Consider the following 55869-nt stretch of genomic DNA (forward strand, 5'->3'; position numbering starts at 1 on the left):
ATACCCGTGGTAAAACGCGGCACATCCGCCGCTTCGATCTCCGACAAACGCTGCACGGGCGATGTCTTCGCCAGCGCCTGGAAGCGATGCGCCGAGGGCGACTCCGCCACGGATTCAACCAGCGTGTTCCACGCACCGCAAGCCGGGCACTGACCTTGCCATTTCGGCGCTTGGCCGCCGCATTCGGTGCATACGTACAGCGTTTTGACCTTCGCTAGTTTCGCCACACGCCTTCCTGAATATCATTTACAAACACCAATACGCCTGGGTTCAACGCGCTTATTCGGCTCGCATCGGCACGCGCTGCGCGACCGCGCACATCAACTCGTAGCCGACCGTGCCGCACGCGGCGGCAACGTCGTCGATAGACAGCTTCGCGCCCCACAATTCCACGCGCGTCCCGATGCTCGCGGTCGGAACCGGCGTCAGATCCACCGTGATCATGTCCATGGAGACGCGCCCGACAATCCGTGTCAACACGCCATCGACCACGATGGGCGTGCCTTCGGGCGCGCATCGAGGATAACCGTCCGCGTAACCGCACGCCACTACGCCAATGCGCATAGGCCCGGTGGCGGAGAACGACGAACCGTAGCCCACCGTCTGTCCCGCGGCCACGTTCTGCAAGCCGATCAGTTCGGAGGCGAGCGTCATGGCCGGCCGCAAGCCGATGTTCGCCACATCAGCGGTCTTGCCCGTGGGCGACGCGCCATACAACATGATCCCCGGGCGCACCCAGTCGAAATGCGACCGCGCGTGCCAGAGCGTCGCCGCCGAATTCGCCAGGCTTCGCGTTCCGGAAATGCCCTCGGCGCCACGCTCGAACGCTTCCATTTGATGATCGATGCCGCGCGGACCATCGGCATCGGAGAAATGGGTCATCAGCGTGATCTGCCCAATACCCTGCACCGCCCGCGCCCTTTCCCACGCTGCGCGAAAACGCTCCGGCGTATAGCCGAGACGGTTCATGCCCGTGTTCATTTTCAGTTGGATATTGACCGGTTTCGACAAACGCGCCATTTCCAGCATGCGCAACTGCTCTTCGCAATGAACGCCGGTCGTGAGGCTGTACCGGTCGATTACATCGACATCTGTCGGACGAAAAAAGCCTTCCAGCAGCAAAATGGGACCGGCCCAGCCCAGCTCACGCAACTTGACCGCTTCCTCGAGGTCGAGAAGACCGAAACCATCTGTTGCGCGCAATCCGGGGAACGCTCGCGCCAATCCGTGGCCATAAGCATTGGCCTTCACGACGGCCCATATCTTGGATTTCGGCGCGTGGGCCCGCGCGATGGCTAGGTTGCTGGCGAGTGCGGCGGTGTGGACGGTAGCGGATAAAGGGCGCGGCATGGAAGGTTCTGTTGGATGAAACGGATGATTCCGCGGAGCTGGCCGTCAAGGCAGACGGTGCGTGTCAGGGTCGGCGAGGCGGCAGCGGAAGTGCACGGGCTCGTGTTCTCACTCTTCTCTTCGTTGAACCGGCGGTAACCGGCTGCCGCGCTACGGCTGATCGGAAAAATCTGTGCGCGAGCCGTCCGGTATGCCGGCAAACCTGAGACCACGAACCCGGCACGAAATTCGAAAAGAACACATGTTTCGAATCAATACTTTATCGTCACCCTGCTGCCAGTCGACATTGCAGAACGAATGTCACATGAGCGCCAGGTGACTGTCATGGAGGTTACTGCTAGTCAGAATGCGCCTATTTTCGTGTTATAAAGCCGTGCACACAACCCATTTCAAACAGAAATTGCCTGAACGGGAGCCTGAGTGCGGATACGGGGCGGATCACCCGCAGTGCGGACTAGCATCGGATCAGATGAAAAAAGGTTTTTACACCATCATGGCCGCGCAGTTTTTCTCGTCGCTGGCCGACAACGCCCTTCTGATCGCTGCGATCGCCCTGCTGAAAGATCTTCATGCCCCGAACTGGATGACGCCGCTGCTCAAGCTGTTTTTTGTGCTGTCATACGTGGTTCTGGCTGCTTTCGTGGGTGCCTTCGCCGATTCGCGGCCGAAGGGCCACGTGATGTTCGTCACCAACTCCATCAAGGTAGTCGGCTGCCTCACCATGCTGGTCGGCGCGCACCCGCTGCTCGCGTACGGCATTGTCGGTTTTGGCGCGGCGGCATACTCGCCCGCCAAGTACGGCATTCTGACCGAACTGCTGCCTGCCGACCGCCTGGTCGCGGCCAACGGCTGGATTGAAGGCACCACGGTCGGGTCGATCATTCTAGGCACGGTCATGGGCGGCGCGCTGATCAGTCCGCACATTGCTTCGCATCTGCTAGCGCTTCATATTCCGAAAGTCGATACACCTGCCGAAGCAGCCATGCTCGTGATCGTGCTCATGTACATTGTCGCGGCGATCTTCAACCTGCGAATCCCCGATACCGGCGCGCGTTATCCGAAGCAGGAACACCGTCCGCTCAAACTCATCACCGACTTCGCCGATTGTTTCAACGCGCTATGGCGCGACAAGCTCGGGCAGATTTCGCTTGCCGTGACCACGCTCTTCTGGGGCGCGGGCGCGACCCTGCAATTCATCGTGCTGAAGTGGGCGGAAGTGTCGCTTGGCATGTCGCTGTCGGAAGCGGCGATCCTGCAGGCAATCATCGCGGTCGGCGTTGCAGTCGGCGCAATTCTGGCGGCCGCGCGCGTGCCGCTGAAGAAGTCGCTCTCGGTGCTGCCGGTGGGCATCATGATGGGCGTCGCGGTAATGCTGCTCGCGTTCTATTCGAAGCATCTTTTCCCTGTGCACTGGGGCATCTATTTTGGCCGCATGCACATTCCGGGATATCTGATCGTTGCGTACATCTTCCTGATGATCGTGGGCGGCCTGTCGGGCTTTTTCGTGGTGCCCATGAACGCGTTGCTGCAGCATCGTGGACACGTGTTGCTTTCAGCGGGACATTCCATCGCGGTGCAGAACTTCAACGAAAATCTTTCCGTGCTCGTGATGCTGTGTCTCTACGCGGTGCTCGTCTGGCTCGACGTGCCGATCCAGTTTGTCATCGTGCTGTTCGGAACCTTCGTCTGCCTGATGATGTATTTCGTCATGCGACGGCATCAGGCCAACCAGCGCGCCTTCGATTCGGTCGCGCTGATCGGCGAGTCAAGGCATCCATCCGGACACTAGGCGAGACTCGCGGAACGGCTTCGCCGCCAACGCGCGATAATCCGGTTATCTATTTCCCTCACGTCAGATTCCATGCTCGCCGCCGATCTCTTTTTGTTCGCACGCAGCGTGCGCGAACGCGCGCCGCTGGTCCATTGCCTGACGAATCTCGTCGTCACGAACTTCACGGCCAACGTTCTGCTCGCGCTCGGCGCCGCGCCGGCGATGGTCGTGGCGCGCGAGGAAGTCAGCGAATTCGCGCCGATGGCGAACGCGGTATCGGTGAATCTCGGCACGCTCGACCTGCCGCAAAGCCGGGCGATCCGCGCAGCCGTCGATGCCGCCAACACCGCGAACACACCGTGGATCCTCGATCCGGTCGCGGTCGGCCCATTGAGCTTTCGCACCGAATTCGCGCTGGATCTGCTCGATGCACGTCCTGCCGTGATCCGTGGCAATGCGTCGGAAATCATCAGCTTGTCGGGCGGTGTGTCGAGCGGACGCGGCGTGGACAGCACGGCGCTGGCCGAAACCGCACTCGATGCCGCGCAATTGCTCGCGTTGAAAACGGGCGCGGTGGTGGCCGTGACGGGCGCAACCGACTACGTGACCGATGGCCGCCGCACGGTGGCGTTATCGAATGGATCGGTCTTGATGACGCGCGTGACCGGCGTGGGCTGCGCGTTGTCGGCCACGGTGGCGGCGTTCGTCGGTATTGCGCAGGCCGAAGACTTCCGGGCCGCCACCGTTGCGGCGGTCGCCTATTCGAGCATCGCGGGCGAACTCGCCGCCCGCGATGCCGCGTTGCCCGGCAGTTTCGCGGTGGCTTATCTGGACAAACTCGCCTCGCTCGATGAAAACGCGTTTGCCGCGACGCTCGTGCATCGTGATATTCCGGCCGCCTGATGATGGACCTCGATCTCTCGCTTTATCTCGTGCTCGATCCCGTTCAGTGCGGCGGTCATGCGCGTTCGCTGGAAGTGGCGCAGGCCGCGCTCGAAGGTGGCGCGACGATCGTGCAACTGCGCGCGCCCGAATGGCACAAGCGCGCATGGCTCGCGCTTGCCTCCGATCTGCTGCCGATCACGCGCCGCCATGGCGTGCCGTTGATCATCAACGATCACGTGGATGTTGCGCTTGCTTGCGGTGCAGACGGCGTTCATATCGGCCAGAAGGATCTGCCGCCGGAGTTCGCGCGCAAGTTGCTCGGGCCGGAGGCGTTGATTGGCTTGTCGGTATCGAATGAGCGCGAAGTCGATGACGCGAATCTGCTCGGCTCCGTGATCGACTATGTGGGCGTGGGGCCGGTGTTCGATACCCCCACGAAGCCCGATGCATCAGCGGCGCTAGGCATTGACGGCACTGCGTCGCTATGCGCGCGGTCGTTGCATCCGGCAGTGACGATCGGTGGAATCCAGCTCGGCAACGCCGCCGATGTCAAACGCGCCGGACCCGGCGGAATTGCGGTGGTATCGGCGATCTGCAGGGCCGCCGATCCACGTCTTGCCGCGCGGCAATTGCGTGAAATCACGTGATGCAAACCCTCTGAAAACATGACCCATTCCATACCCAACGTTCTCACCATCGCCGGTTCCGATTCGGGCGGCGGCGCGGGCATACAGGCCGACCTCAAGGCGTTTTCGGCGCTCGGCGCGTACGGTTTGTCCGTGATCACCGCCCTCACCGCGCAAAACACGCGCGGCGTGACGGCCATCCACACGCCGGACGCGTCGTTCGTCACGGCGCAACTGGACGCTGTTTTCGACGACATCCGTATCGATGCCGTGAAGATCGGCATGCTAGCGAACGCCGATGTAGTGCGCGCGGTGGCGGCAGCGTTACGTCGATATGAACCGGCGCATGTCGTGCTCGATACGGTCATGATTTCCAAGAGCCATCACGCGTTGCTCGCACCGGAAGCCGTCGCCGCGTTACGCGACGAACTGTTGCCGCTGGCCACGCTGGTTACCCCGAATCTGCCGGAAGCCGCAGCGCTTTTGAACGACGCGTCCGCAGAAAACGAAGATACGATGGTGCGCCAGGGCGAAGCGCTGCGAGCGCTGGGTGCGCGAGCCGTGCTGATGAAAGGCGGCCACCTGAGCGCCGCCGACAGTCCCGACTGGCTTATTGAAGCCAGCGGTTCATTGCGGCTGGGCGGTCCGCGCGTGGCGGTGAAAAACACGCATGGGACGGGTTGCACGTTGTCGTCGGCCATCGCCGCATTGCTGCCGCAACGTGAGTCGCTCGCCACCGCCACCGCCGATGCCAAGCTTTATCTGACGGGCGCGATAGAACAGAGTGCGCGGCTTGACGTCGGGCGCGGTGTAGGACCGGTGCATCATTTCTTCAGGTGGTGGTGAGGCGTGCATAGTGCAATGCGCGCTCGGGCCACTCATCCGGCACGACAAAACCGCGTGAATGCTCGGACCAGACATCGCCGGTGCGGTTGTAGTTCGCGACCATTACCGGCGACGTCAGTTTGGCAAGCGTGCCGGCGTCGAGCTTCAGCGCTTCGGCGTCTTGCTTGAACAAACTTCGTTCGGACAGCCACGAGAGTCGCGGCACCACAGCGAAGGCGCCGTCGCCTTTCGACTCGCGCCACTCCGACACCGTCATCCACCAGCCGCGCAAGTGATCTTCCGCGAGTTCGGAAGGCAGCGCTGGCATGCTTTCTCGCCGATAAAACAGCCGGCCTTTGACGAACAACTCGGCGCGCCACGGACCTTCAAAACCGAGCGATGCGAATTCATCTCTCGCGCTCAATCCCAGTTGATGATTCAAGAGCCGGTCGTGCTTCAGATCGAATCGATCCTGCAGATCCGGACCGACATAATCCGATAGCGCCGCCCTGCCTTCGCCGATGTGCAGATAGAACTTCACCGCAAGCTCCCAATGCAATCGCTCACGTCGAGCGCTTTGCAAGAGAAAATCGACTTCGCCCAATGTCGTTCCGGACGAGCGCAACGGCACGTTCGCCGCGATCAGCCGCGCGCCGGGCACATGCTGAAGGAAGTATTCGAGCAAGGCTTCGGCATAAAGACCAAGACGTTTAAGCGATGGCTTGTGAACGTGCGCGTGCAGCGCGACAGGCTTGCGATCGAGCGCCGCGAGCCACTGCAACGTCCTCTCGCGCTCATCTTCCGCCACAGGGCGCGCGAGCGGCGCCCCCGCATGCAATGCGTTCAGCAAGCCGGGCGAAAACAGCAGCCACGCGAGATCCCGGACGGCTGGATCGTTGAATTGCGAAGCTGTGTCCGGGACGTTCACGCGCCGCCCGCTACCTTCTGCGACTCGCGATAAGTAGCTTGCGCCAGGCACAGATCGGCCCAGGCCTTGGCTTTGTCGGGGAGACTGCGCAGGAGATACGCCGGGTGATACGTCACGATCACCGGCACGCCCTGATAGTCGTGCACGCGGCCGCGCAGGGACGCAATGCTCGCTTCGGTCCTGAGCAGGCTTTGCGCCGCGAAACGTCCCAACGCGACGATCAGCTTCGGCTTGACGAGTTCGACCTGCCGCTTCAGGTACGGCTCGCAACGCGCGACTTCATCGACTTCAGGATTACGGTTGCCGGGCGGCCGGCACTTGATCACGTTCGCGATGAACACATTGTCCTCGCGCGACAACGCCACCGCATGCAACATGCTGTCGAGCAGCTTGCCCGCCTGGCCAACGAACGGCTCGCCCAGCTTGTCTTCGTTTTCGCCCGGCGCTTCACCGATCAGCATCCAGTCGGCGTCGCGGTCGCCCACGCCGAACACCGCGTTCGTGCGCCGCTCGCACAACTTGCAACGCTCGCATACGGAGACGCGGCTGGCGAGTGCATCCCAGTCGAGCGATGCGATGTCGTTGGCGGTGTCATCGGTGATTTCCGGTTCCGGCGGCTTGTGCGCGGGAAGATCGTCGAGCCACGGGATGTCATCGAAGACGGGAGGTTCCAGCGAGTCGGATTTGACGACCGGCGTTTCTTGCGGCGCAGGCCGGGTTTTGACCGGCGGCGCTTGCCGCGCGATGCCATGGCTTTGTTGCGCGGCCGTGAGCGCGGCGTCGAGTGCGCCCAGCGTCTCGCTGGCCTCGCCCGCATTGTGCCTCGGCGCACTCGAAGCGGCTTCCACGACAGAATCCACGACCCCCGCCGATTCAACCGGCTGCGCTCCCCGCCTTACCCAGATCGTTCCGAGTCCGAACTCGTCGAGCATCGACTTACGCAGCGCCATCGGCTGGCTCCTTTGAAAACGTGAGACGCATCACGAGCGCATCCTCGCGCGACCGGTGGCGCGCGGGGTAATAGTTCTTCCGCCGCCCGATGGTCGCAAATCCGAAGCGCTCATACAGCGCAATGGCGCGCGGATTCGATGGCCGCACTTCCAGCAGCACGCCATCGAGCTTCTGATGCCGCGAGATGCGAACCGCCTCGCGCAACAGCGTGAGCCCGGCGCCGGCATGTTGCGCTTGCGGCGCGACGCAAAGGTTCAGCAGATGCATTTCGTCCACGACGGGCATCAGCACGCAGTATCCCAGCAGCATGCCGGTGACATGCCGCAAGCACACGCCGAAATAGCCATTGCGCAGCGAGTCCTGAAAATTGCCGCGGCTCCACGGGAATTCGTACGCAATCTTCTCGATAGCGGCGACTTCATCGAGATCCGCCTCCGTCATGGGAGACAGATATCGATCGGCGAGCAATACGCCGCTCACCGTAAGGGCTCCGCGGCGGAATCGGCCTGGGCGGCAGCGTCTTTGGCCACGCGCGCGTCCAGGCGCTCGGCGGTGGTTTGGGCGACCTTGTTGCGCACGTACTCCGGCGCGGCCTGATCCGGGGCCACGGTGCGTCCAGCGCGAAACCCGCGAAGGCCGGCGAGCGCCACGGGCAAGGCGTGCGGAACCGCGTCGGAGTCGACATGGCAAGCGGCTGAATGCTGGATAGGCAACAGCTCGCCGAACGCTGCGGCCGCATTGCCCGCGAGCGTGAACGGGACGTCGGGCGCGGGGATCACGCCGGGTGCGTCCAGCGATGCCGCCTGGACCGTGATCCATTCGCCCGCAATGCCATCCCAGCGGAAATCGGCCCAATACGCCTCGTTCATGCGCGCATCGAGCGCGGCGAGCACGCGCGAAACGGATGCATCGTGCAGGCGCGCGAATTCGGCGCACGCGAGCAACGTGCTTACCGGGACGACCGGCAGTTTCAAGCCGAACGCAAGGCCTTGCGCCACGCCGGTCGCCGTGCGCAAGCCCGTGAACGATCCCGGCCCGGCGCCAAAGGCGACCGCGCCGCAATCGGCGAGCTTGAGACCGGCCTGATCGAACAGTTCGCGGATGGCGGGCAGCAAGCGCGTGCTGGATACCGGTCCCGTTGGCTCATGGATGAACCACACGCGGATTTCGCCAGAATCATGCTGCGGAGGGTTTCGATGATCCGTGGCGGCCGCCGGACCGGCGACCAGCAGCGCGGCCGAACAGAATTCGGTCGATGTATCGAGGGCGAGCAGAACAGTACGTGTCATGGCCGCTATTGTAATGCTTGATGTAATGGCTGGACGCGCACGGGGCTGGGTTGGCGAACTGTCGAACTGCCCTGGCTCACGGACAAATCTGGAAGAAACCTTCGAAATTCACGCGGCGCGCGCTTGCTATGATCGTCCATCCTGTTCACGTATTTACGGAGAAACGAATGAGCGATCTCGACGCGCAGTTTGCAAAAGCCCAGGCCGATGTCAAGGAATTGCCCGAACGTCCAGGCAATCTCACGCTGCTGCGACTCTACGCGCTCTTCAAGCAGGCCAGCGAAGGTGACGCCAGCGGCGATAAACCCGGCTTCGCCGATATTGTCGGCAAGTACAAATATGACGCATGGGCCGCACTCGCCGGCACGCCGCAAGACACTGCCAAGCAGCACTATGTGGAACTGGTCGATTCGCTGAAAACCGGCGCATCGACTTGACGGGACGCCGTAAAATAATCGAATCAATCTGTCTTAAAATCTGGCGCAGCGCAACAATTCCCGATATACTGTCGCCTGCGCTTCACTGTGACCGGGTGGATTGACGTTGAAAGTCGGTTCATCGCACGCAGCGCGGCGCCTCGTAGCGTTTTGCTCCAATCCAGTTTAGAAACTGTCCCCTCCCTGCTAGGCCTTCTTCGGCCGATCATGCATCAGGCTGACGACAACGCCGCCTCGGCCTGTCGAATCCGATACAGCTTCTAACGAAAAGCTCGCCTTTATTGTTGCGAGCTGCCCCCGTTTTTCGATTTGCTCGCTGCTTCTTTGCTCGCTGAATCTGACGACTTGGGTATGCCGATTGGCGCCACACGCCTTATTCCCCGTTTCAAGGATCGACATGACTTCGAGCAACACCCATAGCCCGCTGAACTCCATCGCTGCAGTGGCACTCGGTACAGACGTACCCCCAGCGCCGGCAGCATCTGTTTCGCCCGCTATCCCCGCCCCCATTTCTTCAGTCGCGCCCGTTGGCGCCGCGATCGCGGTCCAGACTGGCCCGAGCTTCGAATCGCTCGGCCTGTCGCCGGAGATCGTAGTTGCGCTGACCGCCTCTGGTTATCAGGTGCCCACGCCGGTTCAGCAGCGCGCGATCCCCGCAGCGCTCGCCGGCCGCGACCTGCTGGTTTCCAGCCCGACCGGTTCGGGCAAGACGGCAGCGTTCATGCTGCCGGCCATCGAACGTTTTTCGCAGCTTGAAAAAGCCAAGGCTGCGGCTCCGCGCGAACCGCATGACCCGAACGCACGTCCGGCGCGCCGCCAGCAGCCGGTCGCCCGTCCGACCATGCTGGTTCTGACGCCGACTCGCGAACTAGCCATGCAGGTGACCGCCGCCGCGACCACGTACGGCAAGCATCTGCGCCGGCTGCGCACGGTCAGCATTCTGGGCGGCGTGGCTTATGGCCAGCAATTGATGCTGCTTGCGAAGAACCCGGAAATCCTGGTTGCCACGCCGGGCCGTTTGCTGGATCACCTGGAACGCGGCCGTATTGACCTGTCGCAACTGCAAATGCTCGTGCTCGACGAAGCCGACCGCATGCTGGACATGGGTTTCATCGACGATATCGAGACCATTGTCGCCGCTACGCCCGCTTCGCGTCAGACGCTGCTGTTCTCGGCGACCATCGACGGCAAGATCAGCTCGCTGACCGGTCGCCTGTTGAAGAACCCGGAACGTATCGAGATCGTTCAAAAGCTCGAAGCGCAGAACAACATTGCGCAAACCGTGCATTACGTCGACGACCGCGATCACAAGGATCGTCTGCTCGACCATCTGTTGCGCGACGCAGGCCTCGACCAGGCTATCGTTTTCACGGCAACCAAGAACGACGCCGATCAACTTGCTATCCGTTTGTCGGACGCGGGTTTCGAATCGGCCGCCCTGCACGGCGATCTGCCGCAAGGCGCGCGTAACCGCACGATTCGTGCGCTGCGTGAACGCAAGGTGCGCGTGCTGGTTGCAACCGATGTCGCGGCTCGCGGTATCGACATTCCCGGCATCACGCACGTGTTCAACTACGATCTGCCGAAGTTCGCGGAAGACTATGTTCACCGTATCGGCCGTACGGGCCGCGCGGGCCGCACAGGCACGGCAATCAGCCTTGTGCACCACGCTGAACAAGGGGCGCTCAAGCGCATCGAGCGTTTCGTGCGTCTGCCGCTGGCAGTGAGCGTTATTGCAGGCTTCGAGCCGCGCCGTTCGGCGCCGGCTGGCGGTGGTCGTCCGGGCTTTGGCGGTCGTGGCCGTCCGGGCGGCGGAGCGGGCGCTGGCGCAGGCCGTCGTTTTGGCAATGGCGGCGGCAGCAGCGGTTCGGGCAAGCCGGGCGGCTGGGGCAACAAGCCGGCAAGCGCGGGTGCGCGTGACTCGCGTGACGGCGGTTCGCGTGATGGATACCGCAGCGGCGGTGGATCGCGTGACGGCGGTTCGGGCTTCGGCGGCGGTTCGCGCGACGGTTATGCAGCACGTCGCAACGATGGTCCGCGCGCTCCGCGTCGTGGCAGCTAAATATAGTTAAAGCGCAGCGCGTGACTTGCGCGCTTCGTTGAGTGAAGAAACCGATGCCTCCGCGCATCGGTTTTTTTTCGTCCACTATCGACGTTTCACGATGTGAAAATTGGTTGCGGGCGACGAAATCGTTGGTGCAAGGCACAAATCATGTCATATCAGGATGAAAAAGGACTTTTCTTGATGTGAAATTTATCCAGTAATTAATTGAATTTAAACAGTAATTTTTCTCCATAAACTTCAACTAATGGCTGGATCGTACGCTCCTGGTTCCATAGACTCTTATATAAGAGTTGAGCAAACAAAAAACAACGCGCTCAACCAGACGACCAACTGCTTATTCATTAGTCCGGCAATCAAAGGAGAAACGCCATGTCGCGCCAACAGCAAGCTCAGGAACTTCAGAAGCAATGGGATACCGATCCGCGCTGGAAAGGCATTACGCGCAGTTACTCGGCTGACGATGTCGTGCGTTTGCGCGGCTCGGTGCCGGTGGAACATACGCTCGCCAAGCGCGGCGCGGAAAAGCTGTGGGCATCGATTCATGAAGAGCCGTTCGTCAATGCACTCGGCGCGCTGACGGGTAATCAGGCCATGCAGCAGGTGAAAGCAGGTTTGAAGGCAATCTACTTGTCCGGCTGGCAAGTCGCGGGCGACGCCAACGTCGCGGGCGAGATGTATCCGGACCAGTCGCTGTATCCGGCGAATTCGGTGCCGCTGGTTGTCAAGCGCATCAACAACACGCTGACGCGCGCGGATCAGATCCAGTGGTCGGAAGGGAAGAATCCCGGCGACGATGGTTATCTCGACTTCTTCCAGCCGATCGTGGCCGACGCGGAAGCAGGTTTCGGCGGCGTGTTGAACGCGTTCGAACTGATGAAGGCGATGATCGAAGCAGGCGCTGCGGGCGTGCACTTCGAGGACCAACTGGCATCGGTGAAAAAATGCGGGCACATGGGCGGCAAGGTGCTGGTGCCGACGCGTGAAAACATTGCCAAGCTCACGGCCGCGCGGCTCGCCGCCGACGTGTCCGGCACGCGTACCATCCTGCTTGCCCGGACAGATGCCGAAGCGGCCGATCTGGTGACATCGGATGTGGACGAAAACGACAGGCCCTTCCTGACCGGCGAACGCACGGTCGAAGGTTTCTTTCGTACCAAACCGGGTCTGGAACAAGCGGTATCGCGCGGCCTTGCATACGCGCCGTACGCCGATATGATCTGGTGCGAAACCGGCAAGCCGGATCTCGCGTATGCGAAGAAATTCGCCGAGGCAATTCATCGTGAATTTCCGGGCAAGCTTCTCTCGTATAACTGCTCGCCCTCGTTCAACTGGAAGAAGAACCTGGACGATGCGACCATCGCCAAATTCCAGAAGGAACTGGGCGCGATGGGCTACAAGTTCCAGTTCATTACGCTCGCCGGCTTCCACGCGTTGAATTATTCGATGTTCAACCTCGCCCACGGCTACGCTCGCAACCAGATGAGCGCGTTCGTCGAGATGCAGGAAGCAGAGTTCGCTGCCGCCGAAAAGGGCTTCACTGCTGTGAAGCACCAGCGTGAAGTGGGCACGGGTTATTTCGATGCTGTAACGCAAGCGGTTGAGAAAGAAGCGTCGACCACGGCGTTGCATGGCTCGACCGAAGACGAGCAGTTCTTCGAAGCGAAAGTGGCTTAAACGGCTGCGATTGGTTTGATGCTGGCGAAGGGCATACGGTCAAAAGCCTTATGCCCTTTTTCATTTTATTTACCGATACACAATGACCGGAATCTTGGTGTGCGTGAGCACCCGCTGCGTTTCGCTTCCGATCAACAAGCTTCCCAATCCTCGGCGTCCGTGCGACGCCATGAAGATCACGTCACATTCGTCGCGTTCGGCAATATCGATGATTCCGATATACGGCGCCGATTCGACACTTGTCACCGCATCGCAGGAAACACCGGCGGCGGCAGCCGCCGCTTCAACCGCGGCCAGATGCTCGCGCGCTTCTTTTTCCGAGCGCTCGTGAAAATCGCTCGGCGGCTCGACGGCGACATCGGCGAAAGGGGAATAGGGATAGAGCGGCAAGCACGCGTACGCCGTAATCCGCGCGCCCACCGATTGCGCAAGGTCGATCGCGCCATCGATTGCCTTTTGCGACAGAACCGACCCGTCTGTCGGGACAAGAATGTGCTTGAACATGGCAGGCTCCCTTGGCGCGCGTGTGTACGCTCTTCCATTGTAGTAACGGAATCGGCTTACGCGTGGCCCATGCCGGTGTTTATCGCGAGCGCCGATAACTCACCCAGTCGCCATGATCGATTCGCGGCAATCCCTGCACGGCCGCGTCGCTCACTGGATAAACCAGGCATTCGATCTTCTCGGCGCGTCCATCGAGTTCGACCGTCACATGCATATGCTCCCCACGAAAAAGCCCGCTGATACCCGGCACGACTTCCTCGATTTCATCGAGCACGGGAACAAGCGTATCTTCTATCCGATAAACGTCGCCATGAACCGGTGAAGCACCGGCATCGGGAACGACGCCGGGATATGCGCCGAAATCATAAAGCCGGCCATTGATATGGCCCGAGCCGATCAGCACAGGATCCGAGATGCCGCTGCGCCTGGCCGCTTCGTGAATGTCATTGCTCTCTTCGGCCCGCAGCGTGCCGTATACGAATACGTGTTGCATGCGCTTGATTCCTCGAACGAACGATTGCGGACAAGTCAGCGCGCATTATGCCAAGAGCAAAAACGTCGACGCATTGACTATCATGACGATATTCGCCGAGAAACCGCATGCTCATTTCCACTAGCCAGCAGACTGAAGGACCCGCTACCGAGGAAGTCGAGCACCTCGACATTCCGGCCGAGTCGTCGCCTACGCCGGCGCACCCGATCCGTGTTCGCTCGCGACCGGTGCCGGCAGGCGTGAGGATAGCGCGCCACACGCACGCCTGGGCGCAGGTCGCGTGCACAACACGCGGCGTGTTGCGGATCGCCGCGGAAGGTTCCACGTGGATGGTGCCGCCATCTCGGGCGATCTGGGTTCCGCCGAACGTCACGCACGAAGTGGTGATTGTGGAAGATGCGTTCTTGCGCACGCTTTATATCGATGAAAGCGTCGTACCCGAAGGTCTGGATGCGTGTCGCGTAGTCGAAGTATCGCCGCTCTTGCGGGAAGTGGCGGTGGCGCTGAACGACACATCCATTTCGCGTGAACGCGAGCGGCTGTTGGGAACACTCGCGCTCGATGAAATCACGCGCTCCCGCCCGCTTCCGCTTTCCATTCCAATGCCCACCGACAAGCGCCTGCTCGCGCTATGCGAAGCGGTGTTGGAAGATCCCGCCTCCGCCGATTCGCTCGAACATTGGGCAACGTTGGTGGGCGCGAGTACGCGCACGATCGCGCGGCTGTTCCGGCGGGAACTGGGGGTAAGTTTTTCGCAATGGCGGCAACAAGCAGTGCTGGCGCGCGCCATTCCGTTGCTGAGCCAGGGCAGACCGCTCGCACAGGTCGCGCTGCTACTGGGCTACCAGAGCCAGAGCGCATTTTCCGCGATGTTCAGGCGTGCGTTCGGTGAAAGTCCGCGCGCGTTTTTCGTCCGCGATAGCGAACCGCACGAACGCTGACATGATCCGTCAGACGCTGCGCACCATATGCCGGATCGCGCCAAACTGCGCGAGCCGCGAACCCGCGGGCTTGTATCCCATGCGAATGTAAAGCCGGGCCGCGGGGTTATCGACGAAAACACGCAACTGCGTTTCCTTCAATCCGCGTGCACGCGCCCATCGATGCGCCGTGTCCAGAAGAAACGTCCCTGCACCGGTCCGGCGCCAGCCTTCGATGACCTGGACATCGCGGATATGAAGCGACTCGTCTTCTTCGGTCACTCGCATTACGCCGATGGCTTTTCCATCGCACTCGAGCACGAAGTTTTCGGATTCCCGCCAGCTCCCGAGGAACAGATCGCTGCGCCACACGAGATTGTGACGGCGGTAATACCCGTTCATGTTGCTGCGCGTGAGCGCTTCGGCGAACGAAAAATCGTCCATCGACGCAAGGCGCAACATGAATGGCGAGAGGGCTTCGGTGGGGTCGAGCATTGCGCGATGAAAGCACTGAATCAGGTCATCACACTAAGTCAGGCGGCGCGCGCTGGCAATGGAGAGTTTTCCGGGCACGTAATTTTGTTGACGTAGGCGCCGCATGTGCATGCCCACGACGCCACGCAACGTATAGTGCGCCAACACGAAAACCTGACGCCCAACGAAAAAAATCCAGCATAAGCTGGATTTTTTCTTTACAACGCGTTGGCGGAGCGGACGGGACTCGAACCCGCGACCCCCGGCGTGACAGGCCGGTATTCTAACCAACTGAACTACCGCTCCACTTCTTTTCATCGGCTTGAGAGGTTGGTCGACTCATCAAGCTTGCAGCGCTTCTAGCAGCCGCCGATGTTTTGGCGTCCCCTAGGGGATTCGAACCCCTGTACTCACCGTGAAAGGGTGATGTCCTAGGCCTCTAGACGAAGGGGACATAAACTTTTCAGTTAATGTCTTTAACTACTTCCGCTTAACACCTGACTATTTTCCGATTAATCGAGATTAAAAACTTCTTGATCATTCGAATTGCTTAATCAGTTTTGTTTCAGTGATCAGCGAAGAACGACATTATAAACAGCTTTTTGAATCTTGTGAAGCCTTTTTTATCCGATGCCTTGGAGTTTGAAGCAGATCCACTCGGCTCCCGCGGACCCGGTAGTCCATCTCGTGCGAGCGGAGTACTTGATCTACGAATTGCCTCTTTCCAGCAACATCTCGCGCTGAAACAGTCTTGAACAACCCGTCTCGGAAAGTCACGGCAGCGAAGAACGCAATTATACGCAGTGACCTTTTCACCGCGCAAGAATTTTCTATTGTCGTTGGCTTCGCGTGGATCATGGCCCACGCGCATAAGGATGAGCATCGCGCAGACATCGAAGGCAAGCCCTGTCGCGCAAGCGCGCTAGACTTTCCATATCTGCAAGCCACTGAAGGAGAAACATTCGCATGGACCGGATGGCAGCAATGGAAACATACGTCAGCGTCGTGGAAGCCGGCTCGTTTTCCGCCGCCGCCAAGCGGCTCAAGCTTGGCCAGCCGGCTGTGTCGAAGTCGATTGCACAACTTGAGACACGTCTAGGCGTGCGCCTCCTGCTGCGCTCGACACGCGGCCTCACGCCAACCGACGCGGGCCAGCGCTTCTATGAACATGCGCGGCGTGCCATCGAAGAGGTGGAATTCGCCGAACAGGCCGTACGCGAAACGTCGGCGGCACTGTCTGGCACGCTGCGCGTCAGCGCCGCCGTGACGTTCGCACGGCTGCACATTTTGCCCGCCCTGAAGATTTTTCTGCAGCGCCATCCGAGGCTGCAAATCGATATCGTGCTCGACGATCGCACTATCGACCTGCTTGAACACGGGGTGGATGTCGCCTTGCGCATGGGCTCGCTCGACGATTCCGCCATGACCGCGCGCCGGATTTCACGAAGCCGGCGCGTGGTGGTGGGTACGCCGGCCTATTTTTCCGGCGCGGGATTGCCAAAGTCACCGGCTGACCTGAGTCAGCATCAGGCGATCGTGTATTCGTTGCGCGGCGGCGGGGAATCGTGGTCGTTCAGCCAGGACGGCAAGGAGGTTGCCGTGGTCGTGTCCGGCCGTGTCAGCGTGAGCGCTGCCGAGGGCATGCGTACCGCCGTGCTGGGAGATATGGGAATTGCCATTGCTTCGGAATGGATGTTCTCCCCGGAACTCGGAAATGGCACCGTCAAGGAAGTGCTCAGCGACTGGGAGTTGCCATCGATAGACCTATGGGCCGTGTTCCCCGCTGGCCGCCTTGTGAGCGCGAAGGCCCGGGCCTTCGTCGCGTTCGTGGAAGAAATACTAAGCAGTGCATCGGCCAAAAACGCTGCCGGTCCGTCAGAAACCGAGCTTGCCGATTGACGCGCCGCCATCGACGTAAAGCGTTTGCCCCGTGATGAATGCGGCCTCGTCCGAGAGCAGGAACGCAATGGCCGCCGCGATCTCATCGGGTTTGCCGAAACGGCCCATTGGAACGGCCGAGAGGTATCGCTGCTCACCTTCACTGCCTACCGGATTGTTCGCTCGGAACAATTCAGTTTCGGTGGGACCCGGAGACACCGAGTTGACCGTAATACCGCTATCTGCAAGCTCCAGCGCCCAGGTGCGCGCAAAGCTTACCAACGCGCTTTTCGCGGCGGCGTAGGCCGTGCGCTGCGTCATGCCGAGCACCGTCAGGCTCGAGATGTTGACGACCCGGCCCCAGCCACGCTGGCGCATGCCGGGCAGCAGCGCCTGAACGATCTGCACCGCTGGATGCAGGTTGAGCGCGAAGACATCGTCGAGGTCGTCGAGACTGATCTCGCCAAGACGCTGCGGTTTTACCAATCCGACATTGTTGACAACGCCGTCCAACGTGTAGCGGGCCGACACATCCTGCAGCACGGCGGCTGTTGCGGCGCGGTCAGCGAGATCGACACGAATCAGTTCGCCCGGAAATTCGGTTGCTTCGCGCGCGAGCCCGACAACATGGTGGCCGGCATGAAGCAGGCGCTCGGTCAATGCGCGGCCAATGCCCTTGGTCGCGCCGGTGATCAAAAAGGTTCGATGCGTCATTAATTATCTCCCTTGCTTTGAGCAGTCCGGGCCGCGCCGCATCGAGCGGCGCGGGAAGACATGCGTTCACGCCCTGGCTATGGCCTTTTCCAGAACCGGAAACATGTCCGATGGATCGGGACGCCGCGTGTAGTCCGGATTGACTTCCGAATACAACACAATGCCGTCGCGGCCAATGACGTAACGTGCGGGCATCGGCAACGTCCAGCCGGGGTCGTTGTTGAAAGCCGGCAGATCGTTCTTGAGCTTTTTGTACAGATCGATCAGGTAGTCCGGCAACGCAAAGCGCAGTCCGAAGTCAGCGCCCGCTTGGCCTTTCACATCGCTCAGTACAGGAAATCCCAGATCGTTGGTCCGCACGGACTTTCGGCTGTTGACCGCGATCTGCGGCGAGATGGCCACGACGTTCGCGCCGTATGACTGGATCTTGGGCAGCACTTCGTTGATTGCCTGCAATTCGATATTGCAATACGGACACCACACGCCACGATAAAATGTGACCACCAGTGGCCCCTTCCCGAGCAACGCGGCTGACGAAACATCGTTGCCGTCCTGATCTTTCAGGATGAATTGAGGCGCACGGTCGCCCGCCTTGATGGCGCGGCTCGCCTGGCCGCTCGCGATCAGTTCGGCCGTGGCCCGCTCCATGACGGGATGAATCTCCGGCGGCGCGTTGAACGGCGGTTTTCCCGCCTTGAAGTCGGCCCTGAAGGCGTCGAGCTTGTCTTGCAGTGACATGAGCATTCTCCGGTTGAGCAGGATGGGTTACGCGGCGACCGTAGCCGGCTTCGTCCACTCGTTGCCGCTCATGAAGGCGTCGAGTTCGGTATGGACGATATGGTTCGTGTAATTGCTCATCACCTTCGTCGCGACGCCCAGTATGACTTCGAGCACGTTTTGGCGGGTGTAGCCGGCAGCGAGAAAGGCATCGACATCTGCATCAGGAACAAAGCCCCGCTGACGGACCACGAGCGTGGTGAACAGATGCAGGGCTTCGAGTTTCGCATCGGGCAACGGCGTCCCTGCACGAAGGGCCGCAATCACGCCCGCGTCCATCTTGATCATCTTGGCGAGCGCGCTATGACCCGCCATGCAGTAATGGCAGTTGTTTTCGAAGTTGGAGGTCAGATAGACGACTTGCTGCTCGTGCGGTGTCAGCGAGCTTTTCGAAAACAGATCCCACAGCGCCGAGTAGCCAGCGAGAAGCGCCGGTGACTCGGCCATATGCGCCTGAAGGTTCGGCACAAAGCCGAAAGCCCGCTTTGCGCCTTCGAGACCGGCCTTCGATCCATCGGGTGCGTTTTCGATCGTGTAGGTTTGGAATGTGCTCATCGTTTTGCTCCTTGGTGTTGAATAACGTGAGCAAATGATGGAGGGCTTGCCATCCTTCCGGAAGGCACGTGCTGTCGATAACACTCATTCCCTATGGGCATAAAGCTTTGGAGCCAAGCGCGAGCGGAGACATCACCAAACCAACAAACTGTATCGCATAGCGATAATTATGATCCGTTGTGCAATTAATTAGGCGCGGATACGCTCTTTTCCGTTGTGTGCCACAACGCGAAAGGACCGAACCTGATGTTTCCAAATGACATTGAACACCTCACATCCCATCGCAGTTTCATGAACGTGCCCACGCGGCGCGGCGCGAACGAAGCACCCGCGCTCGCATGCGTGATCGGCATTCCCTTCGACTGCGGGACGCATCCGTTTCGCGTCGGTTCACGCGAAGGCCCCGACGCCATTCGCCGTCAGTCCCATCTGCTTCGCCCGTTCTTTGTCGACGCAGCGGGAGCTCATGCAAACGCAGTCGACTTCCTGCGCCTGATCGATCTCGGCAATGTCAACTGCCATCCTGGAGAAATCGAGAAGAGCTACCCGCTGATCGAGTCCGCAATCGACGCGATCATCGCGGCCAGCGCCGTACCCATTTCGATGGGAGGCGACGGTGCGGTCACGCTTCCGCAGCTTCGCGCCGTCGCGAAGCATCACCCCGATTTCGTGGTGCTTCATATCGACGCTCATACGGATACCTACGCAATTGAAGGTTTCAACACAGCCACGACCTTCACCCGCGCGGCGGAAGAAAAGCTGCTCGATGTCGAACGCAGCTTTCACGTTGGCGCACGCGGCACGACATTCATGGACGGCGTACTCGGGTTCGGCCGGTCCCTCGGATACAACGTGATTCCGTTCTCTGAATTCGACGCCGACCCGCGAGCATGTATCGAGCGGATCCGGCAGCGGATCGGGACACGACCGGTCTACCTGTGCTTCGACATGGACATCTTCGATCCGTCATGTGCGCCAGGCGTATGCACGCCCGAATGGGGCGGACTGAATGCGAAGGAAGGACTGGCGCTGCTTCGTGCGCTCGCTGGCTTGAACTTCGTCGCCTTCGACGTGAATACCGTCTCTCCCGCACAGGATATCGGCGAGACCACAGCCTTCCTCGCCGCAACTGTCATGCATGAATGCTGTGCGCTGGCTGCGCAAACGCCGCGGCTGGCTGCAACGCGCCACGCTTCGTGAAGCCCTCTTCCAATGCCCTTGACCGATCAACAGGATCTTTCATGAGAAAACCCGAATCAATTTTGGCGTCCGTCATCGTCGTGTCGGCGAGCCTGCTTGCTCATGCAGCGCACGCTCATTCGATCGACGAAGTGCTCGCAAGCAAGACGCTCACTGTCGTCACGACTGCATCAAGTCCGCCGCATGGCTTCATGGATCCGGCGTCGAACACGCTCAAGGGCATCATGGTCGATCTCGCGCAAGGAATCGGCAAGCAGATGGGCGTGACGGTCAAACTCATCGATGTGCCCTTCGACGGCCTCATCCCGACCTTGACTTCGGGTCGCGCGGACTTGATGTCGGCCCCTCTTTTCGTAACCGATGAACGAAGCAAGGTGGTCGATTTCACGACACCCGTATATGGCTGGGGCGAAGGCGTGGTAGTCAGCGACAAACAGCCGAAGCACTTCGGCCGCCTCGATGACTTCAAGGGCGAGAAGGTAGGCACGCTCGTGGACAGTGTGCAGTACAAAATGATCAAGGATCTGCCGGGCACGCAGGTATCGACCTATCCCGATTACTTTTCGCTGCTCGCGGACATTCGCGCAGGCCGGGTGGATCTCGGCGTGGTGGATCCGCCTAGCGTCTTGTACCAGATCAAGCTGAAGTCCATTCCGGGCGTGAAGCTGGACGACGCCTACCACCCGCAAAAGAGCTGGTTTGTGGCTGGCGCGGTGCAAAAGAACAATCAGCCCCTGCTGGATGCGATCAACCACGCTATCGCCACGATGAAGCAGGATGGCGAACTGCGTGCCATCCTCACGAAATGGGGCGTCGCCAATCTGGAAGCGAAATGACTTGGCGCACGTGGCAGGACAAGAACAAAGGCATCCGATGACCTGGGATACGTTAAAAACCTATCTGGAGCCACTATCCGAAGGCGCGACGTGGACGCTGGCGCTGTTCTTTGCGTCAGCGCTGCTTGCGGTCGCCGTCGGGCTTCTGGTCTGTTTCGCCCGCATGTCCGGGCATGCGTGGCTGCGCACGTCGGCGAAGACGTACATCGAAATCGTGCGTGGCACGCCCCTTCTCGTGCAGCTCTTTTTCATCTATTACGGCTTGCCCGAACTGGGTATTGTCATGCCCGGTTTTCCCGCCGGTGTACTCGGGCTTACGATCAACTTTGGCGCTTATCTCGCGGAGTTGTTCCGTGGCGGGATTCAGTCCGTGGATAACGGCCAGTTCGAGGCTTCGCGCGCGCTCGGCCTTACGCGCATCCAGCGGCTGCGTGTGATTGTCATGCCGCAAGCGCTGCGCACGATTTTCCCCGCTCTGGGCAATTACGCACTCGTCCTCGTCAAGGACACGTCACTCGTCGCCGTAATCAGCGTGTATGAACTGATGCGCGCTGGTCAGATGCTGGCCGGCGCCACGTTCCGCTCGCTGCTCGTCTATTCGATGGTCGGTGCGATCTACTTTCTGATGTGCAGCGTGCTGTCGTACGTGTTTCGCCGTATTGAGAAGCGCCTGACCGTACCGGGTTACTGGGACGGCGCATCCGAACACAACCCCATCACCAAGATATGAGCGACGCCATGCAAGATCCGATGATCGCGATGAAAGGCGTGTCGAAATGGTATGGCGACTTCAAGGTGCTGAACGGGGTCGACCTGCATGTGCAGCCGGGCGAAAAGCTGATCCTTTGCGGACCGTCCGGCTCGGGAAAGTCGACCACCATCCGGCTGCTGAACCGGCTCGAGGAACATCAGGAAGGACAGATCAGGGTGAACGGCATCGAGATGAACGGCGACATCCGCAACATCCAGCGCATTCGCGCCGACGTTGGCATGGTGTTCCAGCACTTCAATTTATTTCCTCACCTGACCGCGCTGCAGAACTGCACGGTGGCGCTGCGGCTCGTCAAGAAGATGCCCGTTCGCGAAGCCGAAGAGCGCGCCATGCGCTATTTCGAGCGCGTTAGAATCGCGCAGCACGCAGGCAAATACCCAGGCCAGTTGTCGGGTGGCCAAAAGCAGCGTGTAGCGATTGCGCGCAGCCTCTGCATGGAGCCGAAAGTCATGCTGTTCGATGAGCCAACCTCCGCGCTCGATCCGGAAATGGTGAAGGAAGTACTGGACGCCATGGTTCAGTTCGCGCGCGACGGCATGACCATGGTATGCGTCACACACGAAATGGGTTTTGCACGTGAGGTAGGCGACCGCGTTGTCTTCATGGACCGCGGGGAAGTGGTGGAAACGGGCACGCCCGCGGATTTCTTCCGCGCTCCGCAGACACCGCGCGCCCGCGAATTTCTCGGCCAGATCCTGGCATGACCTTGACCACGGAACCAGCATGAGCGAACAGGACAATCCAGAAGATTCGCGTCTTTTTATTACGTCGCTCGCACGCGGATTGCATCTACTGGCAGCCTTCCGGGAAGACCATTCGTCGATGAAACTCGCTGACCTGGCGCTTGCCGCGAACATGAGCAAGAGCGCAGCCCAACGCTTCACGCATACGCTCGTCACGCTCGGCTACCTACGCAAGAACGATGTCAGCAAGGAGTATTCACTCGCGCCGCGCTCGCTGGAAGTTGGGTTGCGTTATCTGCAAACCAGCCAGTTGATCAGTAATGCGAACCCTTATCTGCATTCGTTGAATCGGGCATGTCAGGAAACATGCAGCCTTGCCGAACTCGACGGTCTCGACATGGTGTACGTTTCGCGGTTTCCGGCGCAAAAAGAAATGTTCGTCAACATGCCGATCGGCATGCGGCTGCCGGTCTATTGCACGGCGTCGGGACGCGCCCTGCTTTCACGGCTCGAGCCGGAGCGCGCGTCGGAGATGCTGGCGGCGTGCACGCGGGTCGCCTACACCACGGAGACCATCACCGACCTGGCAAAACTCGAAGCTCTGCTGGCCGAGGCACGCACAAACGGATTCGCCTGGGCGAACGGCGAGTATTACAACGGTGATATCAATGTCAGCGCGGCAATTCTGGCGCCCAACGGCAAACCCGTCGGCTCCGTGAACGTCTCCGCGCCTTCGAGCCGCTGGACCCTGGCAAAAGTCATCGACGAGATTGGACCGCAAGTCCTCGAGACTGCCCGCGCAATCGGCGGTTCAAGTACCTCGCGTGCGCGGTGAACGCTGCGGCGGCTATAGCAATTACTCGTACTACAAAATCACCGGACTTCGATGCTGGACTCCGCGAGATCCGTAAAGGCAGCAATCGCTTTCGCGCCTCTTCGCGACCGCAAGCACACAACATAGGAATGCGTGAAGCTCTTGTGATCTGAAATGTGCAGGACGTGAAGATTGTCGTGGGACCGATACTCCGCCTGAGACACGATGCCAATGCCCAGGCCCTCCATCACCGCCTCCCGGACTGCGTCACGCGACACCTCCATGACGATTTTCGGGTTCACGCGATGTTGCGTCAGTTCCTTTTCAAAAGCGGTACGTGTCATCGACCCGCGCTCGCGCATGATCATGCGCTGGCCGTCGAGTTGCGCGAGCTTGATACTGTCAAGGAGCGCCCACGGATGAGAAGAATTCACAAAAACGAGAATCTCGTGAGAACCGAGGTGTCTTGAGTAAAGCCTTGCATCGTTAATGATGCTGCCGGTGATCGCGGCGTCCGTACTTGAATCCAGGATCTTCCTGAGCACGCCATCGGAATTGTCGCTGTCGATGGAAACCTGAACCAGCGGATATCGTTGCGTGAACTTAGCCAGCAATTTCATCACAAAAAACGGGCCAACGGTGCCGATGCGTATCGATCCCGACACCGCTTCGCCAGTCGAACACAGCAGGTCGACCGCTTGTTCCTCCAGTTCGAAAATTTGCCGTGCAACAGCGAACAGCGCCATTCCCGTTTCGCTGAGCTGCAAGCCCTTCGAAGAACGAATGAAAAGTTCGACGCCGTAATTTTCTTCGAGTTGCTTGACCTGGACGGTCAGGGTCGGCTGGCCAATATGAAGCAGCAACGCCGCTCTCGTGAAGCTCATCTCCTGAGCAACAGCGTAAAAAGACCGTAGCTGGTTGAAGTTGACGAAAGCGAGCTTACGCTCGCGCGGCCGTTCGGGCGTCATGCCGGTTCGCACCCCGTATGATTCGCCCCGTTCACGCGGGCTTCGATAGCGCTCAAGATCAGCCCGTCGTCGCGGGCGAGATCCATGAGTACCGTGTAGTGGTTGCTGGCGGCGAGCAACGTGACCGTGGTTTCCAGCCCGTGTGAATCGCGGGAGGCCGCAAAGCGCTTGGTCTGCGAGTCGATAAACCCGGCCGTCTCCTCTGCCCCCACGCCGACAATCATCCAGCCCTCGAAAGGCTGCAATGCGATCGGGCTGAGCGTTTCGACATCGGCCGATGCCAACCCTATGTGTGAAGCAAGGCTTGTTTTCATCAAAGGCTCAAGGTCGAAGATCCCACTGATGCAAGCACATCCCGCGACGGGCGAAGCATCGCGGGCCGAGCTTTCGAACAACGTCGCAGCCAGCGCGGCAAGGTGTCCGCCCGCGGAATGTCCCGCCAGCACGATCGAGGAAAAACGCGGCAACCGTAGCCGCCCTGCGTCGTTCAACCAGCGAAGCGCACGGTCGATGCTTGCCGCAATGCCCGGCAAGGCCGTTTCAGGCGCAAGCGGATAATTCAACACCGCGACAGAATAACCCAGCTTGGTGAACGGCCCGGCGACGAACGAGAAAGAACGTTTGTCCATGCTACGCCAGTAACCGCCGTGAATGAAAACGAGCAAGGGAGCGCCGGGTCGGCCTCCGAACAAATCCACCCTTTCCAGTTCGTGGCCGCCATAGGGTACGTCGAGCGTGCACGCGTGCGTGTCGCGAACATCCGCACTCAAGCGGTCGATCGCGTCATACACTCGTTGCCTCTCGGGATAGCGCGCGGAGAAGAAATATTGCGACTCGATTTCGGGATCTACAGCAGGATCCGTCGTCACGTGAACGACACCACGCTTCTGAGCGACTCGCCCGAAACCATCAGTTCAAAGCCGCGGTTGATCTGCTCGAATGGCAGGCGACGGGTGACGAGACGGTCGATGTCGATATGCCCGTCCATGTATAGATCGACAATGCGTCCAAGGCCCGTGCGCCCGCGCACGCCGCCAAAATAACTGCCCTTCACGGTGCGCCCATAGCGCACCGCAACCGGTGGCACCTGCATCAGCGCGTCGCGCGGTTCCACGCCGAGCAGCACGCACGTACCCCATCCGGCATGGCAACAATCGAGCGCCTGGCGCATCACGGCCACATGACCCGTGCATTCAAAAGCGACGTCGGCGCCACCGTCGCACACATCGCGGATTTCTTCGAGAACCCGTCCCGCGCTGGCATCGACGTAATGCGTCATTCCAAGCTCCCGCGCTATTTGCGCTTTCGACGCATGCAGGTCCACGCCGATGATTGCATGTGCCCCTGCAATGCGCGCACCCTGCACGATATTCACGCCGATACCGCCCAGGCCGAACACCACCACGTTGTCGCCCTCGCGGACGTCGGCGAGCGCAGCGCCAACGCCCGTGGTTACGCCACAACCCAGCAGGCAGACGGTGTCAAGCGGCGCGTCCTCGCGGATTCTGCACAGTGCGATCTCGGGCACCACCGTGTAGCGCGAGAACGTCGACGTTCCCATGAAATGGTGCAACGGCTCGCCTTGCCATCGAAAGCGCGGCGAGCCGTCGGGCATGACGCCACGGTCGCGCGTGGACTTGATCGACCAGCACAGGTTCGTGCGCCGACTCAGGCACATCTTGCAGACGCCGCATTCCGGACCATAGAGCGGGATCACGTGATCGCCTGGACGCAGCGTGCTGACGCCCGGCCCCGTTTCGATCACCCGTCCCGCGCCTTCATGTCCCAGCACAGCCGGATATACGCAACTCGAATTGCTGCCTTCGATTGCAGTGAGGTCCGTGTGGCACAAGCCACTCGCCGCTATTTCAACCAGCACTTCGCCCGCTCCTGGACCATCGACCAGGATTTCATCGATGACAAAAGGCAAATGAGGGGCCACGCAAATTGCGGCAAGACTTTTTATCATGGATCTCTAGAGGGAAATGTCACGCTGAAACGGTCTTGGCCGCCTTCGCTTTCGGCGCAGGAAGCGTCGACGGATCGATGCCGGCGCGAGACTGAATCAGCTTCTGGGCCGAGCGCACGTCGCGTCCGCAATCCACCCCGATCACGCCGCGCAGCACATCGCCTTCGAGGTAATAGATCACAAACGAACCGCAGTCGGGATTGCCTCGCAACACGGGCGTGAAGCGGTCGGACGGTTCGCCCGCCAACTGGATGTTGCGCCCGAACTGATCCGTCCAGAACCAGGGAACATCGCGTGGGCGCGCCGGCACGCCGCACAGCACCGCTGCTACCCTGCCAGCATCGTCTTCGGCCTTGCGCCACGATTCGATCCGCGATGTCGGCTGCGCTTGCGTGGCGCGCAGTCGCGCAACATCGCCAATGGCAAAGATGCGTGGATCTTCCGTGCGGCAATCTTCGTCGACGAGCACGCCGTCCTCTACATCCAGACCCGCGAGCGCCGCAAGTTCATCATTTGGCTGAGCACCGATTCCGACCACGATCGCGTCGGCGGCAATCGCGGCGCCCTGCTCCATCTCGATTCCATTCGCGCGCAGCCGCGCGGCGCGGCTATCGAACCGAAGATCGACTCCATGGGACGCGTGAAGCCACGTCATCCAATATGCGAAATCGGCGGGCAGCAAGCGCATGAGCGGACGCGGCGCTGCTTCGATCACCGTCACGCGCGCGCCCTTTTGCAACGCGCTGGACGCAACTTCCAGTCCGATAAAACCCGCGCCGAGCACAGCGATTCGCGCGTTGCGGCGCAGGCGAGGCGCGAGCGCGGCGGCATCTGCGAGCGTGCGAAGCGTATGCACCGGCGCGCCTGCTTCAATGCGGCCCGGGAAAGTCCGCGCTCGCGCGCCGGTTGCGAGAATCAGCGTGTCGTATGGAATGCTTTCGCCGCCGTCGAGCCGGGCCACACCGCGTCCACGATCGATTTCGACAACCGCATCGCCGGATTTCAACTGCACGTCAATGGCATCCCAGCCACCTGCGGCAACGAGATGCGTCGATTGCGGCTGCGCCACGCCGGTCAGCACGTCTTTCGATAAAGGCGGGCGCTCATAAGGCGGATGCGTTTCGTCGCCAAGAAGCGTGATGCGCCCGGCAAAACCGTGCTGGCGAAGATTGATCGCGGCGCGGCCGCCCGCGTGTCCCGCACCGACTATCACGACCGCCTGCGATGTCCCATCCGTCATGCCGGACCGCCTGTGGACGACTGCCGTGCAAAACGCCTGCGGGCCAGGATTTCCCGGATGATCTGCGTATGCACTTCAACGTAGCCGTTCGCCACGCAATTCAGATGCGGGCGCATTTCCTTGTGCAAGCGCGCCAGCGCATGAAACGGCACCGACGACGCCACATGATGTTCGGCGTGAAACGGCATGTTCCAGTACAGCGTCCGGAAAACCGGATTGGCGAGCGTGGTGCGGGTGTTCGCCAGCAGGTCCGGACTTTCTTCTGCGCCGGTGTGTTCGGCCATGCGGATTGCGCGCAACACCGGTTCGCCGACAAAGCGCGGCAGAAGCCAGTAGATCACCGCGGCCCACGAATGAAGCGCGATAGAAATCATGGCCACGGCAACATACAAAGCCAGCGTAAGGACGATCTCGCGGCGCACGCGGCGAATATCGCTTTCGGGAATGAAGCTGAGTTCCACTGGCGAAAACCGGCCAGTCAAACCGCGCCAGTATGTTCCGATCATCTTCGGCCAGAACGACACGCCAAGGATCAGCAGGACATACTCGCGCAGCGTGGACGGAAACGGCACGATATCCGGGTCCAGATGTTCGTGCTGCGTGTAGGTATGGTGCGCCGTATGACGATATTTGAAATACAGGAACGGCCTCATGCTGACCACCGCGGCGAACATGCCGACCGTCGTATTCAGCCAGCGCGAGCGAAACGCGGTGCCGTGCGAGCATTCATGCAAGGGCGCGAACAGAAGGACGATGATCGCGCCGTGCAGCAAGGTTGCAGGAATGATCCACAGCGTTCCCATCGACAGGTAAATCATGCTGCCTGTCAGAAGCAACGCGCCAATGTGAGCCGCAAGATGCAGCAAGCCGGGAACGTTGCTGCGTTCGCGCAGCACCTTAAGGCTTTTCTTCGGCACCATCGCGCCGCCAGTGAGCGGCCATTCCTCGCTGCCCAGTCTGCTTGCGTTCAATCCATCGTTTGTCATTCGTCCACCTGCGAGACACTTGATTTCACTTTCGCCGGACGCTTGTATCGCGCCCGGCGCCATTGATGTCATCGTAGGGATTCGCTTGACCTCTGACCAATTCATTGTTTGAACGCGTCCATTCATGAAGCCTTAAGAGGGACCGGACGCGTCAATGCGCGCCGCGCGCGGCTCAAATCGCGTTCACGGCGCTCACGGCGCAGTGCGCGATGGCTTCGGCATCGAAATCGGCACGCGCGAAATGGCCGGTGACGCGGCCCCGGCTCATGACCACGATCCGGTCGCACAAAGCCATCAATTCCGGCAATTCGCTCGATACCAGCAAGATGCCCTTGCCTTCGTCGGTCACCGATTGCAGCGCTTCCCAGATCTGCGGCTTGCCGCCCACATCCACTCCGCGCGTGGGCTCTTCTACGACAAACAGCCGGGCGTCCCGTGCCAGCCACTTTCCAAGCACGACTTTCTGCTGATTGCCGCCCGACAGATTGACCACGCCGCGATTCGGGTCTCGTGCCTTGATCGCAAGCCGCTCGATCAGGCCGCGGCTGAGCAGGTCGCGCCGGCGCCTCGACACCAGCCCCGCGCGGGTGATCCGGCGCAACGTGGTGAGCGCGAGATTGTCATGCACGGACATGGCGGGAACCAGGCCTTCGGCCTTGCGGTCCGCCGGCAGGTATGCCAGTCCGCAAGCGATCGCGCGCCTCGGCGTGGTTAGCCGTCGCATGACGCCGCCAATCCGGATTTCGCCCTTGTCCACGCGCTGCAATCCAAACAGCGCACGAATCACCGATTCGCGTTCGCAGCCGAGCAGCCCCGCGATCCCGACAATCTCGCCCTCGCGCAAATCGAGCGACACATCGCTGAATCGTCCTTTCGCGCCCAGTCCATCCACTTCTAGCAACAATGCGCCGGGCGCGTTCGCGCGGCGCGGCGCAAAGCGTTCGCCGAGTTCGCGGCCTACCATTGCCTGCACGAGTTGTTCGGGCGTCGTGCCGTGCGCGCCAAAGTGCGCGACCGATTTTCCGTCACGCAGCACCGTGATTCTGTCGGCCACGCGCAGCACTTCTTCCAGCCGATGCGACACGTACACAATCCCGAGCCCCGCCGAGCGCAGGCGATCCAGCATGGCAAGCAGCGTATCGACATGCTCGCTCGTAAGCGAAGCGGTGGGTTCGTCGAGGATCAGGACACGCGGTTTGGACGCCAGCGCCTTGCAGATCTCCACGAGTTGCTGCTGGCTCAATCCGAGCGACGACACTTGCGCACGGCAGTCGATGGCAACATGCATTGCGCTCAACAACTGTCTTGCGCGCTCTTCCATCTGCGCGGTGTCGATATTGCCAAGCCGTGACCGCGGTTCGTTGCCAAGAAAGATGTTCTCCGCAACCGTCATGTTCGGGCACAACGCCAGTTCCTGATGAACGAGCACGACGCCATGGCCGCGCGCTGCCGCAGGGCCATCGAGCGCCAGCGCGGTCCCGTCCAGCCGCATCTCTCCACGGTCGGGACGCTGCAGGCCATTCATGATGGCGAGCAGCGTCGACTTGCCGGCGCCGTTCTCTCCAACCAGCGCATGCACTTCTCCCGCGCGAATGTCGAAGCTGACTTTATCCAGCGCTACAACGCTGCCGAACTGCTTGCAGATGTTCGAGACTTCGAGCAGCGGAGGTTGCGGGGAAATGTCCGATTGCATGAATCAGTGCTCCTGCCCGATCTGATAACGCTCGAGCAATGCCCGATGCTCGTCCATCGAACCGCGCAGGTTCTCGTAGACGCGGCTCCAGAGTCCGAAGAATTCGTCGTACCGTTCGTGAATCCGCGCGTCCGGCTCGATGGTCTCGCGAATCGTGACGATGGTCTTGACCGGCGTCACCGGATCCGGATAGATGCCCGCGCCAACGCCAGCCAGAATCGCATCGCCAAAAGGCGCCGCTTCGCCAATGTCCGGAATCGCCAGCGGAAGGTTGACCACGTTCGCCGTGATCTGCGTCCACAGCCGGCTCTTGGCTGGACCGCCGTTCAGGATCAGGCGATCGAGCTTGACCCCCGCCTGCTGCGCGATCTTCACGTTCGAATACAGGTCGAACGCCACGCCTTCAACCAGCGCGCGAATGAAATGCCCGCGCGTGGTATCCGGGCGCACGCCGAAGAAGTTGCCGCATGCGTTCGAATTCCAGTTGGGCGCGAGCGAGTTGCCGAGATACGGCAGATACAGCAAGCCGTCGGCGCAGGGCGCGATGCGCGCGGCTTCGGCCGTGAACAAGTCGAACACATTCTGTCCAATGCGCTCCGCGAGCCGCCACTCATAGTCGCCAAACTGGTCGCGAAACCACTTGAGCGAGGCGCCGGTGAACGCCATGGGAGCGTCGAACATCGTGAGGCCGGGCAGCACGTGCGGCCACTTCAGAATGCGGAACTCGTCGACGTCCTGCTCCGTCGGAATCATGATGCCGAGATTGGAACCAGTGCCCATCGAGTAATACGCCTGCCCCGCCTCGGTGACGCCTGCACCGAGCGCGGCCGAACTGATGTCCGTACCGCCCGCCACCACGGGCGTGCCCGCACTCAAGCCGGTCTCGGCCGCCGCCTGGCGCGTCACTTCTCCGACCACTTCATGCGAACGATAGATTCGCGGATATTTATCGACAGGAATCCCGATCGCCGCGGCCACGTCTTCATTCCAGCATTCGCGCCGGTAATCGAACGGATAGAACAGGCCCGCGTCACCCGTATTGATCGAGAATGTCCCGGTCATCTTCAACGTGCAATAGCCGGTCGGCGAAACGAACTTGTGCGTTGCGTTGAATATGTGCGGCTCGTGCTTCTTGATCCATAGCGCCTTCGGTTCGATGAACCACGGCGCAATCCGGTTGCCGTTGTTGCGATTGATGGTTTCCTCGCCTACCCGCTCGCGAATGTCGGCGCATTCGCGTTCGGAACGCGCATCCATCCAGATCGGCGCGGGACGCAGCGGCTTGCCGTTCTGATCGACCGGAATCGTCACGCCAACAAGGCCCGACATGGCCACGCCACGAATGGCGTTGGCAAACGCGCCCTGCTCCAGGCACGCGCGAATCGAGGCAGTTACCGCGCCCCAGTAGTTGTCGGCGTCCTGTTCGGCCCATCCTGGCCGCGGATGAAATAGCGGGTGTTCGCGCGAAGCATGCGCGACGATCTTGCCCGTGTCTGTATCCAGGATCGTTGCCTTGACGTTGGTCGTGCCAATGTCGACACCGAGAGTAAGGTTCGCCGCCATCTTCGTCTCCTTGGGTTTTTATGGAAATCAGCGTTACCGGCCGAGGCGCGCGTTCAGCGCACGCCGCGCCGCAGCCATTGCACCAGCGCCACCGCCGCAATCAGCACGCCGCCCACGATCAGGTTCTGGTACCACGCGCCCACGCCCCACATGTTCAGCAGGCTCAGGCCGATCGCGAAGATGAGACCGCCGCACAACGTGCGAAACGGCGAGCCGTAGCCGCCCGCGAGACTCGTACCGCCGAGCACGGCGATCGCGATCGCGTTGAGTTCGTACCCGTTGGCAAGCGGTGCGTCGACCGACATCAGCCGCGATGTGAACAGAACACCCGCGCAGGCGGCGCACAGGCCGCTCGCCACATACACCAGCACGATCCAGCCGCGCACATTGATGCCGGCAAAGCGCGCTGTTTTCTCGTCGCCACCTATTGCGTAGATGCGCTTGCCGATCACATGCATGTGAAGCAGCCATGCAAGCGCCAGAAAGAGCGCAAGATAAGCGACAGTACCCAGTGGAATACCCAGAAGATGCGCCTCGCCGAGCCATTGATACGCGTCCGAGCGCACATAAAACGCGTGCCCGTTGGTGAGCGTGTAACTCAGCCCGCGCAGCGCACTCAAGGTGACGAGGGTCATGACAAACGGCGCGACCCGCCCATAAGCGACACCCACCCCATTGACGAGCCCAGCGAGCGCGCCCAGCAACAGTGTGAGTCCGATCAGCGGCAGTGCGGGCCCTACATACGTGCCGCCACGGGCGATCATGCGGACATCGAAGAGCGAACCGATCAGCGACATCAACTGGATTGCGCCGATCACGCTGAAAATCATCACGGCCGCCACCGATAAATCGATGCGCCCGGTCAGCAGCACGAGCGTCATGCCCATCGCGAGAAAGCCGAATACGGCGATATCGCGCATCAGCGTATCGAGGTTTGCGGAGCTGAAAAAATATTCCGATGTGAAATACGCGAGCGCGAGCAAACCGGCGAGCAGCCAGATCAACGGTTGCGCGATAACGGCGCGCACGGTCTGCCTCACCGGCAAACTGACGAAGCGGCGGGCGGCGCCGCGTTCGGTATCGGAGACGCTGCTCATGCTTCACGCTCCTTGCGCTGCAGGCTGTCGGGGAGCACGACGGCAAGAATGACGCCGGCTGTCACGATCTGCTGCAAGTAGCTGCTCATGCCGAGCATGTTGAGCGCATTGTTCATGGCGCCAATAATCAACGCCGCGACAACCATGCCGCCTATCGTGCCGCGGCCGCCGGCAAGCGACACGCCTCCAAGCGTCGCGACCGCGATCACACTCAGTTCGATGCCGCCGAACGCCGCCGGATCAATATACGAAAGCCGCGCGCTTTCGAGCATGCCCGCGAGCGCCGCGGCAGCGCCGCTCAGCGCGAAAACGAGCAGCTTGATCCCGCCTACGTTCACGCCTGAAAGCGCCGCCGCACGAGGATTGCCGCCAGCGGCATAGAGAGCGCGTCCAAAAACCGTATGGCGCGTGGCCACCAGCGCAAGCACGATTGCCACGATCAGAATAATGACCGGCACGGGAACGCCCGCAATGTAGCCGCGTCCGAGCCATATGAAACCGTCGAGCTTCGATGGGAAGATAGCCTGTCCGCCGGACAGCAGGTTGGCGAGCGCCCGGGAAATGCCGAGCGAACCGAGCGTGACAATAAGCGACGGCACCCGCAATACGGTGACGCACAGCCCATTAATCAGGCCGAGTCCAACGCCGGTCAACAGCGTCGCCGCAAGCACGGCGGCCACCGATCCTCCCGGCACGAACTGGCCGCCCACGACGCCTGCCAGCACTGCGACGCCACCGACCGACAAATCGATCTCACCGGCGAGCAGCACCAGCGTCATTCCGAGTCCCATCACACCTACCGTCGATACCGCCAGCAGCACGACCCGCAGGTTGTCGCTGCTGACAAAATGCGGATTGATCAGATATCCAGCGAGCACGAGCAGCGCGAGCAGTCCGAGCCGCGGCACCGCGGGCGCGATCGCATGGCCGCCATGGCGCCGCCTGAACGATGAGGCCGCAGCCGGGACAGTGGGCTGATTCATTGTTTGTCTCCTGCAATTGCCCGCAATATGCGCGCGGTAATCGCGCCATATACGCCCGGTTCACCGTGGCGCATAGGGCGAACGCTGCTATAAGTCAGGTACTCATTTCCCGGGGCCGTAGCCATAGGGCCATTCGTCCGGCGTCACCGTTTCAATGCCGCCAATCTTCATCTTCGTCCTGGTAATCATGGGAAGATTGGGAGTGAGCACCAGCTTGGGCGGCGCCTGCTTGATCAAGCCTTCCTTGAAGCCTATGTGTTCGAGTACGACGCGCACGCCCACATCGCCAATAAGCGGCGTGTAGGGCGCCACCATATCGATATTGCCGTCCTTCACTTCCTTGAGGACTTCGTTGGCGTCGTCGTCCGCGAGAATCACGAGTTTCTTGCCGCCCGGTCCACTGTTGAGCCGCTTGGCTTCGCGGATTGCATCGAGGGCGCCCATGGCTTCCTCGCCGCCCGCGTTGAACACCACGGAAATATTCTTGTACGCCTGCAGCGCGTCGGCCGTCGCCTTGAACGCGAGCGTGCGGTCGCTGTTCACCTGATAAGAGGCGAGAATGTGATAACCGTTACTCTTGCCAATGGTTTGCAGGAACGCACCCGAACGGATTGCGTCGGCCGTGCTGCCGAGATCCTTCCGGTTCATGATGAGGTTGCCCTGTCCGCCCGTCGCCTGCTGAAGATAGATGCCCTGCTGCACGCCGTTCGCGTAGAAGTTACCCATCACTTCAGAACTGATCTTGGTCGACGATGTCCTCCGGTCCACGCTGACCACCGGAATACCCGCAGCGATCGCGCGGTCTACGGGCGGTCCCATCGGCGCTTCACGATTGGGCCATAGCACGATGCCGTCGTATTTTTTCGCGATCCATCCGTCGATGACCTGGGACATGCGGTTATCGTCGAATTGTGCGTCGACAATATCGATCTGCACGTTCGGATGACGCGCGGCTTCCCATGCAGCGGTGTCCGCCAGGCTCATCAGCCAGGGGTTGTTGAAGCCGTGAAACACAAAGCCAATGCGATAGGTCTTCTTGGGATTGAGAACCGGGCCGTCGGGCAACGGCACATAATCCGTGAACGGCGCCTTGATCTTGACCTTGCTGTAGTGGCCCGTGAAGGTCGCGCCCATCCCGACCTTCCAAACATAACCGAGGGCGAGATTGCCCACCGGATAGTCGGCCAGATAGTCGGAGAAACCGTCTTTGTCGAACAGTTTCTTGACGTCGGGGTTCGTCATCGACGCGCCTGTCACGCCGCCATATTGCTTGATGATCCCGTTTAACTGCGTGTGGACGGATTCCTGCGCATCTGCGCTCACGCTGGCAAACGACACGCACGCATACCCAGCCAGCGCCGCAGCCATGCGCAAGGCGCTTTTCTTATAGCCAATCATTGTTGTGCTCCTCCATGCTTCGATGGAATGCCGCCAGGTCGGCGGTCTGTCTATTTATGGCAATTCATTTGCTGCACTAACCACCTCTATTAACTTAGCGATCCTCCTTTATTTCTATTTCAGCGAAAACATTTCCATTTTCCAGCCGCGTCGCAAACGTCTTCAGGTTCTCGGTCACGGGCGGTGACATCGCCCGTCCGGTGGGGATGTGAAACAGTCCCTGGTGCAATGGACATTCAACCGTTTCGCCGTCTATGTACCCGTCGGACAGATGAGCGTAAGCGTGGGTGCAGATATCGCTCGTTGCATGGAATGTCCCCCCGACGTTAAAGACCGCTATACAGGTTCCGGCTGCGTCGCACCGTTGCACGTCGCCTTCTTCGATATCTTCCGCGCGCGCAACCTTGATCCATTGCGTCATTTTTCCTGCTTGCAAACAGCCTCCTTATGGCTCGTATGGCTCGGCTTCGTGTTTAAACGATGCTAGTTGCGCGCGTAAGCTTGAGAAAATTCATTATTTGAATGAGCCCATTGACGATCAGCAGGCACGTCGGCGAGCCCTTTGGCATGGAGCGGCCACGCACAATCAGCCAAGGACCATTGGGACAAACACTCTGGTCCGGCGATTAACAGGTCGAGCTAACCGGCGCAGCCAGCCCGGGGCAAAAACGCGGAGATGAAGATGAACGAGGTGTTTCGGAGAGGAAGGCAGATGGATGGAACTACGTCGGGACGACGACAAGCAACACCGGAATCACACGATTCGGATTGGAGTACGAGCTGGGTATTTGCGCGTTGCGGAATTTGCCGGAACAGGCGGATTCACCGATAGCAGAAAAAGATAAAGCCTTGATTTCTCAAGGCTTTTCGAACTTCTTTGACTGTCTGCGGCCCACTAGGTGGTGGAGGTAAGCGGGATCGAACCGCTGACCTCTTGCATGCCATGCAAGCGCTCTCCCAGCTGAGCTATACCCCCTTGCAGAACAGAAACGAGATTTTAAAGGGCGCTTTTGAAGTTGTAAATACCTTTTGCCGCCGCTTCTAAAAATAAATGGTCTTCAGGGTGCGAGCCGGTCGCCTTTGCTATGCACGCCGTGTTGCCAACCCGAGCGCCTCCCTGGTTCACGCAATGCCTTTCTCCAACCGCGCCAGCACCGTTTCCCGCCCGAACAACATCAACACGGCGTCGATAGAAGGCGTATGCGTGGTGCCGGCCACGAGCAGACGCACCGGCATGGCCAGATGCGGCATCTTGAGCTTGTGGCTTGTCAGCGTGGCCTTGAACGCCGCCGAAATTGCTTCCTTGCTCCATTCGGCTTCGCTCAGCGCTTGTCGCAGATCGGCCAGCGCCGGACGTACGGCTTCAGTGACGTGCTGCGCGAGTGCGGCCGGGTCGATCACCGGTTCGCGATAGAACATGGCGGCGTTGTCGGCAATTTCCTTTACCGTCGAGGCGCGATCTTTCAACAAGCCGATCACCAGTTCCAGCGGCGGCCCTTGCTCGACCATGGCGGCGTCGATACCCAATTCGAGCAGGAACGGCTTCGTGAGCATCTCGAGCCGCGCATTGTCGGCTTCCTTGATGTAGTGCGCATTCAGCCAGTTCAAACGGTCCGGATCGTATTGCGCCGGCGACTTGCCCAGATGGTCGAGATCGAACCACTCCACGAACTGTTCACGCGAAAATATTTCCGCGTCGCCATGCGACCAGCCAAGTCGCGCCAGATAGTTCAGCACCGCTTCCGGCAAGTATCCGCTGTCGCGATACCCCGTCACGCTCATCGCGCCGTGGCGCTTGCTCATCTTCTCTCCTTGCTCGTTGAGCACGGTCGGCAAATGAGCATATACGGGCACGTCGCCATCCAGCGCGCGCAGGATGTTGATCTGGCGCGGCGTATTGTTCACGTGATCGTCGCCGCGAATCACGTGGGTGATCTTCATGTCGAGGTCATCCACGACCACGCAGAAATTGTACGTGGGCGTGCCGTCCGGGCGCGCGATCACCAGATCGTCGAGTTCGTCGTTCGAAATTTCGATGGTGCCCTTCACCGCATCATCCCAGCTGACCACGCCGCCAATCGGGTTCCGGAAGCGAATGACCGGAGACACGCCTTCTGGAACGGGCGGCAACACCTTGCCTTCTTCGGGACGCCACGTACCGTCGTAGCGCGGTTTTTCGCCGGCCGCGCGCTGGCGTTCGCGCAACGCGTCGAGTTCTTCCGTCGACATGTAGCAGGGGTACGCGAGACCCTTGTCGAGCATCTGTTTGAGCACCTCGCGATACCGGTCCATACGCTGCATCTGGTAGATCGGGCCTTCGTCGTAGTCTAGGCCGAGCCATTCCATGCCTTCAAGGATGGCGTCCACGGATGCGTCGGTGGAACGCTCCAGGTCGGTGTCCTCGATGCGCAACACGAAAACGCCCTTCATCTTGCGCGCGAACGCCCACGGGTAAAGCGCGGAGCGAATGTTGCCGAGGTGGATGAAGCCTGTGGGGCTGGGAGCGAAACGGGTACGGACTTGGGTCATGTGCGGTGTGCTCGATAGCTCAAATGCGCGTGCCGGCACGGACTGCCAGGCAGGCGATAGATCGGGGAACGGCTTGGGGCAGCGTGCTTCTGCGCCCTGTGCGGATAACACTGCAAGCGGTCAATACGAGATGGAATTATACCCGCCAGGAGCCTTCGACCCTTCGCGCGGGGCCATCATGTTTTATCATGTCCGCCGCTGCGGGAAGGCTTATCCGAATGGTCAGGTTCGCCCGTGGGTTGTTCCGTCCCGTCTCATTCGCCTCGTCCGCCGTATTGCAGGAGAATTTCTTGAAATCGCCGCTTCCTCCTTTGCCTCCCCTGCCTGCATTGTCGCGCCGGGCGTTTTCCCTCGGCTGCGCGTCCGCCTTGCTCAGTGCATGCACAACGGCTCCGACGGTCACTTCGCCGTCAGCCTCGAACGCGACGCCCGCCTCCCCTGTCGCCGCTTCACCGCAGCGCCCGGTTCGGATCGGTCTCGCGCTCGGTGGCGGCGCGGCGCGCGGGTTTGCGCATATCGGCGTGATCAAGGCGCTCGAAGCGCGCAACGTCAAGGTGGATCTTTTGAGCGGCACGAGCGCGGGATCGGTGATCGCGGCGTTATCGGCGTCGGGAATGAACGGGATTGCGATCAACAAGCTTGCGTTGACCATGGACGAAGCGTCGATCAGCGACTGGGCCATGCCGTTTCGCACGCGCGGTTTTCTGCAAGGCGTGGCGCTCCAGAACTACCTGAACAAGACGCTTGACAACAGGCCAATCGAGAAGATGGCGAAACCGCTCGGGATTGTCGCGACGGATCTGAAAACCGGTCAGCCGATCCTGTTTCAGCGCGGCAATACGGGCGTTGCCGTACGCGCGTCGTGCAGCGTGCCGTCCATCTTCGAACCGGTGAAGATAGGCGGCCACGAGTACGTTGACGGTGGCCTGGTGAGCCCGGTGCCGGCCGCATTCGCGCGCAAGATGGGCGCGGATTTTGTGATCGCGGTGGACATCTCGGCACGCCCGGAGACGGCGCTGACGCAAAGTTCGTTCGACGTCCTGATGCAGACCTTCACCATCATGGGCCAGACCATCAAGGCCTACGAACTCGATAAATACGCCGACTTCGTCATCCGCCCGAATCTTGCCGCCATGAGCGGCAGCGACTTCAGCCAGCGCAACGCGGCCATTCTGGCCGGCGAGGAAGCCGTGGCGAGAATCTGGCCCGAACTGCAACGGCAAATGGCGACCAAGGGGGTTGCCGTTTAGGAAAACGGCAACGCCTCGGGATCCTAGTGGGACGGCGCGTGAGATGTCACATGAGGCGTCGAGTCACGCAGCGCCTTGACCGTTGCCGCGGTGACGTCGCCCGGTTGGCCGCCCCAGTTCGAGCGCAGATAGTTCGCCAGTTGCGCGAGTTCCTCGTCGTCGAGCGTAGCAGCGAAGCCAGGCATTGCCTGCAAGCTCTCCGTGCCCGCGAACTCCGCGGCGGCCATGCCATCGAGCATCACGGCGATCAGGTTATGCGGATCGGTCTGGCGCAGCGTGGAACTGCCTCGCATCGACACCGCCACGTGCGGCTTGCCCTCGCCTCCCAGCCCGTGACATCCCGCGCACACGGCAACGTAGGTGTTACGGCCGGCAGCCGTCTTGTTGACCTGAGCAGCGTCGGCGGAAACCGGCTGTACGGGCGTGGGCGGTGGCGGTGCATCGCCGAGCAGGTAGACCGACATCGCGCGCAAGTCGCCCGGCGACAAGTATTGCGTGCTCAGAAAGACCACCGGATGCATTTCACCAAACGCGGGTCCCTGACGGCTGATTCCGGTTGCGAAGAAAGTCTGCAGGTCGGCGCCCGTCCATCCGCGCGCGGCAAGTCCGGCAGGCGTGATATCCGGCGGAATCACACGGCCCAGATCCGACCCCTGGAGCGCCTTTGCCCCGTTCATCTGGCCGAACAGGCCGCGCGGCGTGTGGCATTCAGCGCAATGGCCAAGCGCGTTCGCGAGATATTTCCCGCGTGTCCAGTCCGCCGACGTTCCAACCGATGCATCCGGCAAGCTGTCTTTCAGGAACAGCATGTTCCAGAACATGACGGCAAACCGGACGTTGAACGGAAATTTGAGATCGGGCTTGCGGTCAGGCACGGCGGCCGGCTTTTGCGCCATCAGGTACGCGTAGATCGCGTCGCTGTCGGCACGCGACATGGTCCGGTATGACGTGTAGGGCATCGCCGGATAAAGCTGCTTATCGGGCGTCACGCCGTCGTGCAGCGTCTTGTAGAACTCGGCGGCGGTCCATTTGCCGATGCCATGTTCAGGATCAGGCGTGATGTTCGTGCCATAGAACGTGCCGAAAGGCGAACCAAGTCTCACGCCGCCCGCGAACGGCGCGCCGCCGGGGATCGTGTGACAGGCGGCGCAATCGGCGGCTTTCGCGAGATAACGGCCGCGCGCGATCTGTTCGGGGGTCGATGTGCGCGCGTCCGCCGGCGCATTGTCGGGACCCTTGCTACACGCCGATAACGCCGCAATACACAAGGCGAGCGCGCCGATACGAAGTGTCGATGCGTAGCTCATGCGGAATCCTTCACGAGTCCGGGCGTGTTCATCACGACGTCTTTTACGGCTTCGTAATAGCGGACATAGCCCGTGCATCGGCAGATATGGCTGTCGAGCGCCTTCATGATCTCGCTGTCCACCGACGCCTTCGCAATGGGCTCGCGCTTCAGCCGCTCAATGAAGACCGTCGCCGCGTTCACGAATCCCGGCGTGCAATAGCCGCACTGAAAACTGAAGTGCTCCAGGAATTTTTGCTGCACCGGCGTGAGTTCGACGACTTCGCCCTGCTCATTGCGCGTGCCGTGCCCTTCGATGGTCCGGATCTTCTTCCCATCGAAAAAATGCGCGCCCGTGATGCAGGAGCGCACTTCTTCGCTGGTTCCGTCCTGCTTGTCCAGAATCACCACGCATGCGTGACAGACACCTTGCCCGCAGCCAAGGCGCGAGCCCGTCAGGCCAACGTATTCGTGCAGGAAATCGATCATCATCAGACCGTCGGGCGTCTGGATCGGACCGGTTGCCACGCCGTTGATGGTGAGCGAAAGAGGCTTCATCTGGATCATGGCAGGCTTTGCTCGATTGGGGGCCGTCATGCGAGCGCCTCCTGAATGGTTTGAGGCGTCACAGGCAAGTCGTTGAACCGGCGTCCGATAGCGTGCGCAATGCCGTTGACTATGGCGCCCACTACCGGAATCATGACCACTTCCGCGATGCCCTTCGGCGGATCCGTTTCGGACAGCGGCGGCAGCAGTTCGCCGGTCTGGGTCCAGACGGCGACATCGCTTGCGCGCGGCAGGTGATAGCGATTGAAGTTCCACGTGCCGTTGCCGGGGCCCTCTTCGTAAAGCGGCAGGTACTCGTGCAGCGCATGGCCGATGCCCATCGCCAGTCCGCCCTGCAACTGACCTGACACGAGTTCGGGCGCGAGCATGTTGCCGCACTCCATGATGGAGTGATGCGAGAGCAGTTCAACATGCCCGCTCGCCTCGTTCACCGCAAGCTCGACCAGCGTTGCCACCGCGCTGTAATAGGTCACGGCCGCGTTGTTGCGCTGGACCGGCGGGATGAAAACCCGCTTGCGATCGAGCGCGCGATACGCCGGAGCAACTGGAGCGGGGCCCTTGCCATCATCCTTGGGTTTCCCCGCGCCATAAAGCAGTGACAAACCGTCAATCGGCAAGCGCTCTGTCACGCCCCGGATATCGAACTCCGCCTCGGTCCATTGCCAGCGGTTGAACACGTGCACGACCGCACCCGTGACGACCCCGAGTTCGTGCGCTTTTTTCGCAAGTTGTTCAAGCGGCAAGGGCTCAAGCCCTGCTGCCGTCAGCTTGCCGTCGACCCAGCGCGCATCCTCGCGGCGAACGACCAAAGGCGCCGCCTGACCGCCGCCAATGCCCGCGCTCCAGATCGACATGGCTGCCGGCCACAGGCCTTGCGTGAAGACAACGCGCGCCGCTTCGTGCGTGCTGTGAGTGAAATAGAACGCCGAATTCGTCGCGCTCGATGGCGATACCATCCCCGGCGACCATCGTGGATTCGCCGACAATTTGTCCTGCTCCGCTTGCGACATCGTGTACGGATCGCCGCTCGTGATCATCGGCAACTCCGGCCAGTCGACAATCGCCATGCGCACTTCCGCAGCCGGCTTGCCGAGCCACTTCGCGCACGCAATGGCCTGAGACGTCGACGCTCCCGTGCCGATTTCAGCGGCGGTGTGATGCAGCGTGATCTTGCCGTCGGCCGCGACTTCGACCTTCGCAAACGATGCCTCCGCGCCCGTCCCGAAGTCTTTTTGCACACATGCGAAGCCCACGCCATAGCGGTTGCCCGGATGCGTCAGCTCATACTCGGCCTTCTTCCTCGCGCGATCGGTCCACAGCGGATGAACCTTCGCCTTCTGAAGGATTTCATCGACGCGGATCGCGCCTGCCGGGATCGCACCCTGCGTGTTCTTCATGCCGGAGCGCAGCGCGTTTTTCAGCCGCAAGTCGATAGCATCGAGTCCAAGCTGGCCGGCCAGTTCATCGATCAGCATTTCCGTTGCGGCCATGGTCTGCAAGGTGCCGTAGCCACGAGCGGAGCCGGCGTCGATTGCACGCGACGCCGTAGCGATGCCCATCAGATCGCTTTTCGGGAAGTAATAGATGGATTGCGCGGCCGACGCGCCCACCATTGCCACCGATGGAGAAAAGTTGGAGCGCCCGCCACCGTTGACCTCAAGCTCTGCATTGAACGATTGCAGCAGGCCGGTTTTTTTATCGACGCCAATCCGGTAATGCATTTTCGATGCATGCCGTTTGATCGATGTCTGGAACTGCTCGTAGCGGTCAAAGGCGAGCCGCACTGGCCGGCCGTCGCCATACATGGCCGCAACCAGGCCGTAGAACGGCACGTTGTAGTGATCCTTCGAACCATAACCGACAGTCGAAACCGGATGCACGAACAGGTTCTTCACCGGAAAGCGGCACTTCGCCGCCATGCCCGCCGCGCTCTGGGCGACTTCGCTCGGACCTTGCGTTGGCACGACCATGTGCAGCGATTGCGTCGACGCGTCATACCAGCAGTTCGCGTTGTCGGCTTCGAGCGCGGCGGTATCGATGGACTGAGTCGTGTAGTTGCGATCGAGCACGAGCCAATCCGCGGGCGGATGGTCCAGTTCGTCGCGCAGCTTTTCAGCGTGGAACATGCCCTGCTGATCGAGCTTGCCGCTGGCATTACCTGCAGCCCAGACAGGCTCGTGCTTGCGCATCGCGCTCGGGAACAGCATGGTGTTCTTCAGGCTCGAGAAGGTATCCTCGTCATACGGCGTCGCGCCGCCGACCCGCACGAAGCGAAACGTGCCCCACGGATCGCGCTCGAGTGGCCCGGTCTTGGCGCCGTAGCGAATGACTTCATCGTGGAACTGAAGCGTGTCCTTCGCGAATCGAAAACGCGCGAAGTCGTGATAGATCAATATTGCGACGGCATGACCCAGATAAGCCGGCGTCTTGCCCGCGGGCAAGAGCATGTCTTCACCATAAAACGCCGGGAATGCGAGGCCATCGCGCGTCAGATCCTCTGCCGTGACAATCCGGTCCGGTTGCAGTTCGTCGCCGAGAAGACCGAGGTCGATACCTTCATAGATTCTGTCGGCTTGCGTCGTACGCAAGATGAACGCATGGGATTGCTGTTTCGGCCAGTGCGGCATGTCGGCGGCGCGCACGTCGCGGGCGAACACCTTCGACCCCGTCACCTTCGCGATTCCGTCGATACGGAATTTCGCCCGGCCGCTTGCCGTATCCCACTGGATCGGCGTGAGAACCTTCTCTTCAAACAACGCGGCGAAAGCACGACTGCCAAGCGGCGCGATGATGACAGTCAGTCCTGCAATGGTGCTCGCCTTAAGAAAACCGCGACGCGATCGGTCGAGTTCTCCCATATCACTCTCCTCACCCGGGCGGCTTTTCACCCCCAAGTCACATTCATTCGAATCCCAAAATTTATTTCGGATTCCGAAACTATTAACTTTCTGAAACAGCCGTGTTCTTCGTTTTGATTGAAGAGAATGACTTGTTACGACGGATCCCGGCGCGTTCCGATCCTAAACGCACTTCGAGTGGTCAGGGTGCAGGGATTTGCAGCAGCCTGTTTCGGGGTTTAACGCGCGCTGTTGTTCACTTCGAAACACCTTGGCTGCGTTCACGCAATGGACTGCGGCGGGAGGCCGCAGTCCCCAAGGAAAGCTGGCGATTGTACGTGGCAAGGTTGCCTGTGAGCAGCGATCAGGGTGTCAAGTTTTGTGCTGAATGCATAACCATGCATGGTTATGCTTGACCAACGACAAAAGCCCGCCTTCTGTTGGAAGGCAGGCTTTGTAGCTGACCGGCGCGCAGCGTGACTGGCTGGTCAGTTCATTAGAACGATTTAGTTGTCGGGATTGCCACCGATCGTGGCGCTGACACGCTGACGCAGATCGACGCCATCGATCGGGAACGTCGCTTCTATTCGACGAGCACCCGTATAGCGCTTTTCCCAATAGCTGTTGTCCATGTCGTCAACACGGATGGTGCTGCCCGTGGAAGGCGAATGGACGAACTTGTTGTCGCCAATGTAGATGCCGACATGGGAGAACGAGCGCCGCATCGTGTTGAAAAACACGAGGTCTCCCGGTTTGAGCTCGCTCACGCGAACCTTCTCGCCAACGCGGCTCATTTCTTCCGCACGGCGCGGCAGCGTCATGCCGAGCGTGTCCTGGAATACGTATCGCACAAAACCGCTGCAATCCAGGCCGGAATCGGGTGTATTACCGCCCCAGCGATACCGCACGCCAATCATATTGAGCGCGCCGACAACCACGTCACCCGCTTTGCTCGCCATGCCGGAGAGGAAAGAACGCGTAGCGGTCGGGGTTGCTGAAGAGGTGCTTGTCACATTGCCTGAACCGGCAACGGGATAGATGTCATTAGCTGCTTTCGGCGACGAAAAAATGCCATTGCTGGCATTTTGACTTGAACTGTTGACTTCGTCGGCGAACGCACCGCTAGCTGCTGTCATCATCAGGCCGATCAACATGCTGGCTGCTGCGCGCGCGCATGTCTGAGTCAAGGTTAATGGCTGCATCGGTCGGTAGGTTTGGGTAAAAAAGTCTGAAAAATCAGGATCATGCGAGAAAACTTTGCTCGATACTAGCCAGATATTATTTACATGTCAAAAGGCATAGAAAAATACAATTGAGATGCGCACCTAATTGGTGAAAATTAGGCCACGATCGCGGCTTTCAGTAACTTTCTTGTGTATTCGTGGGACGGCATTGCAAAAATATTCTCCACATCGCCGGTTTCCACGACAGTTCCGTTCTGCATGACCACCACCCGATGCGCCATCGCGCCGATGACTTCCAGGTCGTGGCTGATGAAAACGTAGCCCAGGTTGTACTTCCGTTGTATATCGGCAAGCAGACGCAAAACTTGATGCTGAATTGAGACATCGAGTGCGCTCGTGGGTTCATCGAGGATCAGGATGCGCGGTTCGAGCACCAGCGCACGCGCAATTGCAATGCGCTGACGCTGGCCGCCGGAAAACTCGTGCGGGTAACGATTCAGGCACGTCCGGTCCATGCCGACCTCGCGCAGGACCGCGATCACCTTTGCGTGGCGGGCGGTGGCGTCGAGTTCGGGACGGTGAAGCGCGAGCCCTTCCCCGACTATCCGCTCGATGGTCTGGCGTGGCGAGAGCGAACTGTACGGGTCTTGAAACACCACTTGCATGTTCGAGCGCAGCACGGTTTGCTCGCGGCCACGGTAATCAGCGAGCTGACGCCCCTGGAATTCGACCTTTCCGTGCGATATGCGCTGCAAACCAAGCAACGCCATGGCCAGGGTGGATTTGCCTGAACCCGATTCGCCGACAATGCCAAGCGTCTCGCCCTGGCGCACGGTCACCGAAACGCCGTCGACAGCCTTGAACGCGCCGCGCCGGAACCAGCCGCCAACGCCCGCGATCTTCGTGGCGAATTCCACCGATACTTCTTTTGCATCGAGCAGAACCGGTGACAACGGCAGCACCGGCAAGACGGTGCGCTCCGGTTTGCTCTCCAGTAAGCGAATGGTGTACGGATGCTGCGGCGACGCGAAAATCGATTCCACCGCGCCGCTTTCGACCAGCACGCCCTGCTCCATCACCGCCACGCGCTGTGCGAATTTGCGAACGAGGTTGAGATCGTGCGTGATCAGCAGCACCGCCATGCCGCGCGATGCGGCTTCGTCGCGCTGGAGTTCGAGCAGCAACTCCACGATCTGCGCGCGAATCGTGACGTCGAGCGCGGTGGTGGGTTCGTCGGCGAGAAGCAGGCGCGGGCGGCATGCGAGCGCCATGGCGATCATCGCGCGCTGGCGTTGTCCGCCCGAGAGCTGATGCGCATACCGGTCGATGCGCGTTTCCGGCTCCGTGATGCCCGTGCGCGCAAGCAGGTCGATTGCACGGCGGCGCGCGTCGCGCACCGATACGCCGTCGTGCAGCACGATGGTCTCGATGATCTGGTCGCCAATGGTGAAAAGCGGGTTGAGCGCGGTCATCGGCTCCTGAAAGATCATCGCGATGTCGGAGCCGCGGAGCTTGCGCATCGCGCCTTCGCTCTTCGAGAGCAGTTCCTCGCCATCGAAGCGGATCGAGCCGGTGAGATCGGCCTCTCGCAGAAGCCGCAGTACGGACAACGCGGTCACGCTTTTGCCCGATCCCGACTCGCCGACCAGCGCCACGCGCTCGCCGGCCTCGATCCTGAGATTGACGCCATCAACCGCCAGGGTGTCGCCAAAACGCACGCGCAAATCGGCAATGTCCAGCAGCGGCGCGCTCATTTTCCACCTCCGGCCTTGATGGCATCGGAGATGCGCGTGTCGAGGGCGTTACGCAGCGCGTCGCCCATGAACGTGAGCAACAGCAGGGTTGCAACCAGCACGCCGAACGTCGATAACGATATCCACCAGGCGTCCAGGTTTGCCTTGCCTTGCGCGAGCAGTTCGCCCAGGGATGGCGTTGGCGAGGGGACGCCAAGGCCAAGAAAGTCCAGGCTCGTCAGCGCGAGAATGGCGCCGCTCATGCGAAACGGCAGGAACGTGATGACGGGCGTGAGGCTGTTGGGCAGGATGTGCCGCCAGATGATCTGCGCATTCGACAAACCCATCGCCCGCGCCGCGCGCACATAGTCCTGAGTGCGGTTGCGCAGGAATTCGGCGCGCACGTAGTCGGACAGGCCAATCCATCCGAAAAGCGAGAGCAGCACAACCAGCAGCAACAAGCTCGGCTCGAAGATCGACGCGAAGATGATCAGCAGATACAACTCGGGCAACGCGCTCCAGATTTCGATCAGGCGCTGTCCGGTCAGGTCGGTACGCCCGCCAAAATAGCCCTGGACCGCGCCGGCGAGCATGCCGAGCACCGTGCCGATTGCCGTGAGCACCAGCGCGAAGATCACCGAGACGCGAAAGCCGTAGAGCAGCCGCGCGAAGACATCGCGGCCGCGGTCGTCGGTGCCGAGCCAGTTTTCACGCGATGGCGGCGCCGGATTCGAGCCCTTCGAAAAATAGTTCAGTGTGTCGTAGTAGTAATGATTCGGCGGATAGACAGCGAAGTTGCTCCCCTCGCTGAAACGGTCGCGAATGTAGGGATCGAGATAATCGGCGGGCGTCGGGAAATCGCCGCCGAACGTGGTTTCCGCATACGTCTTCACCAGCGGGAAATAGAGGTGTCCCTGATAGCGGACCACGAGCGGTTTGTCGTTGGACCACAAGGGACCCGCCAGACTGATCGCGAATGCGATCACGAAGATCACGAGGCTCCAGTAACCGAGCCGGTTGCGCTTGAATCGCTGCCAGACGCGCCGGCCTGGCGTGACTGAAACGGGTGCGCTCAACGGTTGTGCGTCGCTGTCGCGGGGCGTGCGGAGCATGGACTGGTTCAACTCAACGCTCCAGTTGTTCGAATTGAATGCGCGGGTCGACCCACACGTAGCAGAGGTCGGACACCAGCTTGGTTGCAAGCCCGATCAGCGTGAACAGATACAGCGTGCCCAGCACGACCGGATAATCGCGCCGCACGACGGATTCATAGGAAAGCAGTCCGAGGCCATCGAGTGAAAACAGCGTTTCGATCAGCAGGCTGCCCGTAAAAAACGCGCCAATAAACGCGCCGGGAAATCCCACGATCAACGGCAGCAACGCATTGCGGAACACGTGCTTCCACAGCACCGTTCGTTCCGACAACCCCTTGGCCCGCGCAGTCAGAGCATATTGCTTGCGGATTTCATCCAAGAACGCGTTCTTGGTCAGCATGGTGATGACCGCGAAACTGCCCACCACCGAAGCGATGATCGGCAACGTGATATGCCACAGATAGTCCGCGATCTTGCCGCCAAGACTGAGCGTTGCCCAGTTGTCGGACGTGAGGTTGCGCAGCGGAAAAAGTTGCCAGAACGAACCGCCGCCGAAGAGCACGAGCAGCAACACGCCGAGCACAAAACCCGGAATCGCGAATCCGATCAGTACAAGCAGGCTCGTGGTGACATCGAAAGTGGAACCGTTGCGTATCGCCTTCGCAATGCCGAGCGGCACCGAAATCAGATAGGTCAGAAAAAACGTCCACAGGCCAATACTGATCGATACAGGCAGCTTCGACACAATCAGCGACCACACGCTTTGATGCCGGAAGTAGCTGTCGCCGAGATCGAAGCGCGCGAAGCGGCCAAGCATCAGGAAGTAGCGTTGGAGCGGCGGTTTGTCGAAGCCATACAGCGCGCGAAGTTGGGCGATCTGCTGCGCGTCCACGCCCGTATGCTGGCGCATGCCGAAGCTCGTGCCTTGCTCGCCGCGGCGCAGTTCGTGCACCGCCTGCTCCACCGGGCCGCCCGGCACGAACTGGATCACGGCAAACGTGAGCGTGAGGACGCCGAGCAAGGTCGGGATCATCAGCAGGATGCGTTTGAGGATGTAGCTCCACATGGGCGACTTTCCGGTTGAATGCTTCCAATTATTTTGTCGCGGCGGCCGGGTCTGGCTTGAACCACCATGTCGACGTGATCCAGTCCTCGGCGGTGTAGTACAGCGGCAAGGTCGCCGGATACGCGAGCGTGTTGCGATACGCCACCCGATGCGACGCCGTGTACCAATGCGGGATCACATAGTAGCCGTGCATGAGGACCCGGTCGAGCGCATGCGTGGAATCGAGAAGTTGCTCGCGTGTCTGCGCGCCGATCAGCGTATGCACGATCGAATCAACCGCCGGCGACTTCAGGCCGATGTAATTGTCCGAGCCCTGCTGGTCCGCCGACTTGCTGCCAAAACGCGTTTCCTGTTCCGTGCCGGGTATCTGCACGTCGGGCATGCGAATGCTGGTGACATCGAAGTCGTAGGCGTCGAGCCGCTTCTGGATCAACGCGAAATCCACCGTGCGAAAGTTCGCCACGATCCCGAGCTTCTGCAAGTTGCGCTGGAAAGTGGCGACCACGGGTTCCATGGAAGCGCCGCTGCCCGAGTCATCGAGTATCTCGAACACGAACGGATCGCCCTTCGCGTTACGCAACGCACCGTCGCGATAAGTCCAGCCCGCGTCGGCAAGAAGCTGGCGCGCCTTGATCAAGTTTGCCCGCAGCGAATCGGGCGCGTCGGTACTTGGCTGCCTGACCATCGGACCGAAGACAGCGGGATCGAGTTGCGCGCGCAATGGCGAAAGGATCGCGAGTTCCCCCGCGCTTGGCGTGCCGGTCGCCGCCAGATCCGTATTGGCGAAAAAACTGTCGATGCGCGTGTACTGGTTAAAAAACAATTGCCGGTTGAGCCACTGGAAATCGAAGGCGAGATCGAGCGCCTGTCTCACGCGCACGTCCTTGAACAAGGGCCGGCGCAGGTTGATGAAAAATCCCTGCATGCCCGTGCCGTTGTGATTGCGGAATTCGCGCTTGATCAGCTCGCCATTATCGAAGCGTTTGCCAATATCGCGACGCACCCAGTTACGCGCGATATATTCCACGAGCGCATCATATTCGCCGGCCTTGAAGGCCTCCAGCCGCGCGACGCCATCCGAATACAGCTTGTAACTGATGCGCTCGAAATTGTAGGTGCCCACGCGCACGGGCAACGCGCTGCCCCAATAGGCAGGGTTGCGTTTATACGTAATGGTGCGGCCATTGTCGTATTGCTCGATGAGATACGGTCCGCTGCCTATGGGCTTCTGAAACGCAAGTTGATCGAATGGCACGTGACTGCCGTCCGGCTTCATGCCCCACTTGCGCGAAAACACCGGAATTCCGCCCGCAATAAACGGCATTTCGCGCGTGCGCTCCTTGAACTCGAAACGAATGGTCAACGGATCCACCACGACAGCCCGCGATATCTGCCCGAAGTACACCGAATACTGCGGCGCGGCCTGTGGGCTTTTGAGCGTTTCGAACGAGTATTTGACGTCTTCGGCCGTGACCGCGTCGCCGTTCGAAAACCGCGCTTTCGGATTGATATGGAAAGTGGCCGAAAGTCCGTCGGACGCCACGCTGATATCGTCAGCAAGAAGACCATATGCCGTCGATACTTCATCGAGGCTGCCGGTTGTCAGGCTCTCGAAAAGATAGCCGAGCCCGGGCGCCGCATTGCCTCGCAGCGTAAAGGGGTTGAATTTATCGAAGCTGGTCAGCCGGTTTGGATTGGCCAGCACAAGCGTACCGCCGCGCGGCGCGTTGGGATCGACGTAATCGAAATGCGTGAAACCAGCCGGATATTTTGGCTCGCCATATTGCGCGATGGCATATACGGCACATGCCGGATTGGAAACCGCGAACCCGCCGAAACCAACAGCCAGGCTCGCGAGCAGTGGACCGAGGACCCGTCGGGAGCCAGTCGTCATGAGTGCCTTTATGCGTACCATTCCACGATGATTGAAAAAACATGTTGCCAGCATCGCCCGCAACGCGGCCTTGGCCTGCAGTCCAGACCCCGCAGTGTGAGAGAATTCTACTTAAAACAATTGCCCTGGGCATTGTAACGAGGCTCGCGCGCCTCTCGCGCAATCATCCGGGCCAAGCGCGATACTGACTTATTAAGGAGCATCTATGGGATTTCTCGCTGGAAAACGGATTCTGCTGACGGGCTTGTTGTCGAACCGGTCGATTGCCTATGGCATTGCGGCGGCGTGCAAGCGCGAAGGCGCCGAACTCGCTTTCACCTACGTGGGTGAGCGCTTCAAGGATCGCATCACTGAGTTCGCGACGGAATTCGGCAGCGATCTGATATTTCCCTGCGATGTGGCAAGCGACGAGGACATCGACGCCCTCTTCGCCTCGTTGAAAGAACGCTGGGACACGCTCGACGGTCTCGTGCATTCCATTGGTTTTGCCCCGCGCGATGCGATTGCCGGTAATTTCCTCGATGGCATGACGCGCGAGAATTTCCGCATCGCCCACGATATTTCCGCGTACAGCTTCCCGGCGCTCGCCAAGGCCGCACAGTCCATGCTTTCTCCGGACGCTTCGCTGCTCACGCTGAGCTACCTAGGTGCCGAGCGTGCAATCCCGAACTACAACACCATGGGTCTGGCGAAGGCATCGCTTGAAGCCAGCGTGCGATATCTGGCCGAATCGCTGGGCGACAAAGGCGTGCGCGTCAACGGCATCTCGGCCGGTCCGATCAAGACGCTGGCGGCAAGCGGCATCAAGAGCTTCGGCAAGATTCTGGAGTTCGTTGAGAATAACGCGCCGTTGCGACGCAATGTGACCATCGATCAGGTCGGTAACGTGGCGGCGTTCCTGCTGTCGGATCTGGCGAGTGGCGTGAGCGCGGAGATCATTCATGTGGACAGCGGCTTTAATGCAGTCGTTGGCGGCATGACGGTCCCGAGCGCAGCGGAATAAAGACCGCCGAAACACGCGCCGCGTGGCTCCTGCCAGGCTTGCACCAAATCAAAAGGCCGTCTCGCACATGCAAGACGGCCTTTTTTCGATGCACGGGTACGAGTGCTTACCGGTGGTGATCGTTTCCGTGACCGCCGCCATGACCATTGCCACCGCCATGCGAAGGCCCGCCATGACCACGCGGCGAGCCATAGTAGCCACCACGCCCGCCGTTGTGGCGATACCAGTCATCGCGAGCCCAATAGCGCCGGCCATCGTAATAGCGGTCGCCGTACCAGCCGATCACTACCGGCGGGCGCACATACACGGGCGCGGGCTGATAGACGACGGGCGGCGGAGGCGGCGCGTAGTATGGCTGGGGCGCCACATAAACCGGCGCGGGAATTCCAATGTTGATACCTAGGTTCACGTGGCCCGCATGGGCCGCGCCAGAGACTGTGGCAAGGCATACGCCGGCAATGCCAGCAAGACTGCGAATGCTTCTGATCGTTTTCATGTAAAGGCGTGCCTCGGGCCGTCATTGTTCAGGTGGAAGCGAATATAGCGGATCACGCACGATCCAGTATTTCAACTTTGTAAGTTGTTCATCGACGGGCGTTATCGTCTGCGGAAAGCTTACTCTTTGTTACATGAAGAAAAGCGGCCAATGCGCGCTAATTGGACGACAACCCCCGGTTGTATAAAAGGCCACCCGGCTTGCGCCGGATGGCCTTCGTTCAATGCAAGTCACTGACCAATCGTCGGACTTTCGTCACTCAATGCCAGCCGCGATGATCGCCGTACCGCGGTCCGCCGTGATGGCGATACCAGTCGTCACGAGCCCAGTAGCGATGGCCGTCGTAATACCGATCACCGTGCCAGCCGATAACGATAGCGGGTTGCGCATAGACCGGAGGCGGAGGCGGCGCGTAGACAACCGGCGGTGGCGGCGGTGCATAGACAGCGGGCGGCGGAGGCGGTGCGTATACAGGCTGCGGTGCAACATACACGGGGGCAGGAACGCCGATATTGACACCCAGACGCACCTGCGCGATTGCCGCGCCGGATAATCCCAGCGCCCCAAAGGCGACTGCCCCGGCAAACATGGTGTTGAGCTTATTGTTCATTTGACGTGTACCTCAACGGATTCAGTTTCGTTGAGATAATCTTAGCCGAATGGCCCGGCGGTATTGTTTCAAGGCGGTAACCCAGAATTACGACCGACGACTGAATGTGACGCAAAATTTCAATCAGCCAATTGAGCGCGAACGCGAGCTCACAAACAGACGCGCGCAAGCGCGGTGGCACGCCTGCTCACTGATAGAATATGGCCAACATCCGCCACCGCTTCAACAACTCTGCCTGACATGCGCCACAGCTGCGCGCGCAGACAGCTTCGAGTTTATGCATCGTGCCAGAGGTAAGTAAGCTTTGCCGCTAACGCTACCCAACGCTGTCCGCCATTATCTTGCGGTGATTTTCGGCACTGCATTCATTTTTCTGCTGACCCTGGTGGCGAATGAGTGGATCTTCCGGCATTCCGAGTACGTTCGTGGCGTGAACTGGGTCTATCTGCCAGCGGGGATGCGGCTGCTCTGCACATTGGTATTCGGGGGCGTGGGCGCAATCGGTATATTGATGGCATCGCTGATTAGCTGCTTTTTCTATTATTTTCCGAACGACCCGGTACACGCTCTGTTCGCCGGGATTATCTCGGCGCTCGCACCCTATCTGGCCTATCTATTCGCCATACGCAAACTGGGCATTCGTCCTTCGCTGGATAACCTCACAGCAAAGCGCCTGCTCCTGCTTGTTTTGCTTTATTCGATTGTGGGTCCCGCGATGCAGCAATCATGGAGCATGTTGACTGACAACGCGGAAAATGCGGGCGAGCGGTTCGTGGTAATGATGATCGGCGATCTGGGCGGTACGCTCATTGTGGTCTATACGCTGAAGCTGAGCCTGTGGCTGATTACCAGAATGCATGGGGCGGCTCACGGAACTTCTCGCTGAAGGCGGTTTCGCTTCTTCGCTCCTGTTCACCGCGAGGCAATGGTCTATCAATATCTGGCGCTTATGGCGAACGATTGAGTTCCAGTTAATGCCATATTCGAACATTCTTATGAATCAGCCCCAATTTATACAAGCGTCGTTACCCTCCTTTTCTAAGCAGGGTAACGCGCTCTTTTTATACTCTCAGGTCTAGTGGCGTTGCCCTATTACGTCAATAGAGCGCCCTCTTTCGATAATCCTATCATTTTATTATCAAAGTGATAAGCGATTTCAGTATCTCTTTCATGAACGCTCGCACCCGCTTTCTCAAGCCATCAAGTAAGCAACGCGCAAGCCTCGTCCACAGCCGATGCTATGATTGCCGGACGTTTCCCGAGTCCGCAGCAATGGCAAAAAAACATCTGGTTGATACCTACTTCCGCTTTCTGAACCTGGCTCAGGCCGTTCAGGCGTTACCCTCCGTTCCAAAACTCGATGCCGCCGAAGAACGCTTGCTTGAAGCATTGACTGCCGCCTGGCACGCAGGGCATTCCCTTACCGTAACGGAAACAATGGCGCTGTCGGCAGCGGGCGCGCCTGCGACGGTGCACCGGAAACTCACGCGGTTACGGCAGGAAGGGCTGGTTTCGGTCGACGAATCGAGTACCGACCTGCGAACCAAGACCGTCATTCCCACGCGCAAGGCGCTCGACTATTTCGAGAAACTCGCCGACTGCCTGGAAGAAGCAAAGCGCAAACAAGGCTGATCGGGCCGAGAAAATTTCGTTGCCTTGACAGACCTGCATAGCCCGAAGCGCGTCTTCGCTCCCGATGAGACAATCCGCGATTTCGAAGGAGCAAACGATGATCGACGGCCTCGTTTCCGGGCGACTTTACGGTACGGCGCAAGTGCGCACCGGCCAGCATGGCACGCACTTCGTAACCTGCCGCGTTCGCGCCACTGCGGGCGACGGCGAAAGTCTGTTCATAAACGTGATTGCCTTCGACGATTCCCCCAAGGAAGCACTGCAGGCGCTTGACGACGGCGATAGCGTAGCGCTTGCCGGCGCATTGACGCCGAAGGTATGGACCGACAAGCAAGGCAATGCAAAGCCCGCGCTCGACATGGTCGTCCACGCAGTATTGAGCGCTTACCACGCAAAGCAAAAGCGTCGCACCGTACGGGGCCTGCCAGAGGGTGGCGAGGATCCGCACGATGCCCCGGACGATGACGAATAACGCGGCAACGGTTTTTTTCAGCGATTGAGCGCATGCACCAACGGATGGTCGCAATAAATGCGGTTCTCGTAGACCTGTCCGTTCTCATGGCGCACGCAGTCCACGCCCTCGAACCGCAGCGGCGTATCGCCGTGCGTGCCTGTCGCTATCCATCGAATGAAGACCATGTCGCCGCGGCTTGCGTGATCGGCGACTTGAAGCCTGAAATCGGGGATGCGACGCAGCAATTCGTGCAGCGGACGAACATATGCTTCAACGCCTTTTAACGGCGTATCGACTCCCGGCCAATATCCCTCGATGTTCGCAGCCAGTTCGTTCGTCGGCTTGCTGAAATCCGGCGCCGCCCAGAACGCCGCGTATTTCTCGACGCTCCAGTCGCGCCCTGTCAGCGCACTGTCGATAAAACCCGTAATGCTGGCGAAGCGCCCCTCAATGCTGAATTCGCCGATATCTGTGCCGCTCGCAAACTGCCGCCCGGTTGCATCGATCAAACGCCAACTGAAGCGCACCATCTTTCCCGTCGCGTCAATACCGCCAACGCGCTCGAACCGCATACCCGGCATGGCTGACTGGAACGCGCCGATCATGTCGGCGAATTCTTTCGGGCCGGTGCTGTTCATCATCGGGTCGACGTAGCGGCCGTTCTCCGTCAAAAGCTGCGCGGCGAGCGCTTCGCGGCGGGACGCATCCGCCTCGTTCCAGGCATCGAAATAACGGCCCACCAGAATCTCATGCTCGGTCATGATGCTCTCCATTTAAACGTAATCGACTTATTGAGTGGGACCGGGCCGAGTCGGCGCGGCGCGGTCTGGAAGTCATCATCGGGAGAGACATGCCGCGTGTCGATTACGCGCGAGGTAATGGCTGCGCGCACGGCGCTTTGCTAAGGTAAGCACATG

General features: G+C 60.3%; 55 protein-coding genes and 3 tRNA genes (2 of these 58 cut by a window edge). 20 read left to right on the forward strand and 38 right to left on the reverse strand.

Annotated features, from left to right (window positions below; translation table 11 throughout):
* Both radA and alr read right to left on the reverse strand, forming a co-directional pair.
* A protein-coding gene (gene radA / locus AWB64_RS01235; protein WP_060816804.1) for a DNA repair protein RadA crosses the window boundary here: on the reverse strand, positions 1 to 227 show its start. Its footprint begins 1162 nt before the window's first position; the window shows 227 of its 1389 coding nt (coding positions 1–227); it begins with the start codon at positions 225 to 227; its stop codon lies off the left edge, out of view.
* Positions 228 to 279: 52 nt separating this feature from the next.
* Complete coding sequence (gene alr, locus AWB64_RS01240; protein WP_060816805.1) at positions 280 to 1350, reverse strand: alanine racemase; 1071 nt, start codon at positions 1348 to 1350, stop codon at positions 280 to 282.
* A 469-nt stretch (positions 1351 to 1819) separates the two neighbouring features.
* On the opposite strand from alr, the gene lplT reads away from it, so the two are divergent.
* The 4 genes from lplT to thiD all read left to right on the forward strand — a co-directional run bounded on the left by lplT (position 1820) and on the right by thiD (position 5478).
* The gene (gene lplT / locus AWB64_RS01245; protein WP_060816806.1) at positions 1820 to 3139 is read left to right on the forward strand and encodes a lysophospholipid transporter LplT; all 1320 of its coding nucleotides are present in this window, start codon (positions 1820 to 1822) and stop codon (positions 3137 to 3139) included.
* A gap of 72 nt (positions 3140 to 3211) precedes the next feature.
* Positions 3212 to 4024: a hydroxyethylthiazole kinase gene (gene thiM, locus AWB64_RS01250; protein ID WP_060816807.1), complete on the forward strand. Its 813-nt coding sequence runs from the start codon at positions 3212 to 3214 to the stop codon at positions 4022 to 4024.
* Positions 4024 to 4653, forward strand: coding sequence for a thiamine phosphate synthase (thiE, locus tag AWB64_RS01255; RefSeq protein ID WP_060816808.1), 630 nt, complete (start codon positions 4024 to 4026; stop codon positions 4651 to 4653). The genes thiM and thiE overlap by 1 nt, the downstream gene beginning before the upstream one ends.
* Before the next feature lie 18 nt (positions 4654 to 4671).
* On the forward strand, positions 4672 to 5478 hold the full coding sequence (thiD, locus tag AWB64_RS01260) for a bifunctional hydroxymethylpyrimidine kinase/phosphomethylpyrimidine kinase (RefSeq protein WP_060816809.1): 807 nt from the start codon (positions 4672 to 4674) through the stop codon (positions 5476 to 5478).
* On the opposite strand, the gene AWB64_RS01265 is transcribed toward thiD, so the two are convergent.
* From AWB64_RS01265 to tsaB, 4 genes are read right to left on the reverse strand one after another with little or no spacing between them, the layout of a single operon-like run.
* Positions 5465 to 6385, reverse strand: coding sequence for a DUF1853 family protein (locus tag AWB64_RS01265; protein ID WP_060816810.1), 921 nt, complete (start codon positions 6383 to 6385; stop codon positions 5465 to 5467). The two genes, thiD and AWB64_RS01265, sit on opposite strands and share 14 nt — an antisense overlap.
* Entirely contained in the window at positions 6382 to 7335 is a 954-nt protein-coding gene (locus AWB64_RS01270; protein ID WP_060816811.1) for a uracil-DNA glycosylase family protein, read from the reverse strand. Before AWB64_RS01270 ends, AWB64_RS01265 begins: the two co-directional genes overlap by 4 nt.
* Entirely contained in the window at positions 7322 to 7816 is a 495-nt protein-coding gene (rimI, locus tag AWB64_RS01275) for a ribosomal protein S18-alanine N-acetyltransferase (RefSeq protein ID WP_060816812.1), read from the reverse strand. Before rimI ends, AWB64_RS01270 begins: the two co-directional genes overlap by 14 nt.
* Complete coding sequence (gene tsaB / locus AWB64_RS01280; protein WP_060816813.1) at positions 7813 to 8625, reverse strand: tRNA (adenosine(37)-N6)-threonylcarbamoyltransferase complex dimerization subunit type 1 TsaB; 813 nt, start codon at positions 8623 to 8625, stop codon at positions 7813 to 7815. The genes rimI and tsaB overlap by 4 nt, the downstream gene beginning before the upstream one ends.
* 167 nt (positions 8626 to 8792) lie before the next feature.
* Between tsaB and AWB64_RS01285 the strand changes: the two genes are divergently transcribed.
* The 3 genes from AWB64_RS01285 (at position 8793) to aceA (ending at position 12801) form a co-directional block, all read left to right on the forward strand.
* Positions 8793 to 9062: an acyl-CoA-binding protein gene (locus AWB64_RS01285; RefSeq protein WP_060816814.1), complete on the forward strand. Its 270-nt coding sequence runs from the start codon at positions 8793 to 8795 to the stop codon at positions 9060 to 9062.
* A gap of 397 nt (positions 9063 to 9459) precedes the next feature.
* Positions 9460 to 11124 (forward strand): DEAD/DEAH box helicase, encoded by a 1665-nt coding sequence (locus AWB64_RS01295; RefSeq protein ID WP_060816815.1) that lies wholly within the window; start codon positions 9460 to 9462, stop codon positions 11122 to 11124.
* A 372-nt stretch (positions 11125 to 11496) separates the two neighbouring features.
* On the forward strand, positions 11497 to 12801 hold the full coding sequence (gene aceA / locus AWB64_RS01300; RefSeq protein WP_060816816.1) for an isocitrate lyase: 1305 nt from the start codon (positions 11497 to 11499) through the stop codon (positions 12799 to 12801).
* A 69-nt stretch (positions 12802 to 12870) separates the two neighbouring features.
* Here aceA and AWB64_RS01305 read toward each other — a convergent pair whose 3' ends face one another.
* The gene (locus tag AWB64_RS01305; protein WP_060816817.1) at positions 12871 to 13305 is read right to left on the reverse strand and encodes a universal stress protein; all 435 of its coding nucleotides are present in this window, start codon (positions 13303 to 13305) and stop codon (positions 12871 to 12873) included.
* A 79-nt stretch (positions 13306 to 13384) separates the two neighbouring features.
* Positions 13385 to 13798 carry a gamma-glutamylcyclotransferase family protein gene (locus AWB64_RS01310; RefSeq protein ID WP_060816818.1) on the reverse strand — a complete coding sequence of 138 codons (414 nt, stop codon included), beginning with the start codon at positions 13796 to 13798 and terminating at the stop codon, positions 13385 to 13387.
* Positions 13799 to 13905: 107 nt separating this feature from the next.
* Here AWB64_RS01310 and AWB64_RS01315 point away from each other — a divergent pair, with 107 nt between their 5' ends.
* Complete coding sequence (locus tag AWB64_RS01315) at positions 13906 to 14739, forward strand: AraC family transcriptional regulator (RefSeq protein WP_060816819.1); 834 nt, start codon at positions 13906 to 13908, stop codon at positions 14737 to 14739.
* Positions 14740 to 14748: 9 nt separating this feature from the next.
* Here AWB64_RS01315 and AWB64_RS01320 read toward each other — a convergent pair whose 3' ends face one another.
* The 3 genes from AWB64_RS01320 to AWB64_RS01330 all read right to left on the reverse strand — a co-directional run bounded on the left by AWB64_RS01320 (position 14749) and on the right by AWB64_RS01330 (position 15646).
* Positions 14749 to 15213 carry a GNAT family N-acetyltransferase gene (locus AWB64_RS01320; protein WP_060816820.1) on the reverse strand — a complete coding sequence of 155 codons (465 nt, stop codon included), beginning with the start codon at positions 15211 to 15213 and terminating at the stop codon, positions 14749 to 14751.
* Positions 15214 to 15421: 208 nt separating this feature from the next.
* A tRNA-Asp gene (locus AWB64_RS01325) sits at positions 15422 to 15498 on the reverse strand.
* Between the two features lie 72 nt (positions 15499 to 15570).
* Positions 15571 to 15646: transfer RNA gene (locus AWB64_RS01330), tRNA-Glu, on the reverse strand.
* A gap of 512 nt (positions 15647 to 16158) precedes the next feature.
* Between AWB64_RS01330 and AWB64_RS01335 the strand changes: the two genes are divergently transcribed.
* The gene (locus AWB64_RS01335; RefSeq protein WP_060816821.1) at positions 16159 to 17091 is read left to right on the forward strand and encodes a LysR family transcriptional regulator; all 933 of its coding nucleotides are present in this window, start codon (positions 16159 to 16161) and stop codon (positions 17089 to 17091) included.
* Here AWB64_RS01335 and AWB64_RS01340 read toward each other — a convergent pair.
* From AWB64_RS01340 to AWB64_RS01350, 3 genes are all read right to left on the reverse strand, one after another.
* Positions 17068 to 17784: an SDR family oxidoreductase gene (locus AWB64_RS01340; RefSeq protein ID WP_060816822.1), complete on the reverse strand. Its 717-nt coding sequence runs from the start codon at positions 17782 to 17784 to the stop codon at positions 17068 to 17070. The two genes, AWB64_RS01335 and AWB64_RS01340, sit on opposite strands and share 24 nt — an antisense overlap.
* A 66-nt stretch (positions 17785 to 17850) precedes the next feature.
* Positions 17851 to 18522: a peroxiredoxin-like family protein gene (locus AWB64_RS01345; RefSeq protein ID WP_060816823.1), complete on the reverse strand. Its 672-nt coding sequence runs from the start codon at positions 18520 to 18522 to the stop codon at positions 17851 to 17853.
* A gap of 27 nt (positions 18523 to 18549) precedes the next feature.
* Positions 18550 to 19116: a carboxymuconolactone decarboxylase family protein gene (locus tag AWB64_RS01350; protein ID WP_060816824.1), complete on the reverse strand. Its 567-nt coding sequence runs from the start codon at positions 19114 to 19116 to the stop codon at positions 18550 to 18552.
* 291 nt (positions 19117 to 19407) lie between these two features.
* On the opposite strand from AWB64_RS01350, the gene AWB64_RS01355 reads away from it, so the two are divergent.
* The 5 genes from AWB64_RS01355 to AWB64_RS01375 are packed head-to-tail and all read left to right on the forward strand — an operon-like array spanning position 19408 to position 23442.
* Positions 19408 to 20316 (forward strand): arginase family protein, encoded by a 909-nt coding sequence (locus AWB64_RS01355; RefSeq protein WP_060817158.1) that lies wholly within the window; start codon positions 19408 to 19410, stop codon positions 20314 to 20316.
* Between the two features lie 41 nt (positions 20317 to 20357).
* The gene (locus tag AWB64_RS01360) at positions 20358 to 21152 is read left to right on the forward strand and encodes an ABC transporter substrate-binding protein (RefSeq protein WP_060816825.1); all 795 of its coding nucleotides are present in this window, start codon (positions 20358 to 20360) and stop codon (positions 21150 to 21152) included.
* 37 nt (positions 21153 to 21189) lie between these two features.
* The gene (locus tag AWB64_RS01365) at positions 21190 to 21882 is read left to right on the forward strand and encodes an amino acid ABC transporter permease (protein ID WP_060816826.1); all 693 of its coding nucleotides are present in this window, start codon (positions 21190 to 21192) and stop codon (positions 21880 to 21882) included.
* Between the two features lie 8 nt (positions 21883 to 21890).
* A complete protein-coding gene (locus AWB64_RS01370) occupies positions 21891 to 22628 on the forward strand; it encodes an amino acid ABC transporter ATP-binding protein (protein WP_279616240.1) in 738 nt (245 codons plus the stop codon).
* A gap of 19 nt (positions 22629 to 22647) precedes the next feature.
* The gene (locus AWB64_RS01375; protein ID WP_060816828.1) at positions 22648 to 23442 is read left to right on the forward strand and encodes an IclR family transcriptional regulator; all 795 of its coding nucleotides are present in this window, start codon (positions 22648 to 22650) and stop codon (positions 23440 to 23442) included.
* A gap of 38 nt (positions 23443 to 23480) precedes the next feature.
* Here AWB64_RS01375 and AWB64_RS01380 read toward each other — a convergent pair whose 3' ends face one another.
* From AWB64_RS01380 to gltX, 13 genes are all read right to left on the reverse strand, one after another.
* Positions 23481 to 24389, reverse strand: a complete 909-nt coding sequence (locus tag AWB64_RS01380) for a LysR substrate-binding domain-containing protein (protein WP_060816829.1) — start codon at positions 24387 to 24389, stop codon at positions 23481 to 23483.
* The gene (locus AWB64_RS01385; RefSeq protein WP_060816830.1) at positions 24386 to 25258 is read right to left on the reverse strand and encodes an alpha/beta hydrolase; all 873 of its coding nucleotides are present in this window, start codon (positions 25256 to 25258) and stop codon (positions 24386 to 24388) included. The genes AWB64_RS01380 and AWB64_RS01385 overlap by 4 nt, the downstream gene beginning before the upstream one ends.
* On the reverse strand, positions 25255 to 26355 hold the full coding sequence (locus AWB64_RS01390) for a zinc-binding dehydrogenase (RefSeq protein ID WP_060817159.1): 1101 nt from the start codon (positions 26353 to 26355) through the stop codon (positions 25255 to 25257). Before AWB64_RS01390 ends, AWB64_RS01385 begins: the two co-directional genes overlap by 4 nt.
* Before the next feature lie 22 nt (positions 26356 to 26377).
* Positions 26378 to 27598, reverse strand: a complete 1221-nt coding sequence (locus tag AWB64_RS01395; RefSeq protein WP_060816831.1) for an NAD(P)/FAD-dependent oxidoreductase — start codon at positions 27596 to 27598, stop codon at positions 26378 to 26380.
* Complete coding sequence (locus AWB64_RS01400) at positions 27595 to 28584, reverse strand: fatty acid desaturase (protein WP_157766562.1); 990 nt, start codon at positions 28582 to 28584, stop codon at positions 27595 to 27597. The genes AWB64_RS01395 and AWB64_RS01400 overlap by 4 nt, the downstream gene beginning before the upstream one ends.
* Positions 28585 to 28756: 172 nt before the next feature.
* On the reverse strand, positions 28757 to 30277 hold the full coding sequence (locus AWB64_RS01405; RefSeq protein WP_060816833.1) for a sugar ABC transporter ATP-binding protein: 1521 nt from the start codon (positions 30275 to 30277) through the stop codon (positions 28757 to 28759).
* Between the two features lie 3 nt (positions 30278 to 30280).
* Positions 30281 to 31840: a xylulokinase gene (locus AWB64_RS01410; protein ID WP_060816834.1), complete on the reverse strand. Its 1560-nt coding sequence runs from the start codon at positions 31838 to 31840 to the stop codon at positions 30281 to 30283.
* A gap of 53 nt (positions 31841 to 31893) precedes the next feature.
* Positions 31894 to 32937 (reverse strand): ABC transporter permease, encoded by a 1044-nt coding sequence (locus AWB64_RS01415; RefSeq protein ID WP_060816835.1) that lies wholly within the window; start codon positions 32935 to 32937, stop codon positions 31894 to 31896.
* Complete coding sequence (locus AWB64_RS01420) at positions 32934 to 33920, reverse strand: ABC transporter permease (protein ID WP_060816836.1); 987 nt, start codon at positions 33918 to 33920, stop codon at positions 32934 to 32936. The genes AWB64_RS01415 and AWB64_RS01420 overlap by 4 nt, the downstream gene beginning before the upstream one ends.
* Positions 33921 to 34022: 102 nt before the next feature.
* Positions 34023 to 35318, reverse strand: coding sequence for a sugar ABC transporter substrate-binding protein (locus tag AWB64_RS01425; protein ID WP_060816837.1), 1296 nt, complete (start codon positions 35316 to 35318; stop codon positions 34023 to 34025).
* Positions 35319 to 35412: 94 nt separating this feature from the next.
* The gene (locus AWB64_RS01430) at positions 35413 to 35739 is read right to left on the reverse strand and encodes a non-heme iron oxygenase ferredoxin subunit (RefSeq protein WP_060816838.1); all 327 of its coding nucleotides are present in this window, start codon (positions 35737 to 35739) and stop codon (positions 35413 to 35415) included.
* Between the two features lie 479 nt (positions 35740 to 36218).
* Positions 36219 to 36294 (reverse strand) — tRNA-Ala (locus AWB64_RS01435).
* 146 nt (positions 36295 to 36440) lie between these two features.
* Positions 36441 to 37847, reverse strand: a complete 1407-nt coding sequence (gltX, locus tag AWB64_RS01440) for a glutamate--tRNA ligase (protein ID WP_060816839.1) — start codon at positions 37845 to 37847, stop codon at positions 36441 to 36443.
* Between the two features lie 218 nt (positions 37848 to 38065).
* Here gltX and AWB64_RS01445 point away from each other — a divergent pair, with 218 nt between their 5' ends.
* A complete protein-coding gene (locus tag AWB64_RS01445) occupies positions 38066 to 39097 on the forward strand; it encodes a patatin-like phospholipase family protein (RefSeq protein ID WP_062876897.1) in 1032 nt (343 codons plus the stop codon).
* Positions 39098 to 39120: 23 nt separating this feature from the next.
* Here the strand turns inward: AWB64_RS01445 and AWB64_RS01450 are convergent, their stop codons facing one another.
* The 8 genes from AWB64_RS01450 to AWB64_RS01485 form a co-directional block, all read right to left on the reverse strand.
* A complete protein-coding gene (locus tag AWB64_RS01450) occupies positions 39121 to 40404 on the reverse strand; it encodes a cytochrome c (protein ID WP_060816840.1) in 1284 nt (427 codons plus the stop codon).
* Positions 40401 to 40979 carry a (2Fe-2S)-binding protein gene (locus AWB64_RS01455; RefSeq protein ID WP_082850327.1) on the reverse strand — a complete coding sequence of 193 codons (579 nt, stop codon included), beginning with the start codon at positions 40977 to 40979 and terminating at the stop codon, positions 40401 to 40403. Before AWB64_RS01455 ends, AWB64_RS01450 begins: the two co-directional genes overlap by 4 nt.
* Positions 40976 to 43807 carry a xanthine dehydrogenase family protein molybdopterin-binding subunit gene (locus tag AWB64_RS01460; RefSeq protein WP_060816842.1) on the reverse strand — a complete coding sequence of 944 codons (2832 nt, stop codon included), beginning with the start codon at positions 43805 to 43807 and terminating at the stop codon, positions 40976 to 40978. Before AWB64_RS01460 ends, AWB64_RS01455 begins: the two co-directional genes overlap by 4 nt.
* A gap of 485 nt (positions 43808 to 44292) precedes the next feature.
* A complete protein-coding gene (locus AWB64_RS01465) occupies positions 44293 to 44988 on the reverse strand; it encodes a C40 family peptidase (RefSeq protein ID WP_060816843.1) in 696 nt (231 codons plus the stop codon).
* Positions 44989 to 45125: 137 nt separating this feature from the next.
* Complete coding sequence (locus AWB64_RS01470) at positions 45126 to 46724, reverse strand: ABC transporter ATP-binding protein (protein WP_060816844.1); 1599 nt, start codon at positions 46722 to 46724, stop codon at positions 45126 to 45128.
* Positions 46721 to 47815 (reverse strand): ABC transporter permease, encoded by a 1095-nt coding sequence (locus AWB64_RS01475; RefSeq protein WP_060817161.1) that lies wholly within the window; start codon positions 47813 to 47815, stop codon positions 46721 to 46723. Before AWB64_RS01475 ends, AWB64_RS01470 begins: the two co-directional genes overlap by 4 nt.
* A gap of 13 nt (positions 47816 to 47828) precedes the next feature.
* Complete coding sequence (locus AWB64_RS01480; RefSeq protein ID WP_060816845.1) at positions 47829 to 48863, reverse strand: microcin C ABC transporter permease YejB; 1035 nt, start codon at positions 48861 to 48863, stop codon at positions 47829 to 47831.
* 28 nt (positions 48864 to 48891) lie between these two features.
* Complete coding sequence (locus AWB64_RS01485; RefSeq protein ID WP_060816846.1) at positions 48892 to 50757, reverse strand: extracellular solute-binding protein; 1866 nt, start codon at positions 50755 to 50757, stop codon at positions 48892 to 48894.
* A 205-nt stretch (positions 50758 to 50962) separates the two neighbouring features.
* Here AWB64_RS01485 and fabI point away from each other — a divergent pair, with 205 nt between their 5' ends.
* Positions 50963 to 51760, forward strand: coding sequence for an enoyl-ACP reductase FabI (fabI, locus tag AWB64_RS01490; RefSeq protein WP_060816847.1), 798 nt, complete (start codon positions 50963 to 50965; stop codon positions 51758 to 51760).
* A gap of 106 nt (positions 51761 to 51866) precedes the next feature.
* On the opposite strand, the gene AWB64_RS01495 is transcribed toward fabI, so the two are convergent.
* The gene (locus AWB64_RS01495) at positions 51867 to 52256 is read right to left on the reverse strand and encodes a hypothetical protein (protein WP_060816848.1); all 390 of its coding nucleotides are present in this window, start codon (positions 52254 to 52256) and stop codon (positions 51867 to 51869) included.
* A gap of 259 nt (positions 52257 to 52515) precedes the next feature.
* Entirely contained in the window at positions 52516 to 52866 is a 351-nt protein-coding gene (locus AWB64_RS01500; RefSeq protein WP_060816849.1) for a hypothetical protein, read from the reverse strand.
* Positions 52867 to 53170: 304 nt separating this feature from the next.
* Here AWB64_RS01500 and AWB64_RS01505 point away from each other — a divergent pair, with 304 nt between their 5' ends.
* From AWB64_RS01505 to AWB64_RS01515, 3 genes are all read left to right on the forward strand, one after another.
* Entirely contained in the window at positions 53171 to 53752 is a 582-nt protein-coding gene (locus AWB64_RS01505; protein WP_063493141.1) for a hypothetical protein, read from the forward strand.
* Between the two features lie 386 nt (positions 53753 to 54138).
* Positions 54139 to 54498, forward strand: coding sequence for a hypothetical protein (locus AWB64_RS01510; protein WP_060816851.1), 360 nt, complete (start codon positions 54139 to 54141; stop codon positions 54496 to 54498).
* 97 nt (positions 54499 to 54595) lie between these two features.
* Entirely contained in the window at positions 54596 to 54970 is a 375-nt protein-coding gene (locus tag AWB64_RS01515; RefSeq protein WP_060816852.1) for a single-stranded DNA-binding protein, read from the forward strand.
* A gap of 17 nt (positions 54971 to 54987) precedes the next feature.
* Here AWB64_RS01515 and AWB64_RS01520 read toward each other — a convergent pair whose 3' ends face one another.
* Positions 54988 to 55713: a nuclear transport factor 2 family protein gene (locus AWB64_RS01520; RefSeq protein WP_060816853.1), complete on the reverse strand. Its 726-nt coding sequence runs from the start codon at positions 55711 to 55713 to the stop codon at positions 54988 to 54990.
* A gap of 153 nt (positions 55714 to 55866) precedes the next feature.
* On the opposite strand from AWB64_RS01520, the gene AWB64_RS01525 reads away from it, so the two are divergent.
* On the forward strand, positions 55867 to 55869 hold the start of the coding sequence (locus tag AWB64_RS01525; RefSeq protein ID WP_060816854.1) for a helix-turn-helix domain-containing protein. Its footprint extends 780 nt past the window's final position; only the first 3 of its 783 coding nucleotides appear in the window; it begins with the start codon at positions 55867 to 55869; its stop codon lies beyond the right edge, outside the window.

Origin of the sequence: Caballeronia sordidicola, assembly GCF_001544455.2 — a bacterium.
Classification (GTDB): domain Bacteria; phylum Pseudomonadota; class Gammaproteobacteria; order Burkholderiales; family Burkholderiaceae; genus Caballeronia; species Caballeronia sordidicola.

What these genes read in the sequence shown, in the direction of transcription:
- alr (WP_060816805.1), bottom strand. Translation starts at nt 1,350, where the DNA reads ATGCCGCGCCCTTTATCCGCTACCGTCCACACCGCCGCACTCGCCAGC.
- lplT (WP_060816806.1), top strand. Translation starts at nt 1,820, where the DNA reads ATGAAAAAAGGTTTTTACACCATCATGGCCGCGCAGTTTTTCTCGTCG.
- thiM (WP_060816807.1), top strand. Translation starts at nt 3,212, where the DNA reads ATGCTCGCCGCCGATCTCTTTTTGTTCGCACGCAGCGTGCGCGAACGC.
- thiE (WP_060816808.1), top strand. Translation starts at nt 4,024, where the DNA reads ATGATGGACCTCGATCTCTCGCTTTATCTCGTGCTCGATCCCGTTCAG.
- thiD (WP_060816809.1), top strand. Translation starts at nt 4,672, where the DNA reads ATGACCCATTCCATACCCAACGTTCTCACCATCGCCGGTTCCGATTCG.
- AWB64_RS01270 (WP_060816811.1), bottom strand. Translation starts at nt 7,335, where the DNA reads ATGGCGCTGCGTAAGTCGATGCTCGACGAGTTCGGACTCGGAACGATC.
- tsaB (WP_060816813.1), bottom strand. Translation starts at nt 8,625, where the DNA reads ATGACACGTACTGTTCTGCTCGCCCTCGATACATCGACCGAATTCTGT.
- AWB64_RS01285 (WP_060816814.1), top strand. Translation starts at nt 8,793, where the DNA reads ATGAGCGATCTCGACGCGCAGTTTGCAAAAGCCCAGGCCGATGTCAAG.
- AWB64_RS01295 (WP_060816815.1), top strand. Translation starts at nt 9,460, where the DNA reads ATGACTTCGAGCAACACCCATAGCCCGCTGAACTCCATCGCTGCAGTG.
- aceA (WP_060816816.1), top strand. Translation starts at nt 11,497, where the DNA reads ATGTCGCGCCAACAGCAAGCTCAGGAACTTCAGAAGCAATGGGATACC.
- AWB64_RS01305 (WP_060816817.1), bottom strand. Translation starts at nt 13,305, where the DNA reads ATGTTCAAGCACATTCTTGTCCCGACAGACGGGTCGGTTCTGTCGCAA.
- AWB64_RS01310 (WP_060816818.1), bottom strand. Translation starts at nt 13,798, where the DNA reads ATGCAACACGTATTCGTATACGGCACGCTGCGGGCCGAAGAGAGCAAT.
- AWB64_RS01315 (WP_060816819.1), top strand. Translation starts at nt 13,906, where the DNA reads ATGCTCATTTCCACTAGCCAGCAGACTGAAGGACCCGCTACCGAGGAA.
- AWB64_RS01320 (WP_060816820.1), bottom strand. Translation starts at nt 15,213, where the DNA reads ATGCTCGACCCCACCGAAGCCCTCTCGCCATTCATGTTGCGCCTTGCG.
- AWB64_RS01335 (WP_060816821.1), top strand. Translation starts at nt 16,159, where the DNA reads ATGGACCGGATGGCAGCAATGGAAACATACGTCAGCGTCGTGGAAGCC.
- AWB64_RS01340 (WP_060816822.1), bottom strand. Translation starts at nt 17,784, where the DNA reads ATGACGCATCGAACCTTTTTGATCACCGGCGCGACCAAGGGCATTGGC.
- AWB64_RS01345 (WP_060816823.1), bottom strand. Translation starts at nt 18,522, where the DNA reads ATGTCACTGCAAGACAAGCTCGACGCCTTCAGGGCCGACTTCAAGGCG.
- AWB64_RS01350 (WP_060816824.1), bottom strand. Translation starts at nt 19,116, where the DNA reads ATGAGCACATTCCAAACCTACACGATCGAAAACGCACCCGATGGATCG.
- AWB64_RS01355 (WP_060817158.1), top strand. Translation starts at nt 19,408, where the DNA reads ATGAACGTGCCCACGCGGCGCGGCGCGAACGAAGCACCCGCGCTCGCA.
- AWB64_RS01360 (WP_060816825.1), top strand. Translation starts at nt 20,358, where the DNA reads ATGAGAAAACCCGAATCAATTTTGGCGTCCGTCATCGTCGTGTCGGCG.
- AWB64_RS01365 (WP_060816826.1), top strand. Translation starts at nt 21,190, where the DNA reads ATGACCTGGGATACGTTAAAAACCTATCTGGAGCCACTATCCGAAGGC.
- AWB64_RS01370 (WP_279616240.1), top strand. Translation starts at nt 21,891, where the DNA reads ATGCAAGATCCGATGATCGCGATGAAAGGCGTGTCGAAATGGTATGGC.
- AWB64_RS01375 (WP_060816828.1), top strand. Translation starts at nt 22,648, where the DNA reads ATGAGCGAACAGGACAATCCAGAAGATTCGCGTCTTTTTATTACGTCG.
- AWB64_RS01380 (WP_060816829.1), bottom strand. Translation starts at nt 24,389, where the DNA reads ATGACGCCCGAACGGCCGCGCGAGCGTAAGCTCGCTTTCGTCAACTTC.
- AWB64_RS01395 (WP_060816831.1), bottom strand. Translation starts at nt 27,598, where the DNA reads ATGACGGATGGGACATCGCAGGCGGTCGTGATAGTCGGTGCGGGACAC.
- AWB64_RS01400 (WP_157766562.1), bottom strand. Translation starts at nt 28,584, where the DNA reads ATGACAAACGATGGATTGAACGCAAGCAGACTGGGCAGCGAGGAATGG.
- AWB64_RS01405 (WP_060816833.1), bottom strand. Translation starts at nt 30,277, where the DNA reads ATGCAATCGGACATTTCCCCGCAACCTCCGCTGCTCGAAGTCTCGAAC.
- AWB64_RS01410 (WP_060816834.1), bottom strand. Translation starts at nt 31,840, where the DNA reads ATGGCGGCGAACCTTACTCTCGGTGTCGACATTGGCACGACCAACGTC.
- AWB64_RS01415 (WP_060816835.1), bottom strand. Translation starts at nt 32,937, where the DNA reads ATGAGCAGCGTCTCCGATACCGAACGCGGCGCCGCCCGCCGCTTCGTC.
- AWB64_RS01420 (WP_060816836.1), bottom strand. Translation starts at nt 33,920, where the DNA reads ATGAATCAGCCCACTGTCCCGGCTGCGGCCTCATCGTTCAGGCGGCGC.
- AWB64_RS01425 (WP_060816837.1), bottom strand. Translation starts at nt 35,318, where the DNA reads ATGATTGGCTATAAGAAAAGCGCCTTGCGCATGGCTGCGGCGCTGGCT.
- AWB64_RS01430 (WP_060816838.1), bottom strand. Translation starts at nt 35,739, where the DNA reads ATGACGCAATGGATCAAGGTTGCGCGCGCGGAAGATATCGAAGAAGGC.
- gltX (WP_060816839.1), bottom strand. Translation starts at nt 37,847, where the DNA reads ATGACCCAAGTCCGTACCCGTTTCGCTCCCAGCCCCACAGGCTTCATC.
- AWB64_RS01445 (WP_062876897.1), top strand. Translation starts at nt 38,066, where the DNA reads ATGGTCAGGTTCGCCCGTGGGTTGTTCCGTCCCGTCTCATTCGCCTCG.
- AWB64_RS01450 (WP_060816840.1), bottom strand. Translation starts at nt 40,404, where the DNA reads ATGAGCTACGCATCGACACTTCGTATCGGCGCGCTCGCCTTGTGTATT.
- AWB64_RS01455 (WP_082850327.1), bottom strand. Translation starts at nt 40,979, where the DNA reads ATGACGGCCCCCAATCGAGCAAAGCCTGCCATGATCCAGATGAAGCCT.
- AWB64_RS01460 (WP_060816842.1), bottom strand. Translation starts at nt 43,807, where the DNA reads ATGGGAGAACTCGACCGATCGCGTCGCGGTTTTCTTAAGGCGAGCACC.
- AWB64_RS01465 (WP_060816843.1), bottom strand. Translation starts at nt 44,988, where the DNA reads ATGCAGCCATTAACCTTGACTCAGACATGCGCGCGCGCAGCAGCCAGC.
- AWB64_RS01470 (WP_060816844.1), bottom strand. Translation starts at nt 46,724, where the DNA reads ATGAGCGCGCCGCTGCTGGACATTGCCGATTTGCGCGTGCGTTTTGGC.
- AWB64_RS01475 (WP_060817161.1), bottom strand. Translation starts at nt 47,815, where the DNA reads ATGCTCCGCACGCCCCGCGACAGCGACGCACAACCGTTGAGCGCACCC.
- AWB64_RS01480 (WP_060816845.1), bottom strand. Translation starts at nt 48,863, where the DNA reads ATGTGGAGCTACATCCTCAAACGCATCCTGCTGATGATCCCGACCTTG.
- AWB64_RS01485 (WP_060816846.1), bottom strand. Translation starts at nt 50,757, where the DNA reads ATGACGACTGGCTCCCGACGGGTCCTCGGTCCACTGCTCGCGAGCCTG.
- fabI (WP_060816847.1), top strand. Translation starts at nt 50,963, where the DNA reads ATGGGATTTCTCGCTGGAAAACGGATTCTGCTGACGGGCTTGTTGTCG.
- AWB64_RS01495 (WP_060816848.1), bottom strand. Translation starts at nt 52,256, where the DNA reads ATGAAAACGATCAGAAGCATTCGCAGTCTTGCTGGCATTGCCGGCGTA.
- AWB64_RS01500 (WP_060816849.1), bottom strand. Translation starts at nt 52,866, where the DNA reads ATGAACAATAAGCTCAACACCATGTTTGCCGGGGCAGTCGCCTTTGGG.
- AWB64_RS01510 (WP_060816851.1), top strand. Translation starts at nt 54,139, where the DNA reads ATGGCAAAAAAACATCTGGTTGATACCTACTTCCGCTTTCTGAACCTG.
- AWB64_RS01515 (WP_060816852.1), top strand. Translation starts at nt 54,596, where the DNA reads ATGATCGACGGCCTCGTTTCCGGGCGACTTTACGGTACGGCGCAAGTG.
- AWB64_RS01520 (WP_060816853.1), bottom strand. Translation starts at nt 55,713, where the DNA reads ATGACCGAGCATGAGATTCTGGTGGGCCGTTATTTCGATGCCTGGAAC.